The sequence below is a fragment of the Microbulbifer weihaiensis genome, from assembly GCF_048323715.1.
Classification (GTDB): domain Bacteria; phylum Pseudomonadota; class Gammaproteobacteria; order Pseudomonadales; family Cellvibrionaceae; genus Microbulbifer.
Genome location: NZ_JBLWFL010000004.1, coordinates 1 through 57,671, shown reverse-complemented (window position 1 = coordinate 57,671; position 57,671 = coordinate 1). Strand labels below are relative to the sequence as shown.

Annotated in this window: 49 protein-coding genes and 1 tRNA gene (1 of these 50 running past the window's edge); 34 read left to right on the top strand and 16 right to left on the bottom strand. The window is 57.1% G+C overall.

Features of this window, described 5'->3' with window-relative positions; genetic code table 11:
- Window positions 1–461, bottom strand: the 5' portion of a protein-coding gene (locus ACNKU7_RS04925; protein WP_418295851.1) for an SIMPL domain-containing protein. It extends 262 nt beyond the left edge of the window; only the first 461 of its 723 coding nucleotides appear in the window; the start codon lies at window positions 459–461; the stop codon falls past the left edge of the window.
- A 96-nt stretch (window positions 462–557) separates the two neighbouring features.
- Window positions 558–1,664, bottom strand: a complete 1,107-nt coding sequence (locus ACNKU7_RS04920) for an aminotransferase class V-fold PLP-dependent enzyme (RefSeq protein ID WP_418295850.1) — start codon at window positions 1,662–1,664, stop codon at window positions 558–560.
- Between the two features lie 144 nt (window positions 1,665–1,808).
- Here ACNKU7_RS04920 and ACNKU7_RS04915 point away from each other — a divergent pair, with 144 nt between their 5' ends.
- The 14 genes from ACNKU7_RS04915 (at window position 1,809) to ACNKU7_RS04850 (ending at window position 20,012) form a co-directional block, all read left to right on the top strand.
- Window positions 1,809–2,249 carry a VOC family protein gene (locus ACNKU7_RS04915; protein ID WP_418295849.1) on the top strand — a complete coding sequence of 147 codons (441 nt, stop codon included), beginning with the start codon at window positions 1,809–1,811 and terminating at the stop codon, window positions 2,247–2,249.
- An 8-nt stretch (window positions 2,250–2,257) separates the two neighbouring features.
- Window positions 2,258–3,358 carry a hypothetical protein gene (locus ACNKU7_RS04910; protein ID WP_418295848.1) on the top strand — a complete coding sequence of 367 codons (1,101 nt, stop codon included), beginning with the start codon at window positions 2,258–2,260 and terminating at the stop codon, window positions 3,356–3,358.
- 21 nt (window positions 3,359–3,379) lie between these two features.
- A complete protein-coding gene (locus tag ACNKU7_RS04905) occupies window positions 3,380–4,054 on the top strand; it encodes a GntR family transcriptional regulator (RefSeq protein WP_418295847.1) in 675 nt (224 codons plus the stop codon).
- Window positions 4,054–4,362 carry a DUF6122 family protein gene (locus tag ACNKU7_RS04900; RefSeq protein WP_418295846.1) on the top strand — a complete coding sequence of 103 codons (309 nt, stop codon included), beginning with the start codon at window positions 4,054–4,056 and terminating at the stop codon, window positions 4,360–4,362. Before ACNKU7_RS04905 ends, ACNKU7_RS04900 begins: the two co-directional genes overlap by 1 nt.
- A gap of 642 nt (window positions 4,363–5,004) precedes the next feature.
- Complete coding sequence (locus ACNKU7_RS04895; RefSeq protein WP_418295845.1) at window positions 5,005–7,815, top strand: TonB-dependent receptor plug domain-containing protein; 2,811 nt, start codon at window positions 5,005–5,007, stop codon at window positions 7,813–7,815.
- Between the two features lie 82 nt (window positions 7,816–7,897).
- On the top strand, window positions 7,898–9,409 hold the full coding sequence (gene yfcC / locus ACNKU7_RS04890; protein ID WP_418295844.1) for a putative basic amino acid antiporter YfcC: 1,512 nt from the start codon (window positions 7,898–7,900) through the stop codon (window positions 9,407–9,409).
- Between the two features lie 13 nt (window positions 9,410–9,422).
- Window positions 9,423–10,595 carry a beta-aspartyl-peptidase gene (gene iadA / locus ACNKU7_RS04885; RefSeq protein ID WP_418295843.1) on the top strand — a complete coding sequence of 391 codons (1,173 nt, stop codon included), beginning with the start codon at window positions 9,423–9,425 and terminating at the stop codon, window positions 10,593–10,595.
- Window positions 10,596–10,724: 129 nt separating this feature from the next.
- Entirely contained in the window at window positions 10,725–12,068 is a 1,344-nt protein-coding gene (locus tag ACNKU7_RS04880) for a cyanophycinase (protein ID WP_418295842.1), read from the top strand.
- 351 nt (window positions 12,069–12,419) lie between these two features.
- On the top strand, window positions 12,420–13,769 hold the full coding sequence (locus tag ACNKU7_RS04875; protein WP_418295841.1) for an aspartate aminotransferase family protein: 1,350 nt from the start codon (window positions 12,420–12,422) through the stop codon (window positions 13,767–13,769).
- Window positions 13,770–13,843: 74 nt separating this feature from the next.
- Window positions 13,844–15,229: a glutamine synthetase family protein gene (locus tag ACNKU7_RS04870; RefSeq protein WP_418295840.1), complete on the top strand. Its 1,386-nt coding sequence runs from the start codon at window positions 13,844–13,846 to the stop codon at window positions 15,227–15,229.
- A gap of 365 nt (window positions 15,230–15,594) precedes the next feature.
- Window positions 15,595–16,383, top strand: coding sequence for an OmpW/AlkL family protein (locus ACNKU7_RS04865; protein ID WP_418295839.1), 789 nt, complete (start codon window positions 15,595–15,597; stop codon window positions 16,381–16,383).
- Window positions 16,384–16,714: 331 nt separating this feature from the next.
- A complete protein-coding gene (locus tag ACNKU7_RS04860) occupies window positions 16,715–18,118 on the top strand; it encodes a glycosyltransferase family 4 protein (RefSeq protein WP_418295838.1) in 1,404 nt (467 codons plus the stop codon).
- Window positions 18,118–18,903 (top strand): class I SAM-dependent methyltransferase, encoded by a 786-nt coding sequence (locus ACNKU7_RS04855; RefSeq protein WP_418295837.1) that lies wholly within the window; start codon window positions 18,118–18,120, stop codon window positions 18,901–18,903. The genes ACNKU7_RS04860 and ACNKU7_RS04855 overlap by 1 nt, the downstream gene beginning before the upstream one ends.
- 89 nt (window positions 18,904–18,992) lie before the next feature.
- Window positions 18,993–20,012, top strand: a complete 1,020-nt coding sequence (locus tag ACNKU7_RS04850) for a prenyltransferase/squalene oxidase repeat-containing protein (RefSeq protein WP_418296132.1) — start codon at window positions 18,993–18,995, stop codon at window positions 20,010–20,012.
- Here ACNKU7_RS04850 and ACNKU7_RS04845 read toward each other — a convergent pair.
- A complete protein-coding gene (locus ACNKU7_RS04845) occupies window positions 19,938–20,558 on the bottom strand; it encodes a class I SAM-dependent methyltransferase (RefSeq protein ID WP_418295836.1) in 621 nt (206 codons plus the stop codon). The genes ACNKU7_RS04850 and ACNKU7_RS04845 overlap by 75 nt on opposite strands.
- Window positions 20,559–20,679: 121 nt before the next feature.
- On the opposite strand from ACNKU7_RS04845, the gene ACNKU7_RS04840 reads away from it, so the two are divergent.
- The gene (locus ACNKU7_RS04840) at window positions 20,680–21,402 is read left to right on the top strand and encodes an acyltransferase (protein WP_418295835.1); all 723 of its coding nucleotides are present in this window, start codon (window positions 20,680–20,682) and stop codon (window positions 21,400–21,402) included.
- Between the two features lie 23 nt (window positions 21,403–21,425).
- Complete coding sequence (locus ACNKU7_RS04835) at window positions 21,426–21,935, top strand: shikimate kinase (protein ID WP_418295834.1); 510 nt, start codon at window positions 21,426–21,428, stop codon at window positions 21,933–21,935.
- Between the two features lie 109 nt (window positions 21,936–22,044).
- On the opposite strand, the gene ACNKU7_RS04830 is transcribed toward ACNKU7_RS04835, so the two are convergent.
- On the bottom strand, window positions 22,045–22,515 hold the full coding sequence (locus ACNKU7_RS04830) for an Lrp/AsnC family transcriptional regulator (RefSeq protein WP_418295833.1): 471 nt from the start codon (window positions 22,513–22,515) through the stop codon (window positions 22,045–22,047).
- Window positions 22,516–22,772: 257 nt separating this feature from the next.
- Here ACNKU7_RS04830 and ACNKU7_RS04825 point away from each other — a divergent pair, with 257 nt between their 5' ends.
- The gene (locus ACNKU7_RS04825) at window positions 22,773–26,324 is read left to right on the top strand and encodes an indolepyruvate ferredoxin oxidoreductase family protein (protein ID WP_418295832.1); all 3,552 of its coding nucleotides are present in this window, start codon (window positions 22,773–22,775) and stop codon (window positions 26,322–26,324) included.
- Window positions 26,325–26,403: 79 nt separating this feature from the next.
- Here ACNKU7_RS04825 and ACNKU7_RS04820 read toward each other — a convergent pair whose 3' ends face one another.
- Window positions 26,404–27,645: an OprO/OprP family phosphate-selective porin gene (locus ACNKU7_RS04820; protein WP_418295831.1), complete on the bottom strand. Its 1,242-nt coding sequence runs from the start codon at window positions 27,643–27,645 to the stop codon at window positions 26,404–26,406.
- Between the two features lie 362 nt (window positions 27,646–28,007).
- Window positions 28,008–28,871 carry a TraB/GumN family protein gene (locus ACNKU7_RS04815; RefSeq protein ID WP_418295830.1) on the bottom strand — a complete coding sequence of 288 codons (864 nt, stop codon included), beginning with the start codon at window positions 28,869–28,871 and terminating at the stop codon, window positions 28,008–28,010.
- 226 nt (window positions 28,872–29,097) lie between these two features.
- Here ACNKU7_RS04815 and ACNKU7_RS04810 point away from each other — a divergent pair, with 226 nt between their 5' ends.
- Entirely contained in the window at window positions 29,098–30,246 is a 1,149-nt protein-coding gene (locus ACNKU7_RS04810; RefSeq protein WP_418295829.1) for a glycosyltransferase, read from the top strand.
- Window positions 30,247–30,282: 36 nt separating this feature from the next.
- Here the strand turns inward: ACNKU7_RS04810 and ACNKU7_RS04805 are convergent, their stop codons facing one another.
- The 4 genes from ACNKU7_RS04805 to ACNKU7_RS04790 form a co-directional block, all read right to left on the bottom strand.
- A complete protein-coding gene (locus ACNKU7_RS04805) occupies window positions 30,283–31,299 on the bottom strand; it encodes a glycosyltransferase family 4 protein (protein WP_418295828.1) in 1,017 nt (338 codons plus the stop codon).
- 183 nt (window positions 31,300–31,482) lie between these two features.
- The gene (locus ACNKU7_RS04800) at window positions 31,483–32,067 is read right to left on the bottom strand and encodes an acyloxyacyl hydrolase (RefSeq protein WP_418295827.1); all 585 of its coding nucleotides are present in this window, start codon (window positions 32,065–32,067) and stop codon (window positions 31,483–31,485) included.
- Between the two features lie 161 nt (window positions 32,068–32,228).
- Window positions 32,229–33,380, bottom strand: coding sequence for a sigma-70 family RNA polymerase sigma factor (locus tag ACNKU7_RS04795; RefSeq protein WP_418295826.1), 1,152 nt, complete (start codon window positions 33,378–33,380; stop codon window positions 32,229–32,231).
- A 275-nt stretch (window positions 33,381–33,655) separates the two neighbouring features.
- On the bottom strand, window positions 33,656–34,105 hold the full coding sequence (locus tag ACNKU7_RS04790; protein ID WP_418295825.1) for a hypothetical protein: 450 nt from the start codon (window positions 34,103–34,105) through the stop codon (window positions 33,656–33,658).
- 164 nt (window positions 34,106–34,269) lie between these two features.
- On the opposite strand from ACNKU7_RS04790, the gene ACNKU7_RS04785 reads away from it, so the two are divergent.
- Window positions 34,270–34,602: a hypothetical protein gene (locus tag ACNKU7_RS04785; protein ID WP_418295824.1), complete on the top strand. Its 333-nt coding sequence runs from the start codon at window positions 34,270–34,272 to the stop codon at window positions 34,600–34,602.
- A gap of 84 nt (window positions 34,603–34,686) precedes the next feature.
- On the opposite strand, the gene murQ is transcribed toward ACNKU7_RS04785, so the two are convergent.
- A complete protein-coding gene (gene murQ / locus ACNKU7_RS04780; RefSeq protein WP_418295823.1) occupies window positions 34,687–35,613 on the bottom strand; it encodes an N-acetylmuramic acid 6-phosphate etherase in 927 nt (308 codons plus the stop codon).
- Between the two features lie 149 nt (window positions 35,614–35,762).
- Here murQ and ACNKU7_RS04775 point away from each other — a divergent pair, with 149 nt between their 5' ends.
- Window positions 35,763–36,143 carry a VOC family protein gene (locus ACNKU7_RS04775; protein ID WP_418295822.1) on the top strand — a complete coding sequence of 127 codons (381 nt, stop codon included), beginning with the start codon at window positions 35,763–35,765 and terminating at the stop codon, window positions 36,141–36,143.
- Between the two features lie 6 nt (window positions 36,144–36,149).
- Here the strand turns inward: ACNKU7_RS04775 and ACNKU7_RS04770 are convergent, their stop codons facing one another.
- The 4 genes from ACNKU7_RS04770 to ACNKU7_RS04755 all read right to left on the bottom strand — a co-directional run bounded on the left by ACNKU7_RS04770 (window position 36,150) and on the right by ACNKU7_RS04755 (window position 39,935).
- Window positions 36,150–36,905, bottom strand: a complete 756-nt coding sequence (locus ACNKU7_RS04770) for a YciK family oxidoreductase (RefSeq protein WP_418295821.1) — start codon at window positions 36,903–36,905, stop codon at window positions 36,150–36,152.
- Between the two features lie 50 nt (window positions 36,906–36,955).
- Entirely contained in the window at window positions 36,956–37,621 is a 666-nt protein-coding gene (locus ACNKU7_RS04765; RefSeq protein WP_418295820.1) for an HAD family hydrolase, read from the bottom strand.
- 35 nt (window positions 37,622–37,656) lie between these two features.
- Entirely contained in the window at window positions 37,657–38,361 is a 705-nt protein-coding gene (gene ubiG / locus ACNKU7_RS04760) for a bifunctional 2-polyprenyl-6-hydroxyphenol methylase/3-demethylubiquinol 3-O-methyltransferase UbiG (protein WP_418295819.1), read from the bottom strand.
- 206 nt (window positions 38,362–38,567) lie between these two features.
- Window positions 38,568–39,935: a TRZ/ATZ family hydrolase gene (locus ACNKU7_RS04755; protein WP_418295818.1), complete on the bottom strand. Its 1,368-nt coding sequence runs from the start codon at window positions 39,933–39,935 to the stop codon at window positions 38,568–38,570.
- 239 nt (window positions 39,936–40,174) lie between these two features.
- Between ACNKU7_RS04755 and gyrA the strand changes: the two genes are divergently transcribed.
- The 14 genes from gyrA (at window position 40,175) to ACNKU7_RS04685 (ending at window position 57,258) form a co-directional block, all read left to right on the top strand.
- On the top strand, window positions 40,175–42,763 hold the full coding sequence (gene gyrA, locus ACNKU7_RS04750; protein ID WP_418295817.1) for a DNA gyrase subunit A: 2,589 nt from the start codon (window positions 40,175–40,177) through the stop codon (window positions 42,761–42,763).
- 188 nt (window positions 42,764–42,951) lie between these two features.
- Window positions 42,952–44,031: a 3-phosphoserine/phosphohydroxythreonine transaminase gene (gene serC, locus ACNKU7_RS04745; RefSeq protein WP_418295816.1), complete on the top strand. Its 1,080-nt coding sequence runs from the start codon at window positions 42,952–42,954 to the stop codon at window positions 44,029–44,031.
- Window positions 44,032–44,070: 39 nt separating this feature from the next.
- Entirely contained in the window at window positions 44,071–45,174 is a 1,104-nt protein-coding gene (pheA, locus tag ACNKU7_RS04740; protein ID WP_418295815.1) for a prephenate dehydratase, read from the top strand.
- 2 nt (window positions 45,175–45,176) lie between these two features.
- Entirely contained in the window at window positions 45,177–47,426 is a 2,250-nt protein-coding gene (locus ACNKU7_RS04735) for a bifunctional prephenate dehydrogenase/3-phosphoshikimate 1-carboxyvinyltransferase (protein WP_418295814.1), read from the top strand.
- Between the two features lie 70 nt (window positions 47,427–47,496).
- The gene (cmk, locus tag ACNKU7_RS04730; RefSeq protein ID WP_472439825.1) at window positions 47,497–48,183 is read left to right on the top strand and encodes a (d)CMP kinase; all 687 of its coding nucleotides are present in this window, start codon (window positions 47,497–47,499) and stop codon (window positions 48,181–48,183) included.
- Window positions 48,184–48,361: 178 nt separating this feature from the next.
- Window positions 48,362–50,041 carry a 30S ribosomal protein S1 gene (gene rpsA, locus ACNKU7_RS04725; RefSeq protein ID WP_418295813.1) on the top strand — a complete coding sequence of 560 codons (1,680 nt, stop codon included), beginning with the start codon at window positions 48,362–48,364 and terminating at the stop codon, window positions 50,039–50,041.
- 140 nt (window positions 50,042–50,181) lie between these two features.
- A complete protein-coding gene (ihfB, locus tag ACNKU7_RS04720) occupies window positions 50,182–50,490 on the top strand; it encodes an integration host factor subunit beta (RefSeq protein WP_226664798.1) in 309 nt (102 codons plus the stop codon).
- Window positions 50,491–50,566: 76 nt separating this feature from the next.
- Window positions 50,567–50,875 carry a lipopolysaccharide assembly protein LapA domain-containing protein gene (locus tag ACNKU7_RS04715; RefSeq protein ID WP_418295812.1) on the top strand — a complete coding sequence of 103 codons (309 nt, stop codon included), beginning with the start codon at window positions 50,567–50,569 and terminating at the stop codon, window positions 50,873–50,875.
- Between the two features lies 1 nt (window position 50,876).
- Window positions 50,877–52,067 (top strand): lipopolysaccharide assembly protein LapB, encoded by a 1,191-nt coding sequence (gene lapB, locus ACNKU7_RS04710; RefSeq protein ID WP_418295811.1) that lies wholly within the window; start codon window positions 50,877–50,879, stop codon window positions 52,065–52,067.
- A gap of 37 nt (window positions 52,068–52,104) precedes the next feature.
- Entirely contained in the window at window positions 52,105–52,818 is a 714-nt protein-coding gene (gene pyrF / locus ACNKU7_RS04705) for an orotidine-5'-phosphate decarboxylase (protein WP_418295810.1), read from the top strand.
- Window positions 52,819–52,962: 144 nt separating this feature from the next.
- On the top strand, window positions 52,963–53,271 hold the full coding sequence (locus tag ACNKU7_RS04700) for a ComEA family DNA-binding protein (RefSeq protein WP_418295809.1): 309 nt from the start codon (window positions 52,963–52,965) through the stop codon (window positions 53,269–53,271).
- Between the two features lie 89 nt (window positions 53,272–53,360).
- Complete coding sequence (locus ACNKU7_RS04695) at window positions 53,361–54,305, top strand: NAD-dependent epimerase/dehydratase family protein (RefSeq protein ID WP_418295808.1); 945 nt, start codon at window positions 53,361–53,363, stop codon at window positions 54,303–54,305.
- Window positions 54,260–55,195 carry an MraY family glycosyltransferase gene (locus tag ACNKU7_RS04690; RefSeq protein WP_418295807.1) on the top strand — a complete coding sequence of 312 codons (936 nt, stop codon included), beginning with the start codon at window positions 54,260–54,262 and terminating at the stop codon, window positions 55,193–55,195. The genes ACNKU7_RS04695 and ACNKU7_RS04690 overlap by 46 nt, the downstream gene beginning before the upstream one ends.
- A 77-nt stretch (window positions 55,196–55,272) precedes the next feature.
- Window positions 55,273–57,258 (top strand): polysaccharide biosynthesis protein, encoded by a 1,986-nt coding sequence (locus ACNKU7_RS04685; protein ID WP_418295806.1) that lies wholly within the window; start codon window positions 55,273–55,275, stop codon window positions 57,256–57,258.
- 183 nt (window positions 57,259–57,441) lie between these two features.
- Here ACNKU7_RS04685 and ACNKU7_RS04680 read toward each other — a convergent pair.
- Window positions 57,442–57,517 (bottom strand) — tRNA-Asn (locus ACNKU7_RS04680).
- Between the last annotated feature and the right edge of the window lie 154 nt (window positions 57,518–57,671).

The following is a 57,671-nucleotide window of genomic DNA, read 5'->3' as shown; positions in this document are numbered from 1 at the left end:
ATGGAGAAGCTGGGGCCATGAATCTGGTTGGCGCCCGCCGCGGCCAAGGCATCAATCACCTTGCTTAGCGATTCCAGTTTGCGCACCGTGATGTTCACGGTGTTGCGGGCCTGGTATCCGAGCAGCTGGCGCTCTCGATTTGGCTGGTAATCGTAGCGCGGGGACAGGCTGATACCGCTGGTTTGCACATCCTTGTCTTCGATGCCGGCTTTTTTGATGGCTTTCATCAGGTTTTCCATCTGCTCGGCATTGGCCTGCATGGCTGCGCCGCTGTCTTCCGCTTCGGTAATCACACCAGCAGAGAGATCAGCAATATCCGGCGCACGGCTGGCTTCGCCCTGAGATGAAATGGAAATCAGCGTGCCTGAGCGGTTGCCTTCGGTGCTGTTGCCGCAGCCGGCGGTGAAGGCCAGAAGGCCGGCGAGCAGGCCGGCCGAAAACAGTTTGACAGTGTTTTGCATGGCGAATCCTTATATTGCCAGAGGTACTACAAATTACATTAAACGGTGATGAACCGATGTGTAATGGTGTCCATTGTTATCTGAAAAAGATGAATCTCACGTGAACAGCCGCTCGAACGATTCTTCCTGCGGGTGGTAAATTGCAAAGCCCAGTCTCAGTAACTGCTGTCGACGATCGCAGAGCACATTTTTCTTCCGCAGTTCCGCCTGCAGCTCTTCTGCGTTCTGTGCAGAGCCGCAGCGGAATGTGAAAAAGTGGCCATGGCCATTTTCCAGGTCGTGATGAATCAGGTTGCCGCGATTCAGCAGGGGGTGCGAAGCGGCGTCCATTGCCGCGAGAAAGCGTTGCTGGTTGCCCTGCACGTAGCGATGAATCGTTTCCACGGAAATATTATCGCGCTTGAACATGTCCAGAACCGCCAGCGCCTTGTACAGGGGGGAGTAGTCCATGGTGGCGCCGGCGAAGCGCAGCCAGTTGTCGCCGTAACCCACGCCTTCAGCGCGGTTCTCCAGCTCGGCCATTTCCGCAAACCAGCCGGTATTCAGCGGGCGAAGCTGGCAGCCGCGGGGTACTGACATGAAACACATGCCTTCACCGGCACCCAGGTATTTGTATGAGCCGGCGGTGTAGAAGACTTTGTCGGCGACAGCGCTGAGATCCGTCGGACGCGCAAAGAACGCGTGATATCCGTCGATCACCATCTGGGTTGCGTCGGGCTTGCGCGCCGCGATTTCCAGCAGTTGCGGGAAGGCTACGCCTGAATCGAAGAATACCTGGCTGGCGTAGGCCAGTTGGTAGTCGCCTGTTTGCAATTCCTGTTCGAAGCGCTGGGGCAGGGTACCGAAAGGCTGTGTCGGGACGCGCACCACCTCAACGCTGGTATGTTCTTCGAGGCGCAGTAACTGGCGTGCGAAGCTGTAAAACTCCCCGTCGGTGGTCAATATTCGCAGGGGCTTGTTCAGGTCGAAGGCGCTCAACAGCCGGTACACAAGCTCGTGTGTATTGGGGGCGAGCGCAATCTGTTCGGGTGCTGGCAAATTCAGCGTGTCGGCAATTGCTCGCTGGAAAGCGGGAATTTTTTCCCCAAAGATAATCTCCCATTTTGCATCGGCCAGCTGGGCGGCCTCATGCCAGTACTGCTGAATCGCGTCCAGGGTCACATCCGGCCAGTAGTGATGGGAGTGGCATGCCATGTGCAGCATGGCTTCGGGGCATTCTGGGGAGGCAGCATTTTGTGCCGCCTGCAAAAACTGACGATAGTATTTTTGGTACATTTCGCTCTGGTATCTGATTTGGTTACCGATTAAGTTGTCCCGCGATTGTAATCCCGCTAAGGAGGACCTGCAGTGGAATATTTGCACACTATGGTGCGTGTCACCGATCTGGACGAATCTTTGAAGTTCTATTGCGACAAGCTCGGCCTGGTCGAAGTGAGCCGCAATGACTACGAAAAAGGCCGGTTTACCCTGGTGTTTCTCGCTGCGCCCGGCGACGCAGAGGCAGCCCGTGAGAGCAAGAGCCCCTGTGTGGAGCTTACCTACAACTGGGATCCTGAGTCCTACTCCGGCGGTCGAAATTTTGGCCACCTTGCTTACCGGGTAGACAATATTTACGAGACCTGTCAGCGCCTGATGGATATGGGGGTGACCATCAATCGCCCGCCACGGGATGGTTATATGGCCTTTATCCGCTCCCCGGACAACATCTCCATCGAATTATTGCAAAAGGGTGATCCCCTTGAACCCCAGGAACCCTGGGCGTCCATGGAAAATACCGGGGAATGGTGATCTCGCCCGTGAAGCAGAGAAGTTGTGTAGTACTTGCTGGTGCCAATGCGGCGCGCCGGGTGCGCGAAGAGGGGTTGCATCAGGGGCAGGTTTCCACCCTGGTTGGCGCCTCCGGTGGCCCCAAGTGGCTGGCCATCAGTCAGCTTGATCGGGTGTTGATCAGCGAGTTCTTCCGCGATCGCACGGCGCCGATAGTGACCCTTGGGTCGTCTATCGGCAGCTTTCGCAATATGTGCTATGCCACCGCCAACCCCATGGAAGCGCTGGAAAGGCTGGAATACGGCTATATCAACCAGTCGTACGCGACGGATCGACCGACGCCCGCGGAAGTCACTGCGGCGGGGGAGGAGATTCTTCAGGAGGTGCTTGGGAGCACCGGTGCCCTGGAAGTCGCCGGTAATCCCGTTTGGCACAGTCACTTTGTCACTGTGCGTGGCCGCGGCCCCCTGGGCAGTGAGAAAAAGCTGGTGCTGGCACCGGCGCTGATGGCGTCAGCACTTGCCAACGCGGTGAGCCGGCGCAGTCTGAGCGCTTTCTGGGATCGGGTGGTTTTCCATGCGGGAGAGCAGCCGGGAATTGCCTTCGATCACCTCAGTACTACGAATATCCGCCTCAACCAGGAAAATGTCTGTGCCTCAGTACTGGCCAGTGGATCCATTCCGCTGGTGATGGCCGGAGTGCCGACACCGCACGGAGCGCCCTCCGGGAACTACCGTGATGGCGGTATTACCGACTATCACTTCGACCTGAGTTTCCAGCACCCGCAGGGGCTGGTTCTGTATCCGCACTTTTTCCCGTATATGGTGCCGGGCTGGTTCGATAAAAGCTTCCGCTGGCGCTGGGTGCGCGGCGGGGCCATGCAGAATGTGATTCTGGTGGCGCCATCGCCAGCCTGGGTTGCCAAATTGCCCTTCGGAAAGATTCCTGATCGGGACGATTTCATCAAGCTCACGACCGAGGAGCGACTTCGCTATTGGCACGCGGTGGTCGATGCGGCGAAATCTGTGGCGGAGGATTTCTTTGAAATGTGGCAAACTGGTGCGATCGCCGATGAGATGATCGAAGTCGGTGGAGACCAGGCACCCCACAAGCTGGCGATGTCTACCTGATTACCGAGCCGGTACATTTTCATGACTGAACCCGCATTCAACGAACCGCAGGAAGAGTTTCGCACCACGCAAGAGCGGGTGTATTACCAGGTGCGAGACGCCATCCTGCGGGGGCAGTTCCTGCCGGGGAAGTCCGTCACTATTCGCGGGCTTGCGTCGGAGCTGGACTGCAGTCCGATGCCAGTGCGCGAAGCGCTGCGCCGCCTGACCTCGGAGCGTGCACTGGAGCTGTCCGACACGCGTCGGGTCACTGTGCCCACCATGACTCGTGAAAAGCTGGACGAAATTTGTGCAGCGCGGGTGGCGCTCGAGTGCCAGGCGGCCGAGCAGGCGTTGCCCTTCGTCGGTGAGGAGGAGCTGTCGCAGTTGCGAGCGCTGGATGATCGGATTACCCAGGCGTTGGCCAGCAAAGACATGCAGGAGTATGTGACTGGCAACCTGGAGTTCCACTTTACCCTCTATCGGCTGGGGCACCCACACATCATTCTGTCCCTGATCGAAAGCCTGTGGTTGCAGACCGCCCCCCTGCAGCACCTCGTGTTCCAGCGGTTCGGTGTGCAGGAGTTGCCTGATCGCCACCAGGACCTGATTGAGGCCATTGCCAGCAAGGATATCCAGCGAGTGCGGACCGCGATTCGCCAGGATATTGAAGAGGGCCTGGGTTCTATTTCTGCAGAAGAGTTGATGCAATCCTGATGTTTAGTTATTTCCATATCCTGCTTCATGTACTGGTGCCTTTGGCTATTGCCTGGTTTTTCTTTCGCAATGAGTGGAAGAAAGCGGCCCTCTTTATGTTGGCAGCCAATCTGGTCGACCTGGATCATTTGCTGGCGAGCCCGATTTACGACCCGAATCGCTGCAGTATCAACTTCCATCCACTGCACACCATGTTCCCGATATCATTTTATGGGGCCATGATGTTCCTGCCCTGGAAGCCGGTGCGCTGGCTGGGTATTGGTCTGGTGACCCATATGCTGCTGGATGCGATCGACTGCGCCTTCTGAGAAGGCGCTTGAAATGCTGTTTTTTCCAAGCCCGCAAGCGATTCCGGGATCTCCTGCGCTGTTACGCTGGGATTCTTTCCGCTGCTAATGCCGGCCGCGCAAACCAGGATTCAGTGATTAAAGCGTTGTGTGTCTCTGGCTGTATGGGGGCATCCAGTCACGTATTCTGCGAGAGAGGGGCTTTACAGTTTTTTCTTCGCGTGATAAAAATTCGGTGAAGTTCAAAAATTGTTAACGGACTTCCAATTTATCCAATAAAAGTAAGCGCCATGAATACAAGCAATATGCAACTGATTGCTGCTATCGAGCGCTGCTCTTCTGACTACCATCTCAGCGAGTGGTTTGACGAGTAGCTTTCCCGCTTCGGCATAGCCGGAGTGCTCTGCGCCTGTGTGCGTGCTAATGAGCAAAGGGAAGCTGTGAGTCGGATTTTTTCTCCGCACTGATTGCTCTCTAAATTCAGGAAGAATCGTCGCCTGTGTGCGTCGCGGGATTCGTACGTCTTGTTTCCCGCAACACCCGGGCTGGTTTGCTTCTGTCCGGCTGCCTGGCAATCGGAGGCGCGGTATCGCCTTCGACAATCAAAACTCAATCGATAACACAGAGTTACATTACAGGGCAGGATCCCACAGGGAGATAAAAATGAATAAAAGAACCCAGCTTTACAGGGCAATTCACATTGCTATCGGTTGCTCAATGGTGAGCACCGCTGCGTTTGCACAGGAAACACCAACCGCCATTGATACGACGGTTGAAGAAGTCGTAGTTACCGGCACCCACATCAAGGGCTTGGACAAAGAAGGTGCGGTTCAGGTCGTGCAGATAGGACGTGATGATATCGAGGCGTCCGGAGCAACGTCACCCATCGAAATTCTTCAGCAGCTGACCCAGACCGGCGGAGGTGGCGGTACCTTTTCCACCGCAACGGGTGGTCCCCTTTCCAGCAATACCCCGGTGGGTGCTGCCGGTGTGTCCCTGCGGGGCTTGGGGTCTTCCGCAACACTGGTACTGGTAAATGGTCGTCGGGTGTCGGTCAGTTCTTTCGCCCGCGGTCAGGAGTCCTTTGTCGACGTAAACGCAATTCCTTTGTCAGCGATTGAGCGTGTTGAGGTTCTGCCCAGTGGCGCGGCCGCGACTTATGGTGCTGACGCTGTTGCCGGTGTGGTCAATTTTGTCCTGCGTGACGATTTTGAAGGCAGTGAAGTCAGTGTGACTCACGGAAACTCCACGGCCAGCAGCGACGAAAGTAAGTACAACCTTAACTGGGTGTGGGGGCACAAGGGTGAGCGCAGCCATACGATGGTGGTAGCCGACCTTTTTACGCGCAACGCCATGTATGATCGCGACCGTGCAATCAGTGCGAATTCGGTGCGGCCTTCCCAGCAAGGTGTTTATCCCAGCTTCAACGATCTTTACGCAATGTGGTATGACCAGACCCAGGGGCCTGATAGTGATGGCTGTCCCTCTGACCAGTTTGGCATGGGTGACTTTGGCGAGTTCTGTGAATTCAACACCAACGCCGTATCGGCGACCCAGGACGAATATCAGAGCGCGAGTATCGTCGGTACTTTTAATTACGATATTTCCGACAAGCTGGAATGGTTTAATACCCTGATGATTCAGGCCAGTGACTCCCGCGGTACTTCGTCGCCAGCGAACTTTTCCCGTGCCCCGTTCGACCCGGAAAGCCCTCTGTGGCCGGACGCCCTGAAGAACGATCTGGTGGAAGAGGGTTCCTTCAGCCCCGACGCGCCGACCAGCGAATTTTCCGATTTCTACGGTTACCCGATTTTTGCCTGGGGCAAATTCCCAGATCCACGAGCGGTTGAAGTGGAAAGCGAGTCCGCACGGCTGGTGACGGGGCTGCGTGGGGATGTTTCCGGTTGGGATTGGGAGGTGGCCGCGAACATCGGTCGCAGCGAGTCCGAACAGCGCGGCATTTCCGGCCTGTATAACTCTGAAGCGTTTTACAACGCCAGCCTCGGAAACCTGTGTACAGATGGCTCGGTGGTAAATCGCTGGGATGTGGATCTTGTGCGCCCGGGCGCGAGTTACGGTGCCGGTGAAACCTGTGAGGACATGGGTAAGGTCACCGCGTGGTACAACCCCTTCAATGGTCAGAGTGACCAGGTTCAGGCCATTGACCAGTTTGTTCGCACCGATGCCACGCGTCGCGGTGAATCCAGTCTGTATGCGCTCGACGGCAATCTGTCCGGTAGCTGGATCGAGCTTCCGGCGGGTGCAATTCAGGTCGCTGTGGGTGCCGAATTCCGGCGCGAATCCGTCGTCGATCGCCCCTCAGGGGAAGCGTTGAGCACGACGCTGAATCCGGAGCCGGTGCTTGGTTTCAGCTCGACGGCAGCAGATGCGGCCCGCAACCAGTGGGCTGTCTACACCGAACAGATGATCCCGCTGGCCACCAATACCGAATTGCAGCTGGCACTGCGCTACGACCATTACGACAGCTTCGGTGGCGATACCAATCCGAAAGTCGCACTGCGCCATGCTTTCAGTGATGCAATTATTTTCCGCAGCAATTGGTCAACTTCATTCCGCGCACCGTCATTGGCGCAGATTGGTGCAGGCACGCTGCTGTCCAGCTACACCGTGGACTGTTCCGTGACCCCGGGCGCCTGTGGCGGTGACGCGAGTGCCGATGGCGAGGCGTTGCTATCAGAGGAGGTGAGCAATGATCAGTTGCTGCCAGAAACCGCCACGACCTGGGGCGCAGGTTTCCTGATCAAGCCGGCGGCCGGAACAGAGCTGTCCATCGACTACTGGAATATTGAGCACAAGAATCTGATCGGGGTGGAAGAGGACGATTTTATTTTGCGAGCGCTCGCCGGTGAATTCCCGGTGGTTGAGGAGGGCGAGCTGCTTCCCGGTCAGCCCGGTCTGGAATTGGCGGGAACTACGGTTGTTGATGCTCACTTTCAGTTGACGAACCTGGGCTGGCAAAAAACCAGCGGCGTTGATATGGCGCTCACCCAGAGTTTCGATACGGATACTCTGGGCAGCTTCCGACTGTTACTGGACGCTACCTATCTGTCCGAGTTCGACAAACTGCCATCTGATGTGTTTGGGGTGGTCAGTGAGGCCGGCAATTACACCTATCCTCGCTGGCGGGCCAACACTTCCCTGCGCTGGCAGTATGAAGACTGGACGGCGACCTTGTCTGCGCAGTACGTCCACAGCTATAGGGACGACCCTTCTCCCCGAGTGCTTGAAGCCCTGGGGGTACCGGATAGTGCGGTGGTTGAGGTGGATGCCTGGACAGTGTTTGATCTCAACGTCAGTCGTGATTTTGACAACGGCAGCTGGTTGAGTCTGCGCATGGATAACCTTCTGGATGAAGAGCCTCCTCTGGTACTCGGTACCAGCGCCAACGTGGATCAGTTCAACCACAACTCCCTCGGCCGTTTCTTAACGGTAACGTACGGTTACGCATTCTGACCGTATCTTTGCAGTGGGTTGCGGGGCGCTTGAGTGGGCCCCGCGATCATTTGCCTGTTCTATATAACATTGGTAATTGCTTATGCATTCCACAGACGCGCCGGCGTATACATCGCCTGCAGACAACACTGCGTCCCGCTGGGAAATGCCGGATACCTATCTGATTCTTTTTGCGGTTGCGCTGCTGGCGTTTGCCCTGAATTTCCTGATTCCCGCGGGTACTTATGACACCGTGATGACTCTGGTAAATGGTAGTGAGCGTCAGGTAATCGACCCGGGTACCTACCGGCAAGTGTCTCCTGAGCCCAATGGCATGGCATTGTTTGCCGAGGGCGGTGAGGTCGGCCTGCTGAACTTCGCTTTTGAGGGGATGGTGTCAGGCAGCAAGTGGGGCGCATCAATTGGAGTTTTTGCTTTTATCCTTTTGACCGGTGGTGCCTTTGGGCTGGTGTTCGCCAGTGGCTCTGTTGAGCGCGGTCTGTTCCAGGTTATAGCCGGGAATCGCAAGGCCGGGCCAGTTTATCTGGTAATCCTGTGCGTGCTTTTTTCTCTCGGTGGCGCAATTTTCGGAATGGGGGAAGAGGTGATCCCATTCACTCTGATTCTGGTGCCGCTGCTGATTTCAATGGGCTATGACAGTATCACGGCGCTGTTGGTCACATACGTGGCGACTCAGGTCGGCTTTGCTACCTCATGGATGAACCCTTTTGGTGTGAGTATTGCGCAGGGCATTGCCGGTGTGCCGCTGATGTCAGGCAGCGTGCCGCGCATGCTGTTGTGGCTGCTGGCCACCTCCGGTCTGGCAGGCTATGTCGTGTATTACGCACGCAGGGTGCAGTCTGCCCCTGTGCTTTCACTGGCGCACAGCTCGGATCGCTACTTTCGTGAAAAAGCCGCGCCGATAGAGCAGTTGCAGACGATGGTACGTGGAGATGGCTGGGTGCTTTTGCTGTTTGCTGCCGGTATCGGGTGGATGATCTGGGGTGTTGTGACGCGCGGCTATTACCTGCCGGAAATTGCCAGTCAGTTTTTCACCATGGGCATTGTCGTCGCCGTTGTGGCCATTGGCTTTAGGCTCAATGGGTTGACGGCGAATCGCGCGGCGGTAGCCTTCAAAGAGGGGGCGCAGCAACTTTTACCGGCGGCAATGGTGGTGGCACTGGCGAAAGGCATTGTGCTGCTGCTGGGAGGCGATGACCCCACGGCGCCGAGCGTGCTGAATACCGTGCTGCACTGGGCGGGCAGTGGGCTTGCCGATGTGTCTGGTGGGGTGTCCGCCTGGTTCATGCTGGTGTTCCAGACGGTGTTTAATTTTTTCATCACCTCCGGTTCCGGTCAGGCGGCTCTGACCATGCCGATCATGGCGCCACTCGCCGACTTGGTCGGAGTAACCCGTCAAACTGCGGTGCTCGCATTCCAGTTGGGCGATGGCTTCACCAATATCATTGTGCCTACCTCTGCGTCATTGATGGGTTGCCTGGGGGCGGCGCGGTTGGACTGGGGGATTTGGGCGCGTTTCATTCTGCCGCTGCAATTTTTCCTGTTTGCTCTTGCCTCGGCAGCGGTGCTGCTGGCGGCAGTGTTCGGATTCTGAAAATAGTTTTTATATGTCTTTTATTACCCTGATTAAAAACGCGCAGGTATATGCGCCTCGTGCCCTTGGTCTGTGTGATGTGCTGGTGGCGGGAAACCGCATCGCGAAAATTGACCAGAGTCTTGAGCTTTCGGCAAGTATCGGTGCAACCGTGGATGCCGACGGTGCCTGGTTGATCCCGGGGCTGGTCGACTCGCTGGTGCATATCAATGGCGGCGGCGGCGAAGGTGGATTTGCTTCCCGCACCCCGGAGCTTCAGATACGTGATGCCCTGGGCAGCGGTGTCACCACGGTTGTCGGTGCTCTCGGTACTGATGCGGTGACCCGCACCCTGCACGATTTGTATGGCAAGGCGCGCGCACTGGACGCACAGGGCCTCACCTGTTTTATGCAAACCGGCTCCTATCAGGTGCCGGTAAATACACTTACCGGCAGTGTGCGTTCTGACATCATGCTGGTGGATCCGGTTATCGGTGTGGGTGAACTCGCGATTTCAGATCATCGCTCCTCTCATCCGACTCGGGACGAGCTGGTACGCATTGCCGCCGATGCCCGTGTGGCGGGACTGCTCAGTGGCAAGGGTGGCGTTGTCAGTGTGCATGTGGGGGGTGGAAGCGGGCTGCTGCATCCGCTGTTTGATGTGGTGGAACACTCAGATATTCCAATCACGCAATTTTATCCTACGCACATCAACCGCAACGGGGATCTGCTGGCGAACGGAGTTGCTTTCGCCCGAGCAGGTGGATTCATTGATTTCACCACATCAACAACGCCGGAAATTCTAGCGAGTGGTGAGTTTCGGGCCAGTCAGGCGCTGCGTCTCGCGCTGGAGCAGGGCGCCCCGGTGGACAAGTTGACGTTCTCCTCTGATGCCCAGGGCTCCTTGACCAACTTCTGTGATCAGGGTGGGCTGAAAAACATTGAAGTTGGTGATATCGGCAGCCTGTTCGATGAGTTTCGACTGGCGGTGCAGGAGGAGGGAATTGAATTCTCCCGCGCGCTCCAGGTGGTGACGTCCAACCCGGCGAGGGCTCTGGCGCTGCCGGGTAAAGGGGTGATCCGGGAGGGTGCGGATGCAGATCTTGTTCTGGTGGATCCCGACAGGTTCGCGATCACCCATGTGATGAGTCGCGGTGCCTGGAAGGTTTTCGATCGCCAGAGTTCGGTTACCGATGTGTTCGCGTAACTGTGTTGTCGCGGAATTGCGGCGTGCGCGCGACGGCTTGTACGGAAGCCACTTCCCTCCGTCGCACTAGTGGCTATTAATGAAATTGGATTTGGATGCCCGGTTATGAATTTTTACAGAATAGTGAGCTTGCAGTTTGCGTTAGCGCTAATGGTTTTCTCATCCGGCTGTGAGCAGTCAGCCGAAGATGATGGTGTCATGCAGGAGCCAGCGGTAAAGGTGACCGAAGGGGAAACAATTGCCGAATCTGCGGCTGGAAAGTTGCTGATCGTAGGTGGTGCACTGCGCAGTGACAATCAGTCCATATACCGAGCCTTCATAGAGTCTATGCCGGACGAATTGCCGGAGGTCGCTATTATTCCCGCGGCATCCGGTCGTCCAAGCCACTACGCGCGGCAGTTCGCCGATGATTTGCGGGCTTATGGCTTTACCGGTGAGATTAGGGTTCTGCCTATCGCGGTGCGGGATGATCCGCACAGCGAGGTGGATGAAGGCGGATGGCGTGATGGCGGCCGCGATCGGAAAGTTGCCAAACAGCTGAAGCGGGCGGGGGGGATCTGGTTTGTCGGCGGTGACCAGGGCCGGCTCACCCAGACCATGCTGGAAAGTGACGGCGGCGATACCCCGGTTCTCGCCGCGATCCGCGCGCAGTTGCGTAAAGGGGCGATTGTTGGGGGCACCAGCGCAGGCGCCGCCATTATGAGCAGAACCATGATCGCGGCTGGGGATTCTCTCAGCGCATTGACACTGCCGGGCACGGATCCCGAAGGGGGGATGGACGAGCTGGAGTCTGGCCGCCTGGTGTTGGCGAAGGGCTTGGGGTTTCTTCCGCTGGGAATCGTGGATCAACATTTTGACCGCAAGGGCCGTTTGGGCCGCCTGATTCGCGCCCTGGCGGAGCCGCAGGCGCTACCCGAGCGTGTGGGCTTCGGTGTTGATGAAGATACCGCGGTGCTGGTGGATCTGGCGGCTTTGGATATGCAGGTTTTGGGGGCCGGAAACCTGGTTCTGGTCGATGCCCGCCACGCGAACTTCTCAACGGGCGGCGGCCCGTTTGCGGCGTCGGGACTGCAGTTGTCGGTGTTGAGCAGCGGCGACCAGTACAACTGGAGCACCGGTGAGGTGCAGGTCACCGGCACGGCAACGGTTGGTCACGAGGCCACTGGCTATGTGGCCGATCAGGGTGCGGGGCTGGCTCTGCCAAATCAGCGCCTTGACCACCTGCTCGGGTTCTCCCTGCTGGACAACAGCGAGACCGGACTGTTGCGTCGCTACGCGTTTGACGAAAGCTCTGGCCGCGGTGTGCTGTTTGAGTTCCGCCAGACTGAAGACAGTCGCGGGTTCTGGCGCTACGGTTCCGGTACCAAAGACCAGTATTCGCTGCTGGGGGTAGAGCTCGAGGTCAAGCCTGTCCAAGTGAGCATTTCCCCTTTGCTGGCCACGGCCGTCGAGGTATCGCAACACTCACAGTAATCACGCCGCCACGGATGCCGTGGTTGGCAGTGACGTTCGGGGTGCGCGTTCCGCGCCCCCCAAATGCGCCTTTCTGTTTCCTACCTGCTTCACAAGAGTCTCCTGATGCCGCCTTGTAACTCATTGATTATTAAGTGATTATTTTCGTTCCTGTGACGGGGTTGTCGCCGTTGCGAGATACCGTCGGCCTGTCGAAAAGCCCCGGCGGACTATAGTGTAGGCACAATAATTTGCGGTTCTCGCTGATAGTCCTTGCGCAACCCGCTGGGCAGCCCCTAGAATGTGATCACATTTTCTAATCGCCAAAATTTGGCGATTGCGGTTATGAATCAGTGATTCAGGAGTGAGATCATGAACAAAAGCCAATTACAACAACACGATCGCGAGCACCTTCTGCACCCATTTACCGATTTTCACGACCTGGGTCGCCAGGGAACCCGCGTGATTACCAGTGCCGAGGGCGCTTACATCACTGATATCGATGGGCACAGAATGCTCGATGGCATGTCCGGTCTCTGGTGCTGTAACCTGGGCTACAGCCGTCGTGAGATCAGTGAAGCCATTTACGAGCAGCTTAACAAACTGCCGTTCTATAACAGCTTCTTCCAGTGCACCACCGTGCCGTCCATCGAGCTCGCTGACCTGCTGGCGGAAGTCACCCCGGCGCACATGAACAATGTTTTCTTCACCGGTTCCGGTTCTGAAGCGAACGACACCAACCTGCGCATCATTCGCCGTTACTGGGATCTGAAAGATCAGCCCGAAAAGCGCATCGTTATTTCCCGCAAAAATGCCTACCACGGCTCCACCATCGGTGGTGCCAGCCTGGGTGGTATGAGTGGTATGCACAAGCAGTTCCAGGCACTGGACTACATTGAGCACATCCAGCAGCCGTACTGGTTTGGTGAAGGTGGCGACATGTCGCCGGAAGAGTTCGGTATTTACGCGGCTCGCTGCCTGGATGAGAAAATCCAGGAGCTGGGGCCGGAGAAGGTGGCTGCCTTTATCGCCGAGCCGATTCAGGGTGCCGGCGGTGTCATCATTCCGCCGGAAACCTACTGGCCAGAAGTGAAGAAGGTTCTGGACCAGTATGACATCCTGCTGGTAATGGATGAGGTAATCTTTGGCTTCGGCCGTACCGGTCAGTGGTTCGGTGCCGATTACTACGGTATGCAGCCGGATTTGATGACCTTCGCCAAAGCCGTCACCAATGGCTACTTCCCGCTTGGCGGAACCATGATCAGCGACCGGGTCGCGGATGTCATCAAGTCGAAGGGCGGCGAATTTACCCACGGCTACACCTATTCAGCGCACCCGGCTGCCTGTATGGCCGGTATTGCTACCCTGAATATTCTGCGCGATGAAAAAATCATCGAAAACGTGCGAGACAACACCGGTCCTTACCTGGCGCAGCGCTGGGCAGAGCTGGCGGACCACCCGATCGTGGGTGAGGCGCGTAATCTCGGTCTCGTCGGCGCGCTTGAGCTGGTCAAGGACAAGGGCAGCCGAGCCCGTTTTGACGACAAGTGCACCGCCGGTACCGTATGCCGCGATATGAGTATCAAGAACGGCCTGGTGATGCGGGCAACCGGCGATACCATGATCATCGCACCGCCGCTGATCATTACCCGTGATCAGGTTGACGAACTGGTGGAAAAAGCGCGTCGCGCACTGGATGATACTGCCAAAGCAATGGCGTAATATCATCCGAACCTGCCCCGGCTCCAACAATGGGCATCGGGGCAGGACAATACCAGCTAACGCGAAAACAATTTATGGCAGTACAAAAACAATATCAGACGCCTGCGGATATCCTCGAAGCCTCCGAGGCTTTCTTGACCGAGTACCCGGATCTCAAGTGGATCGAGGGCTTCGCGTTCGATATCAACGGGGTTCCCCGCGGTAAATGGCTGCCGGCTGACTCCGCCCACAAACTACTGGCGGGCGGCTTGCAGATGCCGCGCAGTGCCGTGAGCCTGGATATCTGGGGTCGCGACATCGAAAACAGTCCACTGGTCTTCGCCAGTGGCGACAGTGATGGAGTCTGTCATCCGGTTTCCCCGATCTGCCTGGCGCCCTGGCACCGGGAGCAAACCGCGCAAATACATATGCAGCTGTATGAGGCTGATGGTTCAGAGCTTTACGCTGATCCACGCGCCCAGCTGCAGAAGGTCGTAGACCGCCTGGCCGACCTGGGTTACAAGGCGGTATGTGCTACAGAACTGGAGTTCTACCTTCTTAAGGAGGATATGGACTCGCTGGGGCACCCGCTGCCTGTGAGTGACAATGACTCAGAGTTGGTGCCATCGACAGATGTGTATGACCTCGCGGAACTGGACTCTCAGCGCCACTTTTTTGCGGATGTTCGCGCGGCCTGTGAGGAGCAGGGAATCCCCGCGGACTCGATCCTCTCTGAGTGTGCGCCGGGTCAGTTTGAAATCAACCTGCTGCATTGCGATGACCCGTTAAAGGTGGCGGATCAGACCCTCCTGTTCAAGCGCCTGCTGAAGGGCGTGGCGCGCAGCCACGGCCTGCGAGTGAGTGCAATGGCCAAGCCGTTTGGGGATCGCGCCGGAAATGGCATGCATGTGCATATGAGCCTGGTCGATGGCGAGGGCAAAAACGTCTTTGACGATGGAACGGATAGTGGCTCAGATCTTCTGCGTCATGCCGTTGCGGGGATGATGGCAACGGCAAATGATGCGATGGCGATTTTTGCTCCGCACAGCAACTCTTATCGCCGGTTTCAGGAAAGCAGTCATGCACCGCTCAATTTGTGCTGGGGCTATGACAACCGTACGGTAACCTTCCGCATTCCCGCCAGTGAAAACAAGGCGCGGCGCATCGAACACCGCATAGCCGGTGCCGATGTAAACGCCTACCTGGTTTTGGCGGCAATTCTCGCCGGGGTATGCCACGGGCTGGAAAATCGCTTGCAGCCGCCACCCGCGGTGGAGGGCGATGCCTACCAGGTTGAGAGCGAACAGCTGATCAATAACTGGGGCGGGGCACTGGAGCGATTCGCTGACAGCCCCATCTGGCAGAAGTATCTGGATCCTGAATTTGTCGATCTGTTTGTACTATTGAAGCGGCAGGAGCAGGCGGAAATCGGTGCGCGGGTGACCGATGTGGAATACCAGAGCTACCTGCAGCGGGTATAAACCCGCAGGGGAATTTCCCGGCGTTGATTGCGACCCGTATTGAAGGGGATTTGTGACAGAAGATTTGGCGGGGTGGCGAGCTCTGCTATACCTAAAAACAGACAGCTGCGGCTTAGCGCGTAGTGTGTCGCAAACTCTCCTCCTGAAAGTGTGTTCGAGAATCCTGGCCCGCCTTTTGGCGGGCATTTTTTTTACGAATTTTCTCTAGCAGAAATTTCTTCCTATTTAACCAGTCTCGCGTAGGCATTACTTGCCGTTTCCCCAAAAACTCCACCTATACTGAATTTAACCGCGTGCCGGAGTCACGAAGGAGTAGGTGTGTCTCCTGCGGCCATGGAGCATTTCAGAGTTACAAGGAGTTAACCATGCGAACCAAGCCCCTTATTCTCCCGCTGGCGCTCGCCGCCGTGGGCGTCACCTCGCCGGCCTTTGCCGACTTCACCGGCGGCGACATGATCGTGCGCGTTGGCGCCGCTTATATGGACGTTGACACGAATTCCGTATTGTCTACGCAAGATGACCTGGATTTCCTTGTCCCGGATCCGGATGATCCCGATACCCTGATTCCGGCCGTGGGCAGTGTGTCCCTGAGTCTGGATGAGGATACAACTTGGTTCATCAATGGCACTTTCTTTGTGGCAGATCACTGGGCACTTGAGCTGTACCACATGAATAGCGCCGATCTCGACGCGAGTATCGACAGCTTTGTATCCACTGAGGATTTTGACGTTCGCGCTTCCGATGGAATCGGTGACTTCGAAACGCATGTAACCAGCTTTTACGTGGATTGGTATCCGGTCTGTGTGGAATCCTGGATCCAGCCTTATGTGGGTATTGGTGTGAACTACACCGATATTGAGCAGGATTTCGTGCGCCCGGTGTTCAGGGATGGCAGCGGTGATTATGGCCTGCTCAATTTTGGCAGCTCCTTCGGCTGGACCGCACAGATCGGCGTGGATATCGAGCTGGGCAGAAACAACAATTGGTTGGTCAATGCCTCTGCGATGTACATTGACGCCGACCCGGAGCTGGAATTGGGATTCGATCTCCTGACCTTGAGTACCGGTGCTGTCGACACCGTGCGGATCAAGGACGACTTGGACTATGACTCCTGGATCTTCAACCTGGGAGTTGGCTATAAATTCAGCTTCTGACCTGAACATTGCTCCAGATATCATTGCCCCGGGAGCTGCATGCCTGTGTAGCGCCGGGGCTTTGTTGCGTATGTCACTTCAGAATGCCGGAGTGAGGGAAAATATGCGTAACCCGGGAAGTCTGGTTGAAGTGTGTTGAGTTCCTGCGGTCATCGTCTTGGTGCATTGCCGGGATTGTGCGATCCCATAGCGATGATTCAACTTTGACTGAACAGTCCCATCAATTGTGTGGACAGATAGCGTCTGGCAGTCACATCTTCGCCAGTGTATTCTTCGCCTTTTCGGCGCCCGGCTGTTTTGCCTCGCCAGAACAATAAAATATGGGGAGTTTATGACCGCCTTGGGAGAATTTACCGACGGTCTCACGGTCGTTGATCGGCCGCTGAAAATCTGCCTGCTGGGCTATCGCAGCCATCCCCATTGCGGCGGGCAGGGAATTTATCTGCATTATCTGAGTAAGGCCCTGGTGGACGCCGGCCACGAAGTAGATGTCATTTCCGGGCAACCCTATCCTGAGTTGGATGAGAGGGTTCGCCTGATCAAAATGCCCGGTCTCAACCTTTACGAACACGAAAATCCCGCGACGGCGCTTCGCCTTCGGCACCTGCGTAGCTGGGCCGATTTTTTTGAATGGTTCAGCAAGCTGACCGGTGGATTTGCCGAGCCCTATACGTTCGGTCGACGTGTCTCCAGATACTTGCGCCGTCACGGGCAACACTACGATATCGTGCACGACAACCAGTCCCTGTGTTACGGGCTGCTCGATATCGAAAAATCCGGAATTCCGGTGGTAGCAACGATTCATCACCCGATTACCCGCGACCGGCAATTGGCCCTGGATGCCGCGCCGGACTGGTTTTATCGCCTGCTGGTTCGTCGCTGGCATTACTTTTTGCGTATGCAGAAACGGGTAGCAAGAAAATTACCGCATATTGTTACGGTGTCGACGCAATCATTGCAGGATATTGTTGACCAGTTTGGCGTGCGTCGGGAGCAGCTAACGCTCATCTACAACGGTATCGATACTGACGTTTTTCGGCCGATGCCGGAATTGAAGCGAAACCCGATGCGAATCATGACTACCGCATCGGCAGACCAGCCGCTGAAGGGCTTGCGATTTTTATTGCAGGCAGTGGCCCTGTTGCGTCCCAGGTACCCAGCGCTTGAAGTGCTTGTGGTTGGCAAGCTCAAAGAGGGCGGGGCAACGGAACAGCTGCTTAAAGAGTTGCAGCTCGAAGATACCGTTCGCTTTGTCTCCGGTATTACTCATCAGGAAATGGTCGAATTTTACTGCACCTCGCGAATGGTTGTGTGTCCGTCCCTGTATGAGGGGTTTGGCTTGCCGACGGGGGAAGCCATGGCCTGTGGCGTCCCGGTGATTTCCAGTGATGGCGGTGCTCTGCCCGAAGTGGTGGGCGATGCCGGAATCGTGGTGCCGGCTGGTGACAGCGGCGCCCTGTCGCGCGCGATGGATCGACTGCTCGCCTCCACCGCGCTTTGCGATGACTACGGTCGCCTCGGGCGTGAGAGAATTGAACGCGAGTTTTCCTGGCGTCGGGTCGCAGAGCAGTTGACTCTGTTCTATCGCGACATTCTCGCCCGGCGTGACGCCACTGGAGCAAGGCAGAGTCACACTGCCCAACCACATACGGCGGCTAGCGGGCTGCATGTGAATGCGGCTAATGCGGACGGCCGTTCTCATGATGGACGCGAGAGTAGTGGGGAAGCGGCCTGATGATCACGGTTAATCCCGAGTTGCTCAATCTGAAGGCGGGCCAGAAAGTACTGGACCTGGGATGCGGTGAAGGTCGCCATGCGATTCACCTGATGATTACGGATCCGGTGGATGTGTACGGTTTCGACCTGAATCTGAATGACGTTCGCACCGCCAAGGAAAAGGCAGCTCCATTTGGCGAAACGGCGGACGCCCGCGGTCGGTTGCTGCTGGGGGTTGGCAATGGTCTGCAGCTGCCATTTGCGGATGCGACCTTTGACGTGGTGATTTGCTCTGAAGTGCTCGAGCATATTCCCGATTATCAGGGCGTATTGAAAGAGATTGATCGTATTCTGAAGCCTGGTGGTATTTTCGCTGCAACTGTGCCGGCGTTTTTTCCCGAATGGATATGCTGGCAGCTGTCTGATGCTTACCATCAGGTAGAGGGGGGGCATATCCGGATCTTTAGGGAAAAGCAGCTCCGGAGCCAGATTGAATTTTTGGGCCATCGATATTTCGCCCGCCATAAGGCACATGCCTTGCACTCGCCCTATTGGTGGTTGAAGTGCCTGTTGTGGGGCAGGGATGAGGCGCGGCTTGTTCGTGCCTACCACCGTTTCCTGGTGTGGGATTTGATGGAAAAGCCCCGCCTTACTCGCTGGATGGAAAAATTACTCAACCCGCTACTGGGCAAAAGTATCGCTTTGTATTTCGTGAAGCCCGAGGGTGTGCTTTATGCATCCCGTGCTGGGGATAGCGAGCTTGATGTGCCTGAAAATAAACGCTCTCAGGAGATTGCTGCGTGAGTGAGGAGTCAGTTTTAACTGTGGGCGCGCAGCGGATATTCCCAGATGATTTCGTAACAAGCAGCGCATCTTACATTCTGTCCCAGCAAATGGCCGATGGCGCGATTCCGTGGTTTCGCGGGCATTTTGCGGATCCCTGGGATCACGTCGAAGCCGCGATGGGGCTCAGTATCGCCGGGGAGTTTTCTGCTGCTGAAAAGGCGTACAACTGGCTTGCGCAAAAGCAATTGGCGGACGGTAGCTGGTGGGCGGCATATCGGGATAATGAAATTGATAACCGCGAGCGACGCGAAAGTAATTTTGTCGCCTACATAGCGACCGGGGTCTGGCATCACTACCTGATCAGTAAAAATACGGAGTTTCTCGTTCGGCTGTGGCCGGTTGTCGCAAAGGCCCTGGATTTTGTGCTGTCGCTCCAGTCAGAACACGGTGATATCCAGTGGGCGGTAGATACGGACGGGCAGCCTTTGATGGATGCCTTGATTACCGGCTGCTCATCCATTTACAAGAGCCTTGAGTGCGGTATCAATATTGCGCGAACACTCGGGGTCGAATGCGACCATTGGGTTGAAGGCCGTCATCGCCTGGGCATTGCGCTGCGTGACAAGCCTGAACGTTTTGACCGCACATGGGAGAGCAAGGCGCGCTTTTCCATGGACTGGTTTTACCCGGTGCTCGCTGGTGCGATAACCGGGAAAAGCGCGCGAGTACGACTGCAGAAAAAGTGGGATGAGTTTGTGGTTACCGGCCTTGGCTGTCGCTGCGTGAACGACGAGCCCTGGGTGACGGTGGCTGAGTCCTGCGAGTTGACCATGGCGCTTGTGGCGGCGGGCGAGGGGAGTAAGGCCCTGAAAATCTATCGGGGACTGCATCGCTGGCAGGATAGTGACGGCGGCTACTGGACCGGATATGTGTACCATGACAGCGCCATCTGGCCTGAAGAAAAAACGACCTGGACAGTTGGTGCCATGCTGCTGGCTGCAGATGCGCTGGCAGGGCTTACCCCCGCCAGCAGGCTGTTTACCAGTGTCGATCTACTGGATGCGCCGCAGGATGCCGAGGGTTTTGACCATCTCAACCAGCTCGAACTGGGCGGAAGCCAGCGCTAGCTGGTAAATCTCGAATGGTGCCTGGCCGCCATCTGCCGGGTTCGGGAATATGTCGTGAATCGCGAGGAATCCGCCCGGCACGATGTGGCGAGTCCAGCTGCGGTAGTCGGTCAGGGCTGCCTCGTGTGAATGGCCACCGTCGATAAACACCATTCCCAGCGGGGTATTCCAATGCCGGGCGGCAATCCGTGAAGGGGCAACAATCGGCACCACCCAGTCTTCCAGTTGCGCCTTGCGCATGTTGCTGCGGAAATTGTGGAAGCTGTCCATCAGCTGTGCGCGCGGATCAAACAGCTCGCTATCGTGGTATTCCTCGCCAGGCTGATGTTCTTCGGATCCGCGGTGGTGGTCAACGGCAAACAGTGTGTTGTTCATCAATTTGCAGGCGCTACCGATATAAACGGTGGATTTTCCGCAGTAGCTGCCTACTTCCAGGCACGGGCCCAGGTTGCTGGCATCCGCCGCGAGGCGGTAGAGCGCTTCGCCTTCCGCCGGATCGAGAAAGCCTTTGACTGTGTCGATGTCGAGAGGGAGTGTCATTTCCATGATGTTGTGTCTGGTTTGATGTTTTCGTGACGTTAATGGGCGGAACGCGGGAAGGCAATGCGCTGTAATACCAGTGCCAGTGACAATAACCAACTCAGAGATAGAGCGGGCAATCCACAGGATGCGCAAGGATCATAGACCTTATTGGCTCAAGCGGTTGCAGCTTCAATGGCGCAACTGGAAAGTCCGGCACTTTTTACTGCCCCAGTTTGATGCCTGCGGGCGCGAACCGGAAATTATGCATCCCGGATCGGTTAAGGTATTCGGCAGGAATATTCGGCTCGGCGACTTTCCGCACCTGATCTCGACGCCCGACAACTGTATCCGCTTCACGGCGATGGGGCCGCGCGGCGGAGAAGCCCAGATATCCATAGGCGACTATGTGCTGGTTTCGCCTGGCGTCCGGATTTCGGCGGCGGAATCCATTGTTATTGGCAAAGCCTGTATGTTCGCGGCAAACGTTTACATATCCGACTCCGACTGGCACGGCCTCTACAATCGCGCTCGGCCATTTCGCTGCACCGCCCCGATCACCATTGGCGATAATGTCTGGGTGGGCGACAGTGCAATTATCTGTAAGGGCGTTTCTATTGGCGACAATGCGGTTGTCGGTGCTGGCAGTGTGGTAACCAGGGATATAGCGGCAAATAGCGTCGTCGCTGGTAATCCGGCTCGGGAGATCAAGCAAATCAATCCCGGGCGCCGGATGATCACCCGGGAGGATTTGTTTGCCGACAGTTTCCGTCAGGCGCACAACCTCGATGAATTGGATAAAATGCTGCTCGCGGGCAACGGTCTGCTGGGGTGGCTGCGGTCTCTGGTACTGCCGCGGCGAGGGGATTAACAGAAGTAGGAAGTTCAATAAAAATGCATAACAAGGGCAGTGTGGTTTTGATTGGTATGCCGGGGGCCGGTAAAAGCACCCTCGGTGTGCTGTTGGCAAAGGAACTGGCCAAGGATTTTGTGGATACCGATGTCCTGATCCAGCTGCGGGAGGACAAGACCCTGCAGGAAATCCTGAATGAGTCCGATTACCTGAACCTGCGCCGGATCGAGGGCGAAGTCATTGCGGAGGCGAGCTTGCCTAACCACGTGATCGCCACCGGCGGAAGTGCAGTATACAGCGAAGAGGGCATGCGCAACCTGCTCAGCTTTGGCCCGGCGGTTTTTCTCAATTGCTCCGCGGATGAGCTGCGCCGGCGCATTCACAATTACGAGAGCCGTGGAATTGCCAAGGCACCTGGGCAGACCTTTGAGGCTTTGTTCGAGGAACGCCAGGCGCTGTACCGACGTTATGCCGATATTGTTGTCGACTGCGATGGGCTGAGTTTCGAGGCAGTACTGGATGAGGTGGTCAGCAAGCTGGAAGCCCGCTGAGCATTTTGGGGGCGCGGCAGATTGCCTATACCACAAGCGGCCTAGAACCCGCGCAGGTTTCAATCCCGGCGCGGGAATCCGCTAGCCCTGAACGGCTGCGATGTTTTGCCTACAGAGGCAATTGGGTGGTGTACTTCACCTGCTTCAGAGCGAAGGTGGAGTTCACTGAGGCGACATTGGGCAAATGCACCAGGGAGCGCTTCAGCAGTTGTTCATAGTGCTCCACGCTGTCTACAACAACACGCAATACGTAATCTTTGTCACCACTGGTGGAGTAGCATTCCACCACTTCATTCACGTCCTGTACCGCGGACTCGAAGTTGTTCAGTGAATCTTCGTCGTGGTTGTGGATTGTCACGTAGCAGTATACTGTGACCCCCAAGTCAAGTTTACGTGGGTCGAGCAGCGTTACGCGGCCGCGGATAATGCCCTCTGCTTCCAGGCGTTTGATACGCCGCCAGCAGGGGGTATGGGAAAGACCGACTTTGTCGCCCAGCTCGGCCATGGAATAATCGGCGTTCTCCTGCAGCGCCCGCAAAATCTTGCGGTCGAAATCATCCAGGTCGGTTGAGCGCTTCATATAAACTCCTGTCCTACAGTTTCTGTGCTAGCCGAGATGGCTGTCATAATTTTACGCAGAACAGTGCAAATAAAGCAATGTCTTGTTGCGCGCTAGGCACTAGTATGACTTGACCACGCCGTCGCTGTATTTGGCAGCCTTTACTACAAGCCATAAATAATGGCGCCTCAATCTGCGGCGCGCGCCTCGAATCACAATAATTATCGAGTGCCAGTTCTATCAACGGGCACTTATAGAAAAGCGGAAGATGTAGGCGTATGAGCGAGCAAAAAATGGCCAGCGAGGCCCCGGCAGCTAAAACCGCCCCGGTATCTCTGGACGATCGATATACCACCCTCCAGGGAGAGGTGTTGCTATCCGGTATTCAGGCTCTGGTACGGTTGCCCATTGATCAGATGCGCATTGACCGCGCCCGCGGTCTCAATACGGCGACCTTTATTTCAGGGTATCGCGGTTCGCCACTGGGGGGGTATGACCAGCAGTTGTCACGTGCGAAGAAAATGCTGGATGAGTACAACATCCGCTTTGTGCCTGGCGTGAATGAAGAGCTGGCCGCGACATCCGTTTGGGGGTCCCAGCAGGTTGGCCTGTTTGATGGTGCCGAAGTCGATGGGGTTTGCGGTATCTGGTACGGCAAAACCCCCGGTGTTGACCGTTCCTGTGATGCGTTTCGCCACGCCAATGCCGCGGGTTCTTCGCCCAAGGGCGGTGCCCTGATCATTGCCGGGGACGATCACGGCTGCAAGTCCTCCTCCTACCCCGGTCAGTCAGAGTTCGCCTTCGTCGACATGCACATCCCCGTGCTCAATCCCGCTACCGTGCAGGAGGTGCTGGACTACGGGCTCTATGGTCTCGAGCTGTCGCGGTTCAGTGGTTGCTGGGTGGCCATGATCACGCTGGCAGAGAACATGGACAGCTCATCGGTCGTTACGGTAAACCCTGCCGGTGTTTCGTTTACCTACCCTGAGATCAAGCGGCCGGAAGGTGGCCTCAATATCCGCAAACAGGATAACCCGCTGGAACAGGAAGAGCGGCTCTGGCGTTACAAGCGTCCTGCGGCACTGGCTTTCGCCCGGGCCAACCAGCTGAACAAGCTGGTGCTGGACACCCCGGATGCCACTCTGGGTATCGTGACCGCGGGCAAGGCGCATCTCGACCTGATGCAGGCGTTTGAGGATATGGGAATTGATGAGGCCCAGGCCAAAGCGCTGGGTATTCGCATCCTCAAAGTGGGCATGACCTACCCGCTGGACGTGCCCGGGATTCAGGAGTTCGCTCGCGGGCTGGATTCACTGCTGGTGCTTGAGGAAAAGCGCAGCCTGATGGAGGTCCAGCTCAAGGAAGAGCTCTACAACGTCCACCTGCGAGATCCGCATTTCCCGAGAATTCTTGGCAAGGTCGACGAGCACGACAACCCGCTGCTGCCCATGTACGGTGAACTGTCGCCCGCGGTGGTGGCGCAGGTACTCGGCTATCTGCTGGGTGAGGATCGGCTCGGCGAGCGCGCGCGTCATCGCCTGATGCGCCTGGATGCACTGGCGGAGCGGATTTCCGCACAGGCGGGTTCCAGCGTTGCGCGCCTGCCTATGTTCTGCGCTGGCTGCCCGCACAACCGCTCGACCCGAGTGCCGGAAGGCAGTCGGGCGCTGGCGGGCATCGGTTGCCACTATATGGCCCAGTGGCTGGATCGTGAGACCTACACGTTCACCCAGATGGGCGCGGAAGGTGTTAACTGGATTGGGCAGGCGGCCTTCACCAGTGAGCCGCATGTGTTCGTCAATCTCGGTGATGGAACTTACTTCCACTCGGGTATTCTCGCTATCCGCGCGGCGGTTGCCGCCCGGGTCAATATCACTTACAAGATTCTGTTCAACGATGCGGTCGCAATGACCGGTGGACAGCCACACGATGGCGAGTTGCGCCCGGATATGATTTGTCGCCAGGTGCTGGCGGAGGGCGTGAACAAGGTTGTGCTGGTTATGGACAACACCAGCAAGTACGGCAACGCACTGGCATTTCCTCCTGAGGTGGAAATTCGCCACCGGGATCATATGCCAGCGGTGATGAAGGAACTGCGCGAAGCGCCAGGGTGCACGGTAATTGTTTACGATCAAACCTGTGCCACGGAGCTGCGCCGCAAGCGCAAGCGCGGCCTGTTGCCCAAGGCCGAGGGGCGCCCATTCATCAACGAGCTGGTGTGTGAAGGCTGTGGGGATTGTGTGACGCAATCCAGCTGTATCGCGGTGGAAAAAGTAGACACGGCGTTTGGCGACAAGCGTCGGGTTAATCAGACCAGCTGCAACCAGGATATGTCGTGTGTCAACGGCTTCTGCCCGTCGTTTGTGACGGTCAAGGGCGGCAAGTTGAGCAAGCGCGCAGGCGTGGGCGATGCGCTGTGTGACGCGGCAGAAAAGCTGGCACTGCCGGCGCGCCCGACGCTGCAGGAACCTTTCAACCTGCTGGTGACGGGTGTCGGTGGTACCGGCGTCGTGACTATTGGCGCGTTGCTGGCAATGGCTGCGCACATCGAAGGCAAAGCGTGCAGTACCCTTGACCAGACGGGCCTCGCACAGAAGGGTGGCGCCGTGTACTCCCATGTAAGGTTTGCGGATAGCCCGTCGGCCCTGCAGGCCGTGCGTATTTCCGACGGGCGTGCCGATGCGCTTATGGCCTGCGACCTCATTGCCGCCGGTAACCTCTCGGCAAGCCTCGCCAAGCTGGACGAAACCCACAGCCGCGCCGTGGTAAATACACATCTCAGCCCAACGGCGGCCTCGGTTCTCGGGCGCGAAGATATTCACTCGCCGCAAGCCGTGCTCGACACGATCAAGGAGGCGGTGCTTGAACTTGACGTTGTGGAAGGCCACAAGCTGACCAAGTCGGCGCTGGGGGATACCCTGGCAGCGAACATATTCATGCTGGGGTTCGCCTGGCAGAAGGGGTTGATTCCCCTCGGGCTCGATGCGATCCGCCAGGCAATCCAGTTGAATGGCGTGGCTGTGGAGGCAAACCTGCAGGGCTTGGCTGCCGGTCGCCTGGCCGCCGCCGATCCAGCTGGCCTGAATCGCCTGTTAGTCCAGGATGAAACCCCGGCAATGCCCCAGGGGCTTGAGGCGGTTGTTGCGCACCGGGTCGCTCACCTGACCGGGTACCAGAATGCCGCCCTGGCCCGTCGTTACCGGGCTCTGGTGGACAGGGTCAAAGATGCGGAGATACTCAAGGTTCCTGGAAGTGATGCACTGGCGGAAACCGTAGCGCGCAATTATGCCAAGTTGCTCGCCTACAAAGACGAATACGAAGTTGCCCGTCTTTATAGCGACAGCCGGTTTGTCGAGGCCTTGCGCGAGAACTTTGCCGGCGATTTTGAACTGGAATTCAACCTGGCTCCGCCGTTACTGAGTCCGTTTGACAAAAATATCGGTCGTCCGCGCAAGCTTAAGTTTGGCGGCTGGATGCTCAAGGCCTTTGGTTTGCTGGCGAAGCTGAAATTCCTGCGTGGCACCGCGCTGGATGTGTTTGGCTATACCGCTGAGCGTAAAATGGAGCGTGGCCTGATCGGTGAATACGAGCAGCTGGTCGACGAAGTGGTGGCCAAGCTGAACGCAAATAATCACGCTGCCGCCATCGAGCTGCTCAGCTACCCGGATTTGATCCGCGGCTATGGTCCGGTGAAGGATGGGAATGTGGTGAAGGCGAAAGAGTTTAAAGAGCTGTCGCTACAGCGTTTTTACAACCCGAAGGCGGGTGCACACGGGGCTGCGGCAGCAGTAGAGGTGTTCGATCCTGCCAGGGCCCAGCAGGTGGGATGATTCTCACTGGCGTTGGTTGCAAATAAAAATGGCGAGCCAACTGGCTCGCCATTTTTGTGTGCGTCGTAAGGCGCAGGGATTACCAGCCGATCTGTGCGCGTATCCCGAACTGATCGGTATTGTCGCCAGTGAAATCGTCGTCGCCCATGATGTAATTGAACATAAAGCGGACATTGCGGTTGGCGTAGATATTCAGGCCGATCGTTGTGCTGCTGGCTTCCAGGTGCCGGATATCGCGGTTTTCCATGGTGTCGTAGCGGAATGTCAGCTCCCAGGCGCTGCCCCACAAGCCGTCACCGCTGGGCTTGGCGGAGCTGAACGCACCGCGCTTCGTGCTGTAGGCCTTGTGCTCCCCGGTCAGCATCCAGCTGCCCTGTACATACCAGGTATGGATGGTCTGGTCGCCGATATAGCAGCCAAACTCAGGATCGCAGGGGAAAGGAGCGGGCGCGCCAAACTCATCTTCGAATTCGTCTTCAAAGAGATAATAATTCCCCTCAAAGCTGCCGATAACGTATTCAGCCTGCAAGTAGAGCGGGCCATAGCTGCCGGCCAGTTCCAGTGCGGCGGTTGAGGCGTCGCCGCCCAGATCACCCGGAGTCAGCGCCATTACCTGTGACGGCCCGCGGCGACCCGCGTAGTCGGCTTCCGCAATCAGGTCTGGGGAGTTTTGGTTGGCATTCTCGTAGCTGATGGAGGTGCCCAGGTGCAGGGTTTCATTATCTGTATTGATCGGGTGCCAGGCCACGCGTCCCGCTGCGCCCAGGCCTTCATTGCGCGCTGTGCCCGCATCCCGCAGGTTGAACGCCATCATGCCGAGGGTGAAACAGTCCAGAACACCGGTCCAGCCGATACCCTGCTGGAACTGGTTGCCGTCGTACAGGCCGGTGGCACTGGAGAAAGGGCGTTCCAGCATGGTGATCTCGTTGGAACTGGTCATTTCCGCCATTGAGCGGAAGGGCTTGAACTGGCCGATGCGGATTTCGCCGTTGAGGAACTTGTGGGCCAGGAATACATCGCGGTAGCCGCTCAGGGTGTCACCGCCGGTAAAATCCTGCTCCAGCACGTAGCTCCAGTCGTAAATATTGCCTTTCAGGGTAATGCGCGCGCGGCGGAAGTCCGTGGTGCTGACCGGATCTTCGATATCGGTGTCAAACAGGTAGGTATCGAAGTGAATACGCCCGCCGAGTGAGGCAGAAAAGTTGCCGTCGTCGGAGGTAATCTGCAGATTGCCCTTGGTTGTCGCTTCATCCGCTACTGCGGTGCCCGAGAGCAGGCTGGTCAGGGTGGCGGCCATCAGGCTCTTATTGAGGCGGTCCATGTTGAATATCCCGTGTCATTTGGCTGTATTTCGATGGCGGGGGATTCTAGCAACCTGATTAGCTTGCAAGAAATTAGAAACATTTCTGAAGTATTTCTCATCCATAAATATAAATATTACAGATTGAAATAATTCTGTAACAAAACGGGACGCCAGTTTGGTGTATCAGCCTAACACGATGCGCAGAGCGGTCGCCCTGACCATCTCCGCTGATGGCTTATGGTGCATGTTCGTCAACCCTCTGCGACAAAGCAAGCGCTGGCGCGCCTGGTTTGCAGCGCCAATATTCCAGTTCGGCGCTGAAGGCTGCCGGAAACACCTCCGCAAACACCTGCTCTTTGCCGGAGGTCACTGGGGTGAAGTCAGATCTGTCTTATGTTGAAGCCAGTCGCTTTCAGATAATAGGTAACGGATTTATCCCCGACCAGATGTCCGGCGCCTACCACCACGAACAGTGTTCCGTATTGCGCGCTGAGAGTCTGGATCTTGTTCGCCATTTCACGGTTGCGCTGATAGAACAGTCGCTCATGCAGCTGTGCAAATTCCGGGTGTTCCTTGGCGTCTTCGCGGAACACCAGGTCGTAGAGCGCCTCCAGGTCTCCGGTTTTCCAGGCTTCTGTAATACGCGGAACGAACTGATCCATCTCCGCTAGCTGCTCCAGGGTCTGCTTCAGGTAAAGCTCCGCTTGTTCCAGCTCATTCAGCATTTTCAGCTGCTGCAAGACACTCTCCAGTTCCAGTACTGTTTTATTCTGGCTGTGCGCCTGCGTCAGGAAATAGCGGTCGATCCCTGCATTGGGATCCAGTCCCCTGGCCTGCATTTCCACAATACTCAGGGTAATCATGGCAATCGCCGGGCGCATGCGGCTGAAAAGACGCGCGGGGATCCCACGCTTCTGCAGCCATGCCTGCAGCTCGCCATACACTTCCGGAGACAGGTGGTTCTTTAGTTCGTCACCCGCTGGATAAAAAGATTCCTGTGTGATTTTTTGCTGCAATTCGGGATCGGAATCCATACGGATGACATCTGCTTCTACTACCAGTGCGTCGCTGTTTTCATACGCGTTTGAGATGGTGTCCCGCAGTGGATAGAAACTCTGGTCGGCAAGATGGATGGAGCCCAGCAGGTAGATTTTTTGCGCTCCTTTGGTAGCTACCATCAATACCCCGCGATCCCCTGCGGCATACACGGAGGCTGTTGCGCAGAGCAGGAGACTGAAAATCATGAGGGCTATTCGTGCCAAACCAGGTTTTTTCATCGTGTCCGAAAGCTCCGTTTTTATGTATTGGCAGGTATTGTGTTTGCTTCACAAAAAAGCATGCTACTGCATCGCGACAAAAATGTGACCTGTTGTTGTTGTCATAACATTTCTGCGCAATGGCGTTGAAATCAGCGGTAGAATCGTCGTGTCAAATTATGGAATAAGAACAAAGGACGGCTGGGTAACAATTATGCGGATCCTTCAGGTATTGCCCTCACTGGAAGGCGGGGAGGTGGCGCTCACCGCGCTGGAATTTGCTCAGGAACTGGTCAAGCAGGGGCACGAATCCATCGTCATTTCGGCGGGAGGGGAGCTCGTATCGCGCCTTGAACTTCATGGCAGTCGCCATATAGCAATGCCCATTGCCGAATCTTCCCTGTTGCGAAACCTGCTGTTGGGGCGACGGTTACGCGCGCAATTGCGCGCGTTGCAGCCCGATGTGTTGCATGCGCGGGGGCCCTATCCGGCGCGTATCGCCCGCGCAGCCTGGAAAGGCTTGCCGGAAAACCAGCGTCCGCGGCTGGTCACCTCAATCCACGAAGTGCCAACTGCCGGGCTGTTTCGCGGTCGCCTGAGCAACCGGGCAATGGCGAGTGGTGAAGTGGTTGTTGCGGCATCCTCTGTACTGGCATCGTATCTTCGCCAGCGCTACAGCAAGCTACTGGGAGAGCGCGAACCGCAGGTGATTTACCGCGGGGTCAACACTCGTGAGCTGGACAGCAATGCAAAGGTATCTGGCCACTGGCATCAGCGGATTCTCAATGACTTTCCCCAGCTTGAGGGCAAGCATTGGTTTCTGCTTCCGGCCAGGGTGGCGCCGGGGCAGGGGCAGGAACGCTTTCTCGAGATGCTGGCGGCGATCAGCTTGGAGCGGGACGATGTTTTTGGGTTGGTCGTTGGCGACATTCCTGAAGGTGGTGAAAAGTTTGCCCGACGTCTTGAACAGCGTGCTCTGCAAATGGGCCTGAGTGAGAAAGTTCTGTTTCTCGGGCCGCGCCGCGATATGCGGGAATTCTATGCGAGCGCGCGCATAACATTTGACCTGGCAGACAAGCCGCTCAGCAACGGCAGGGTGGTGAGTGAAGCCCTTGCCATGAACTGCCCGGTTGTCTGTATTGAAGGGCGGGGCGCGGCGGCTGAAATTGCCGGACGGTGCTTTCCCCGGGGCGTTGTTGCAAACAATACAGTTGCGGCTCTGGTGGCTGCAGGGCTCGAGATTCTCACACAGCCCCTGGCGATTCACTTTGCCGGCTTTTCCCTGACCGAAACGACGCAGTACACCCTGTCGCTATATGAAAAGCTCTGTGGCGCGGGATGCCCGGCGGTCAGCGCGTCCTGATATGTCTTCGTTTCCTGGGCTGTGTGGTTTGCTGGTTTAGGCGATCAGGTTTGAGTACACACGCCAGGTCGCACGAGCCATGCTGTCCAGGGTAAGTTCCTGCTCAGCGTGCTCGAACAGTGCGGCAAAATCGTCTTCCATTTTTTGCCGCCGGCCCAGCGCCCAGCGGATTTTCTCCGCAACCAGTGTCGGCGCCAGATCGGGGAGGATATAGGCCTCGGGAAGGTAGTCCAGGGCATTGCCTGTCGGCGTTGATATCACTGGGCAATGGTGCAACAGTGCTTCGATCAGCGTATACGGGGTACCGTCGCTGCGCGCGGGAATAACCACCAAATCGGCAATCTCCAGGAAGTTCGCCAGCGTGTTGTCAGCGCTGAAAAAAGCCACGCGCTCCTCCACACCAAGCGCACAGCATTGCGCCTGAAGAACCTCTCTTTCCGGGCCGTCGCCAAGCACTACAAGGCGCGCTTCCGGCAGCTGTGGCATGGCATCAATCAGGCAGTCGATACCGTAAGTCTTTATCAGGCGGCTCGCCACCAGCAGCAGTGGCTGATGGTGGACCGTGTCCGCCAGAACTGGTGCGTTGGCGGCGGGTGACCTGTGTTCCACCCCGTTGGGTATGACATGCCACTCCAGTTTGGAGTTGGCCACCGTCGAGGCGCTGATGGCAATCCGCGCATCGAACGTGCTGGCCAGCTTGTCCCTCGGGTGTCGCACATTGTGCCGGGTAATGACTTGCAGCGCTTCGGTATAGGGTTTTACCGCCGCCAACAGTTGAGCCGATTTGCTGCCGTGGCCGTGGGCTATCTGGTAGTGACCTTTGCGAATTTGATTGGCGAGTCGCCAGACGAGGTTGGGGTGATGGCGGCTGCGATCCGTGTTCAGGGGAATAAACTGGATCTTCTCATCAAGCGTGTGTAGATACCTGGGGTGGGCGATAACGGCAACCTGAGCGTCGGTGTTCTTCACTTGCCAGCGTGACAGGTCGGCTACGTGTTTTTCAAGCCCGCCATGTTCCCGGCTCGCGATGAGGTGACAGATGTTCGTGATCATTCGGCAACAAATCCGGTGTCTGCGCGCTGCCGGTTGTTGATTGCAAATGGACAGCAGCGCGGTGCTTCATAATCACGCTTAGATGGCGTCGTGATTTAAGATCGGGACATTGTTGCGAGTGTGTGTGACAGGATTTTTATTGAACGGTGACTATTTTGTTGCAAAGCAAAATTGCTGCCTTACTCAAAAGGCAAGGTGCCAGTTAATTGACGCGAAATCGAAACCGGGGTTTGGCGTATTGGTATAGCCGTTGGAAAAATGGCTATAGCGTAGTGAAATTGTTTGACCAGTTTGCAGTGTATAGCCGCCGGCAAAGTGAAGGGAAAAGTTCAGGTTGGTAGAAAGATCGATAACACCAAAGCTGCGCTCGGTGAGATAGGCGGCACCGATCCCGAGTTCCCCAAACAGACCTTCGGCTTCGGTGCCTGGGTACCAGCGCATGACCGGTTTTAGCTCCCAGATATGCTGGTTCTGATCGCGACCGTCATAATGCATTTGCATAAATGAATAGCTGCCCTGCGCCCACCACTGGATACGGTGGTTGCCGGGGTAATCGTAAAACTGATAAGACCAGTTAGCACCGACCATGCCGGCACCGGCAATCGATTTTTGCTGGATCAACGCGTCTCCCAATCCCTTGCCGGCGCTCACGATCCATTCCTGATCGCCTTTCTCCGCCTGTGCAGTTTCTGCAAAGCCAAGGCTGCATAGTGAGGTTGCAATGAGCAGGGTGGGGAGCGCGTTTATTGCGAACGGGTAATGGTGCATGGGGCGTCGCCAATTATCAGAGTTAGCGGGCGTTTATCGTTCGAAATAAGGTTAGTCGCAAACAGGGGGAGCGCAAGGGGCGGTGTTGAATACGTTGGGGCGGTGTCGCATTGCGCACCCGCCCCAACGCCAGTGGTGTCTACGGAGTTTTTAATGGCCGTTCAGCGCCACTGCCGCTTCAGCTGCCTGAGGGCATCGGAATGCAGTTGTCGAGCCCGCTCCTGACTGAGCCCGAGTTGTTCACCGATGACCCGGAAGGAGCAGTCGCGGTCTGAAATCAGACCGTAGCGAAGGCTCAGAACCGTGCGCTGCCTCGGTGGTAGTTTGGCGACAGCCTCGCGCAAGCGCTCGGCGAGTTCCTGGTTTGAGACCAGCTCATCGGTATTGAACAGCTCGTTTGCTGGCGCGTAGTCCAGCCGTGTGCTGCTCTGGTCGTCGGAGACCGGGTCATCCAGGGATCCGGTAGGCCCGGGTAGTTTTAGCAGGCTCTGCACGCGCTCGAGATCGAGCCCTGTCTGCCTGGCAATGTTTTCATCGGATGCCGGCAGGCCTTCCGATCGAACCTGGTTGATTGCGCGGTAAATATTGCGCAGATCATCCTGAACATTGGCAGGTTGGCGCACGAGGTCGTCGTTGCGGCGCAGGGTGAGCTGAATCTCCTGCTGAATCCACCAGTAGGCGTAGGTGGAAAAGCGATAGCCCATTTGTGGCTTGAAGCGCTCGATTGCCTTCATCAGGCCGACGTTGCCCTCCTGTATCAGATCGATAAAGGGTACCGAAGGGTTGCGGAAGCGTTTCGCAATCGCAATTACGAGCCGCAGGTTGCACTGGATCAGGCGTTTGCGCTGGGCCTTGAAACGCTTCATCAGGCTTTGCAGGGAGGTGCGATCGCGCCGGGAAATTTTATCGCCGGCGAGTAATCCCTCTGCTTTGGCAATAATGAGGCCGTGATCGTAGGCGCCAGTACTCCCGCGCTGTTCCACGCCTTCGCTGCGAAGATCCACCAGGGTGACGCCCCGCTTTTGCAGTAGCGCGATGATTTTGTCCTCCAGTTCGCGCAACAGGCAGGTAGTGGTGTGTTCTTCTTCCGGCGTGAGCAGATCCAGGCGATAGAGATGTTTCAGGTAGTTTTGCATCGGGGTGCCGACGCTTTCACCCAAACTTTCTTCAGATGCTGGTACGTTGTCATCGGTGCTGTCCGGTTCGGAAAACGCTGTTTCCGCGTCGTTGGGGGAGTAGTCATCCCCGGAGAGGTTGGTGCTATTTTCCTTCAGCCATTCATCATCCCTGGAGTGAATATTGACTCGGGACAAGATTCTGAACCTTATGCTGAGGCTGAATGGTGCAGCGATCCCGCGCCATCCAGCAAGCCGTAAGAAAACCGGCGTGATCCTTTCGCAGGATTACCGTATGGCGCGCAATTCGCCATGCGGACTCTCTGACTATAGACGAGGGTTTAAAGAGACGTCGGGACAAAGCTGACCGACGGGTTTAATCGATGTGATCGGCTGAGGGTGGGGCCTTCAGGAAAGAGGGAGGGGGATTCTGAGGGCGCCCCTGCCGGGAGAGAGCAGGGGCGGAAGCCGGCTTATTCGACGCGTTTTACCTTGACCGAACGGCCGCCGGAAGTTTTACGCATGTAAAAGGCGCCGAGCATCCCCCGGTCGAGCTCTATCTGCTCGCCGCCTTTCCAAATCACGCGGTTGCTGTCGACCTGGCGCCAGATCTGGCCGTTGTCCAGTGCAAAGGTGTATTTCCCGTAAGCGCCTTTTTGTGCCTCACTGATGGTGGCGCGAATGGATTCTGGCGCATCTTCGATGACAGCTTTCTGCTCCTGCCCAAATCGATTGATGGAGTACTGCTTGAGGTTGCCGGCAACGTCGTCGTAACAGGCGAGTCGTTTGCTGTCGTCGCTGTACTGCACGCAGGTTTGCAGTTCTGACTCAAGAGTCTGGGCCTGGATGGAGGGTACGCTCAGGGCGGTTAGAGCGAGGATGGGCAGTGCGAAACGAGGCAGTGGCCGGCCAAACAGTTTCATCGGTAACTCCGGTTATGGCTTTTTGCACAATTTTGCCCGAGCTGGGTCGTGTGAACAAATCAAATTGTGTGCCCGGTCACATACCTGCCGGTGGCTGCATGGAACAATCGTTGCGCTGTTCGAATTAAAACAACCATAACATTCCATACAGTCAGGGGTTGGAAATGAAGAAGCTCATTGTTCCCGCGCTCGTTATTGCCGCCATCGGCGGATACCTTTACTACGTCAATCTTGAAACCACAGCGCCCGAAACTGCGATCGCCACCGAGGTCGATGCCGCTGTCGCAGAAGCGGAGGCCGCCGGTGCCGAAGCTACACCGCCCGCTGAAGGCGTGATGGCCGCCGCTGAGGGCGACATTTTTGCGGATGTACCCGAGGCCATGGATACTGCCGCGGCTGAGGCTGGCGATGCCATGGAAGCGGTTGCAGACACTGCTTCAGAGGCGATGGATGAAGTGGCCGAGGCAGCAGAAGAGATTGATCACGCTGACGAATAACCTGTCTGCCTGATAACAGAAAGCCCGGGTTCATCCCGGGCTTTTTGTTTGGGCAGCCAATCTGGAAATCGCGCCGATAAGTCGCTAGCGGGAAGATTGCACATTCTGCAGTGCGCGCCTCAGGAACCCATTGGCATCGCCCAGGGCCTTCTCTGCGGCCGGTCGATCGAGCCCACTGAGGATGACCATGATTGCCAGTTTGGCGTTTTGGTCACAGTCGTCCAAAACCCGATCCGCTTCCTCATAGGCCACACCCGTCGCCTCCATCACGATGCGGCGGGTGCGCCCAACCAGTTTCCGGTTGGTGGCCTTAACGTCCACCATCAGGTTGTAGAAGCTTTTGCCCAGGCGGATCATGCTGGCAGTGGTGATCATGTTGAGCACCAGCTTTTGTGCGGTACCGGCTTTCATGCGGGTGGAACCGGTGAGGATTTCCGGGCCGACTTCCGGCAGGATGGCGATGTCCGCTTCATCGGCAATGGCGGCGTGCCTATTGCAGGCCAGCGCGACGGTTGTGCAACCGATACGGCGGGCGTATTTTAGGCCGCCAATGACGTAGGGAGTGCGGCCACTGGCGGCTATGCCAACGACAGTGTCTTTGTCGGTCAGCTGTAGTGCCTTGAGGTCGGCTTCGCCGCGCTCGGGATCGTCTTCGGCACCTTCGATAGCCCGATGTACCGCGGCTTCGCCACCCGCGATCAGAGGGATCACCATGTTTTCCGGTACGCCGTAGGTCGGCGGGCACTCCACCGCGTCGAGCAGCCCGATCCGGCCGCTGGTTCCCGCCCCGAGATAAATCAGCCGGCCCCCATCCTGGAACGATTGCACAGCGGCGTCGACGGCCCTGGCGACCGCCGGCAGCACTTCATGTACCGCGACGGGCACCGTGGCGTCAGCTTTGTTTATCTTTTCCAGAATTTCGTGAACGGGCAGCAGGTCGATGTCCAGGCTGTCGGGATTGCGGGCTTCACTGCTCAGGGAGCCGAGTTCGTCCAGTAGTATATTTTTCATATCCCCCTCGCCATTGGGCTCATCATCGCGCTATTCCAGCATTTTGGGAGAATCAGGATTTACGATTCTAATCCCGAGGAGGCTGCTATTCACAGTAGGAGATTGATGAGTATGCTTGTGCGATATAAGTACTGACAGGCTGAGAAGAAATGAATCTGAATCAGGTTACTTTACCGGTAAAGGATATGGCGTCGGCGGCTGCCTTCTATCGGCGTCTTGGTTTCCTGCAAATCGTGGATACGCCGCATTATGCGCGGTTCGAGTGCGCTGACGGTGGGGCCAGTTTCTCGTTATCGCTGGAAGAGGCAAACTTTTGCAACGGTGCGGTGATTTACTTCGAGTGCGAAGACCTCGATCAGCGAGTTGATACGCTGCGGGAAAAAGGTGTCGAGTTTGCGCAGTTGCCGGAGGATATGCGCTGGCTGTGGCGGGAGGCTGTGCTGTACGACCCCAGCGGTAACAAGGTGAAGCTCTACTGGGCGGGAGAGAACCGGCTCTGCCCGCCCTGGAGAGTGGCGTTGTCGGATTAGACGGTTTTAACCCTGGGCGTTGAACTGCTTGCCGTTAACACTAATGCTGTCATCGCCCATCAGGTAGAGATAGGTGGGCATGATATCGGCCGGAGCCGCGACAGATTTCGGGTCTTCCGCCGGGTAGGCGGCCGCGCGCATATTGGTGCGGGTGGCGCCGGGATTGATGCTGTTGACGCGGATATTGGAAACGCCATCGACTTCATCTGCCAGCACCTGCATCAGCCCTTCGGTGGCAAATTTGGAGGCAGCGTAGGCGCCCCAGTAGGCCCGTCCCTTCAGGCCCACGCCGGAGCCGGTGAAGATAATTGAGCCGGCGGCCGATTGCTCGAGCAGCGGCAACATGGCCTTGGTCAACCCAAATGCGGCATTCACGTTGACCTGCATCACCTGTTGCCAGGTGGCAAAGTGGTAATTGGCAATGGGAGTGCGCTGGCCCAGCAGGCTTGCGTTGTGCAGCAGGCCGTCGAGACGGCCGAATTCCTGATCGACGCCCTGGGCAAGGTATTCGAACTCTTCCCAGCGGGCACCGGACAGATCCACCGGCAGGATGGCCGGCTTGGCGCCGCCGGCAGCCTCAATTTCGTCGTATACCGCTTCCAGTTTGGCGGTGGTGCGGCCCAGCAGGATGACGGTGGCACCGTGAGCGGCGAAGGTTTTGGCGGCTTCGCGGCCGATACCGTCACCTGCGCCAGTCACAAGAATGATTTTGTCGTTCAGTAGATCCGCGCGGGCGGTGTAATTGGTGACCGTTTCAGACATGGATTCCGTGTCTCGCTAAATCGAAGTTGTTGGTGATCAGTGGGGGTGCTTCAGCTTTTCAGATAGTGCTGTTGCAACAGTGGCCAGATTTCGCCGGCATCGTGAACCAGGTGGTCGGCATTCCAGCTGGCGGGGTCGTCATCGCTGTCGATATAGCCGTAGCTGCAGGCGATAGTCGGCATTCCGGCGGCGCGGCCGGCCATGATGTCGCGTTCATGATCGCCCACGTAGATGGCCTCTCCGGGCTGGCAGCCAATACGGCTGCAGGCGAGCAGAATGGGCTCTGGATCCGGTTTGCGGTTGGTCACGTCATCGGGGCAGATGATGGCCCCGGGGGTTGGCAGGTGCGCGAAGGCGCGCATCAGGGGAATCGTATAGGCTGAGGGCTTGTTGGTCACAACCCCCCAGGCAATGCCGATATCTGCCAGCTGGTTGAGCAGCAGCTCGATGCCGGGAAAGGGCACCGTGTGGTGTGCCAGGTGCGCCAGGTAGAGATCCAGCAGGCGCTGGCGCAGGTTGTCGAAGCCGGATTCCCCTTCGTCAACGCCGAAGCCAAGCCTGACCATGGCGCGGGCGCCATTGGAGACCACTTCACGAATGGTGGTGTCGGCCAGGGGCGGCAGCTGTTCCTGCTCGCGCAGCTGGTTGAGCACCACTACAAAGTCTGGAGCGGTGTCGAAGAGGGTGCCGTCTAAGTCGAAAAGTACTGCTTTCATATCGGGATACATCGGATTTTATTGTGCCCGCGGCATTATTCCGCGGGCTTGATGGCATGTATTAGGTAGTTTACGTCCACATCCCGAGGGTTCAGCTTGTAGGTGCGGGTGAGGGGATTGTAGGTCATGCCGGTGATATCCCGGGTCTGCAGGCCGGCTTCTCGCGCCCAGCGTCCAAGCTCTGACGGGCGGATAAACTTGCCGTACTCGTGGGTGCCTTTGGGGAGCATGCGAAGCACATACTCTGCGCCAACTACCGCAAACAGCCAGCCCTTGGGGGTGCGGTTGATGGTTGAGAAAAAGATATGGCCACCGGGTTTGGCGAGCTTGGCGCAGGCGCGGATAACGGAAGCCGGATCCGGCACGTGTTCCAGCATTTCCAGGCAGGTGACGATGTCGTAGGTGCCCGCCTCAGCTTCGGCGAGCTCTTCGGCCGGGATCCGGCGGTAGTCGATGTCGACCCCGGATTCCAGGGCGTGCAGCCTGGCCACGTTCAGCGGCGCTTCCCCCATGTCAATGCCGGTAACCTGGGCGCCGCGCTGAGCCATGGCTTCGGTGAGAATGCCGCCGCCGCAGCCTACATCGAGTACTTTTTTACCGGCAACGGGCGCGCGCTGGTCAATGTAGTTGGCGCGCAATGGGTTGATTTCGTGCAGGGGTTTGAATTCGCCCTGCCGATCCCACCAGCGGCTGGCCAGTTGTTCAAATTTGGCGATTTCCGCCGGATCTACGTTGGTCATCAGTAATGGATTGCCATGTATTAGTGCTTTTAGATGGCTCTGTGGCGGCTGTGCTGGCGGGGGCTTCTTGCGTGACACGCCGTAAACCCCTCCCTGGGGGCTCGGATGCGGCCGTCCTGGCCGCATACGGTCCCGCAATAAGCCCCCGCCAGCACACCCTTCAGATCCAAGAGTCGTGCTTCGTAAGCCTGTCCGGCTAGCCGGGCTTAGTTGCCAAGACCGGCGATTCTATCACGCCACACCCGGGCCCGTTGCCGCAGTTCTTCCTCATTAAGCGTCATTAGTCTGCGATCCTTAAGCAATAGTTTCCCTGCGACCCACACATTGCGCACATTGTGGCCGCTCGCCGTGTAAATCAGCTGCGAGAGCGGGTCGTGCAGGGGTTGCTGTTCCAGTTCGCTGAGGTCTATGGCGCACAGATCGGCAGATTTGCCTACTTCGATACTGCCGGTGACGTCGTCGATGCCCAGGGCGCGGGCGCCGTTGATGGTGGCCATGGCGAGCGCCTGGTGGGCGGGGAGTGCGTCGGCTTTGCCGGACACGGCTTTGGCGAGGAGCGCGGCGGTGTTGGTTTCCAGCAGCATGTCGAGCCCATTGTTGCTGGCTGCGCCATCGGTGCCGATGGCAACATTGATGCCCGCATCGATAAGCTTGGCCACCGGGCTAAAGCCTGAGGCCAGCTTGAGGTTTGAGCGTGGGCAGTGAGCAATGTGGGCACCGGTTTTCTGCAACAGGGCAATGTCATTGTCATCCAGTGCAGTCATATGGACACACAGCATCTGCGGCGATAAAAGCCCAATCCGGTGCAGGCGTTCGATCGGGCGCAGGCCGGTGTCGGCGACGGCCCTCTCTACCTCGCCGGCGGTCTCATGCAGGTGCATCTGCACGGGCATCTGCAGTTCGTCGGCGTAGACCGCTATTTTCTTCAGGGTCTCATCACCCACGGTGTACGGGGCGTGGGGGGCAAATGCCAGGCCGATGCGCTGGTGGGATCGGTAATCGTCGCGCAGGGCCAGGCCCTTGTCGATGGCGTCATCCCCATTCCTGGACCAGGCGTTGGGGAAATCGATGATCGGGAAGGCGATTTGCGCGCGCATGCCGGCATCGCGGGCGGCGGCCGCAGCAGCTTCCGGGAAAAAGTACTGATCGGCAAAGGTGGTGGTGCCGCTTCTCAGCATTTCCGCCATGGCCAGGCGCGTGCCGTCAGCAACGAATTCCGGGCTGACCCATTGCTGCTCGGCGGGCCAGATGTGCTGTTCCAGCCAGGTCATCAGTGGGTGATCGTCAGCATAACCCCGCAGCAGGCTCATGGCAGCGTGGTTGTGGGTATTGATCAGCCCCGGGATTATCAGCTGCTCGCCCAGATCCACCTCGTTGTTGGTGGAAAAGCGATTGCGGGCCTCCCGCTGGGGCAGGATAGCGAGGATTTTGCCCTCATGGATGGCCAGGGCGCAGTGTTCGTACACCCGTCGCTCCGGGATTACGGGGATTATCCAGCGCGCGTGCAGCAAGGTATCGATTGGCTGTTTTTTGTACGATGCGTCTTGGTTTAACGAATTGCCGGTAGTTGCCATTGTTCGATTTTTGTTCCGGGGGAAAGTCGCAGACTTTAGCGGCGACGGAAGGTGCGAACAAGTCCGTTTAAGTCGTCCTACAGCGCGCCAAGTGTGGTAGAATCGCCCGCTTGTTTGGGGCTGTGACCAGCAAGCCCCACTTATTTCCCAGCCTGGTTCCCAACAATAACCCGATGACGGGAAGGGCGCCTAGGGGCCGAATGGGCTGGCGGCGTTAACGATAAGGAATGCCTGAGAATATGGGCGAACTAGCCAAAGAAATTTCTCCGATCAATATCGAGGAAGAGCTGAAGCAGTCCTACCTCGATTATGCGATGAGCGTGATTGTAGGGCGTGCACTTCCGGATGTGCGCGATGGCCTGAAGCCGGTGCACCGTCGCGTGCTCTTCGCCATGAACGAGCTCAAGAACGACTGGAACAAGCCGTACAAGAAGTCCGCTCGTGTGGTGGGTGACGTAATCGGTAAATACCACCCGCACGGCGACAGTGCGGTTTACGACACCATCGTGCGGATGGCGCAGCCGTTCTCGCTGCGTTATATGCTGGTCGACGGTCAGGGCAACTTCGGTTCCATTGACGGCGACAGTGCGGCGGCAATGCGTTACACCGAGATCCGCATGGACAAGCTCGCGCACGAGCTGCTGTCGGATCTCGATAAGGAAACCGTCAATTTCATCGATAACTACGACGGTTCCGAGCAGATGCCGGAAGTGTTGCCGTCGCGGGTGCCGAACCTGCTGGTTAACGGTTCCTCCGGTATTGCCGTGGGCATGGCGACCAACATCCCGCCTCACAACCTGAGTGAGGTGGTGCGTGGCTGCCTGGCACTGATCGATAACAGCGAACTGTCCATCGACGACCTGATGGAATATATCCCCGGTCCGGATTTCCCTACGGGCGCCATTATTAATGGCCGTGCGGGCATCCTGATGGCCTACCGCACCGGCCGTGGTCGTATCTATATCCGCGCCAAGGCGGAAGTGGTGCGCGATGACAAGACCAATCGCGAAACCATCATCATTCATGAGATTCCCTACCAGCTGAACAAGGCGCGCCTGATTGAGCGTATTGCCGAGCTGGTGAAAGAGAAGAAGATCGAAGGTATCTCCGAGCTGCGCGACGAGTCTGATAAAGACGGCTTGCGCGTGGTGATCGAGCTCAAGCGTGGCGAACTGGGTGATGTTGTCCTGAACAACCTCTACTCCCAGACCCAGCTGGAAAGCGTGTTCGGTATCAATATGGTGGCGCTGGTCGACGGTCAGCCCAAGCTGTTGAACCTGAAGCAGTTGCTCGAATACTTCATTCGCCACCGCCAGGAGGTGGTGACCCGCCGTACGGTTTACCTGTTGCGCAAGGCGCGTGAGCGCGGTCATATTCTGGAAGGTCTGGCGATCGCCATCTCCAATATTGATCCGGTGATCGAGCTGATCAAAGCTTCCGCTACCCCTGCCGAAGCACGCGAAGCGCTGCTGGCCAAGGGCTGGCCGGTCGGTGAGGTGCAGCAGTTCCTGGAGCGCGCGGGTGCCGATGCCTGCCGTCCGGATGATTTACCGAAAGAGTTTGGTTTGCGTGACGGTGCTTATTACCTGTCACCGGCACAGGCTCAGGCCATTCTGGAGCTGCGCCTGCACCGCCTGACCGGTATGGAGCACGACAAGCTGCTGGCGGAATACAGTGAGCGCCTGGAGCAGATTGCCGAGTACCTTGAAATTCTGGGCAGTCCGGAGCGCCTTATGCAGGTGATCCGCGAAGAGCTGGAAGTGCTGGAAAAAGAGTATGGCGATGAGCGTCGTACTGAAATCGTTGCTTCCCGCCAGGATTTGTCGGTAGAAGACCTGATCACTCCGGAAGATAAAGTGGTCACGATTTCCCATGGGGGCTATGCCAAGAGCCAGCCGCTGGCTGACTACCAGGCCCAGCGTCGTGGTGGTATGGGTAAATCAGCGACCCAGGTGAAAGATGAGGATTTCGTCGAGCACCTGTTGATTGCGAATTCCCACGACACCATCCTCTGTTTCTCGAACAAGGGTAAGGTGTACTGGCTGAAAGTGTATGAAGTTCCGACTGCCGGTCGCGCATCGCGCGGTCGACCGATGGTGAACATGTTGCCGCTCGAGGAAGATGAGCGTATCAGCAGCATGTTGCCGGTTTCGGAATACGACGAAGATCATTTTATTTTCTTTGCGACGGCAAACGGCACCGTGAAGAAAACACCGCTTACCGCATTCTCCCGTCCGCGCAGCGTCGGCTTGCGAGCCATCGAGCTGGATGAGGAAGATCGCCTGGTTGCCACGGCCATCACCGACGGTAGCCGCGATGTGTTGCTGCTGACCAGCGCCGGCAAGGCCGCGCGCTTTGCCGAAGAGAATGTTCGCTCCATGGGGCGGGTATCCCGCGGCGTGCGCGGTATCCGCATGGCGGACGGTGTGGCGGTCATTGCTATGGTCACCCCGGAAGAGGGTGGCTCGGTGATGATGGTGACTGAGAACGGTTACGGCAAGCGCACGGCAACCTCCGACTTCCCCACCAAAGGGCGAGGCACTCAGGGTGTGATCGCGATTGCGGAGAGCGAGCGTAATGGTGCCCTGGTTGGTGCCTGTCAGGTGCACCCGGGTGAGGAGATCATGCTGATCTCCGATCAGGGAACCCTGGTGCGTACGCGGGTAAATGAGGTTTCCGTGTTGGGTCGTAATACGCAGGGTGTTCGGGTGATTCGACTCAAAGATGGCGAGAACCTGGTTGGGCTTGCGCGTATTCAGGAAAGCGAGGAAGAGGGTGAAGGCAGTGGCGATGAGGGTGCTGCCGGAGACGGCGCTGCCGAGGAGTGATTCCTGAATCCTGTAACTCAAAAAAAGGCTGCGAAGACTCGCGGCCTTTTTTGACTTTGTTACATGGGAAACTGTATCGGCGAAAGTTTCGTAACCGGCTTGGAATGATTTGAGGTTGGGGGCTTTCGCCTTGCGCGGGTTTGGTGAAGTTTTAATTCAAAACTGTTTTCTTCTGTGGAAGTGAGTCAATGAGGAAGTTTAATTTCTGTGCGGGTCCTGCGGCGTTGCCGGAGCCGGTGTTGCGGCAGGCGCAGGAAGAGCTGTTGGACTGGCAGGGAATCGGCTGTTCGGTGATGGAGGTAAGTCATCGCTCACCGGAGTATACGGTTGTGGCCGAACAGGCTGAGCAGGATCTGCGTGACTTGCTGAGCATACCTGAGAATTACAAAGTGCTGTTTTTGCAGGGCGGCGCTACCGCGCAATTCAGTGCTGTGCCCTGGAACCTGTTTGGTGCCGGTAGCAAAACTGCAGACTACATTCACACGGGCCAGTGGGCGGAAAAGGCGATCGTTGAAGCGCGCCGTTACGGGAATGTGAATGTTGTGGCGTCGTCAGAAGATCGTAACTTTTCCTATGCGCCGGCGGCGGATGCGTGGGAAGAGAGCCCTGATGCGGCGTATTTCCATTACACGCCGAACGAGACCATTGGCGGGGTGGAATTCCCCTATATACCGGAAGTGAAGGCGCCGTTGATCGCGGATATGTCTTCCACCATCCTGTCGCAGCCGATCCCGGTGGAGAAATTTGGTTTTATCTACGCGGGCGCACAGAAGAATATAGGCCCATCAGGCATTGCTGTCGGGATTGTGCGCGATGATCTGCTGGATCGCGCCATGCCGGAAATTCCGCGCAGTCTCAGTTGGAAGATTGCCGCGGAAGGGCACTCCATGGATAACACACCGCCGACGTTTGCGTGGTATCTCTCGGGGCTGGTGTTCAAGTGGCTGAAGGCGCAGGGCGGTGTCGATGCCATGGCTGAATTGAGCCTGAAAAAATCCGGATTGTTGTACGAGTTCCTCGATCGCAGTGATTTCTTCTCGAGCCCGGTGGATGTGTCCTGTCGTTCCCGCATGAATGTGCCTTTTGTGCTTGCGGATGCCGCGTTGGATAAGAAGTTTTTGCTCGAGGCTGAGGAGGCTGGCCTGCTCAACCTCAAGGGGCACCGCTCCGTTGGCGGTATGCGAGCTTCTTTGTACAACGCGGTTCCGCTGGAAGCGGTTGAGGCTCTGGTGGCCTTTATGGCGGACTTCGAGCAGCGTAATGGTTAAGCCGTGTCTTGCGGCAACTGATTGATTTAGGCGGGAGCTATGTCTGACGAAAAGTCGAAGCAGAATGAGCATTTGCTCGAGCTGCGCAATCGCATCGACCAGATCGACAGCGATATCGCTCGGCTGATTTCCGAGCGCGCCAATTGTGCGCTGGAAGTCGCTGAAGTGAAGAAAAGCAATGGCGAGAATGCGCTTTACTACCGCCCTGAGCGGGAAGCGCAGGTGCTGCGTCGTGCGATGGAGAGGAATCCAGGCCCCTTGACCGATGAGGAAATGGCGCGCCTGTTCCGTGAAATCATGTCGGCGTGCCTGGCGCTGGAAGAGCCAATCAAGGTGGCTTATCTGGGGCCGGAGGGTACGTTTACCCAGCAGGCGGCGTTGAAGCACTTCGGTCACTCCGCGGTTTCCAAGCCGCTGGCTGCGATTGATGAGGTGTTTCGTGAGGTGGAGGCCGGTGCGGTCAATTACGGTGTGGTGCCGGTTGAGAACTCCACTGAGGGCGTGGTGAACCATACGCTCGACAATTTCATGACGTCGAATCTGCTGATCTGTGGTGAGGTGGAGCTGCGCATTCACCAGCACCTGATGATTTCGGATATCACCCGTAAAGATGCGATCACCCGTATTTATTCCCATGCGCAAAGCCTTGCCCAGTGCCGCAAATGGCTGGATTCCTACTATCCCAACGTGGAGCGCGTGGCGGTAGCAAGCAATGCGGAAGCGGCGAAGCGCGTGAAGGGTGAGTGGAATGCCGCTGCGATTGCCGGCGACATGGCCGCGGATCTTTACGGCCTGAAAATTCTGAACGAGAAGATCGAGGATCGCCCGGATAACTCCACCCGTTTCTTGATCATTGGCTCTCAGGCGGTACCCGCCAGCGGCGACGACAAGACCTCGCTGATGGTTTCCATGCGCAATGAGCCGGGCGTGTTGCACGACCTGTTGGAACCTTTCCGGCGCTACCAGATCGATCTCACCCGGGTGGAAACCCGCCCGGCCCAGACCGGTAACTGGACCTATGTGTTCTTTATCGATTTTGTTGGTCACCGGGACAGCGAGCATGTTGCCGCTGCGCTGAAAGAAGTGGGCGCTGGCGCCTCGGATATGAAGGTGCTGGGTTCCTACCCGCGCGGAGTGCTTTAACAATGATAGATGCGGGGCAGAACGGACTCGGCCGCCTGGTGATTGTCGGTATTGGATTGATTGGCGGCAGCCTGGCGCTTGGCTTGAAGGCCGCCAGTGGCTGCCGTGAGGTCATCGGTGTTGCGCGTAGGGCGCAAACCTGTGAGCAGGCCCTGGCGCTGGGGATCGTGGATCGGGCGGTAACCGATATCGCGGAAATTCTCCCGGAGCTGGGTGCCGGTGACGTCATTTTTGTGGCTGTGCCTACGCTGGCAGTAGAGGGCGTGTTTGCACAGCTGAAAGACGTGTTACCAGCCGGTGTGACAGTCACCGATGGTGCCAGCGTCAAGGGCAGTGTGGTTGATGCGGCGGTCAATGTCTGGGGGCGGGTACCATCATTCCTGGTTCCCGGTCACCCCATCGCCGGATCCGAGCAGAGTGGTGTGACAGCAGCGCGGGACGATCTGTATATCGCGCATCGCATCATTCTCACGCCGCTGGAAAATACTGGCAGTGAACACCTGCAGCGGGTGCGCTGCATGTGGGAGGCGGTAGGCGCCGAGGTGCTTTCCATGCCGGTGGTGGAGCACGACGAGGTGCTCGCCGCGACCAGTCATCTTCCCCATGTGATTGCGTTTGGGCTTGTGGATACCCTCGCGCACGATGCGGAGAATGAAAACATTTTTCGCTATGCTGCTGGCGGATTTCGCGATTTCACCCGGATTGCCTCCAGTGACCCGGTGATGTGGCGAGATATCATGCTTGCCAACCGGGAAGCGATTCTCAAATCCATCGATCTCTACACCTCCAATCTCGGTTCCCTGCGAAATGCCATAGCCAGCGGCGACAGCGAACACCTGATGGGGGTTTTTACCCGGGCCAAGGCGGCGCGGGATCACTTTACCAAAATGCTGGCTAAGAAAGCGTACACGGAAACTATGGAAGCGAAGGAAGTAACTTTTGTCGCCCAGCCGGGCGGAGCAGTAAACGGTGATTTGCGGGTGCCAGGAGACAAGTCCATGTCTCATCGCTCCATCATGCTGGGTTCCCTGGCAGAAGGTGTCACCGAGGTAGAGGGATTTCTGGAGGGGGAGGATGCGTTGGCAACCCTGCAGGCGTTTCGCGATATGGGCGTGGTGATTGAGGGGCCAGTCAATGGGCGGGTAACCATTCACGGCGTCGGTATGCACGGCCTGCAGGCCCCTCCTGGGCCGCTGTATGTGGGGAATTCCGGCACTTCCATGCGCTTGCTTGCCGGCTTGCTCGCCGGGCAGAAATTTGACAGTGAGCTAACGGGGGATGAATCCCTGTCCAAGCGTCCCATGAACCGGGTGGCGAATCCGTTGCGGGAGATGGGCGCAGAAGTCGAGACTGGCGAAGACGGCCGTCCGCCGCTGAAGGTAAAGGGTGGGTGCAGTCTTAAGGCGGTTGATTATGTGCTGCCGATGGCCAGTGCCCAGGTGAAATCCTGTGTCCTGCTGGCCGGCCTCTATGCTGAAGGGGAAACCAGTACGACTGAGCCGGCGCCCACACGTGACCATACCGAGCGCATGCTCGCCGGGTTCGGTTACGATGTGCGCCGCAATGGTGCTCGCGCCTCGCTGACCGGTGGTGGAAGGCTCACAGCCTGTCACATCGATGTGCCAGCGGATATTTCATCTGCGACTTTCTTTATGGTGGCTGCCAGTATTGCTCCCGGTTCGGATGTCGTTCTGCAGCATGTGGGTATCAACCCTACCCGCGATGGTGCAATTAACATCCTGCGTGCCATGGGTGCGGATATTACGCTGCAAAACCAGCGCGAGGTGGGCGGTGAGCCAGTTGCGGACATCCGCGTGCGCTATGCACCGCTGAAAGGGATCAATATTCCTGAAGATCAGGTGCCTCTTGCCATCGATGAGTTTCCGGCGATCTTTGTGGCCGCGGCCTGTGCTGAGGGGGAGACCGTACTCACGGGCGCCGAGGAATTGCGGGTCAAGGAGAGTGACCGTATCCAGGCAATGGCCGATGGTCTGAAGGTTCTCGGTATTGATGCCGAGCCGACTCCTGATGGCATTGCCATTCAGGGCAAGGGTGGCAAAGGTGAGGGTGCCGTGTTTGGTGGTGGCGAGGTGGACAGCCTGGGTGATCACCGTATTGCGATGTCGTTTGCTGTTGCGGCGCTGCGTGCCGGTGCCGAGATTCGCATCAAGCACTGCGCCAACGTGGCAACCTCGTTCCCCAATTTTGCCGAGCTGGCAACTGGGGCGGGAATGCATCTGGAGGTGCGCTGAGCGTGCCCCCATCCTATACCGGATGTATGCCGGGTTTACTGAAACTAACTAAAAGCTGTATCGATTAGTTATGACTGAACTGACCAAGCTGGCTCCCGTAGTCACTATTGATGGCCCCAGTGGTTCCGGCAAAGGCACTATTGCCAAGTTACTGGCGGATCGCCTTGGGTACGCGTTGCTGGATTCCGGGGCGCTCTACCGGTTGACCGCATTGGCGGCGCTCAATGCTGGTGTGGATCTCGCGGACGGTGCGCGTGTGGCTGATATCGCTGCAAACCTGGATATCCGCTTTGCAATTGCGAATGGCGAGGTGAGCGCGGTATTGGAAGGTGTGGATGTGAGTCGCGATATCCGCATGGAAGAGGTCAGCATGGCAGCGTCCAAAGTGGCGGCGATTCCCGCTGTGCGCGAAGCGCTGCTGCAGCGCCAGCGCGACTTTCGCGCGGCGCCGGGCCTGGTGGCTGACGGGCGGGACATGGGCACCACGGTGTTTCCAGACGCGCCAGTCAAGATCTTTCTCACCGCCAGTGCGGAAGAGCGGGCACGGCGACGCTACGCTCAGTTGCAGGGCAGGGGGGTTTCTGTTAGCCTCCGCGACCTGCTGGAGGACATCCGCGCCCGGGACGACCGGGATATGAATCGCGCAGCCTCCCCCCTGGCCCCGGCGGAAGACGCTGTGGTGCTGGACAGTACGGACATCGATATTGATGGTGTTCTGCAAAAAGTGCTCGAACTGGTACAGCAGCGTGTCGGTTGAGCCATAGAAGCAACAGGTTTCTATAAAAGTTTTTTAACAGCAGTGGCCGGGATCAGCCAGAATTGCCCGGTTGCTACTGTAATTCGACCCGCGTGCTGGCAGCGCGGTGGGGCTCTCACTGGCGGTTGACTAAACTACAGAGTTGCCATCGGTGGAGTCCATATATATAGGTAATGTAATGAGCGAGAGCTTTGCTGAACTATTTGAAGAGAGCCTGAAAAGCGTTGAAATGGCACCGGGTGCAATCGTTACCGGTGTTGTTATTGACGTGGACAAAGACTGGGTAACCGTACACGCGGGCCTGAAGTCTGAAGGCGTGATCCCTGCGGACCAGTTCAAGAACGACAAGGGTGAAGTGGAACTGCAGGTGGGCGACGAAGTACAGGTTGCCCTGGAAGCGGTAGAAGACGGTTTCGGTGAAACCCGTCTGTCCCGTGAAAAAGCCAAGCGCGCTGAAGCCTGGAAAATCCTCGACGCTGCACACGCTGCAGACGAAGTGGTTAAAGGTGTTATCAGCGGCAAGGTTAAAGGTGGCTTCACTGTTGACGTTGCCAACATCCGCGCGTTCCTGCCGGGTTCTCTGGTAGACGTACGTCCGGTTCGCGACACCGCGCACCTGGAAGGCAAAGAGCTCGACTTCAAAGTGATCAAGCTGGACGCCAAGCGCAACAACGTTGTTGTTTCCCGCCGTGCGGTTATGGAAGCAGCGAACAGCGAAGAGCGCGAAGCACTGCTGGCCAGCCTGCAGGAAGGTATGGCGATCAAGGGTATCGTGAAAAACCTGACCGACTACGGCGCGTTCGTAGATCTGGGCGGTATCGACGGCCTGCTGCACATCACCGATATGGCTTGGAAGCGCATCAAGCATCCGAGCGAGATCGTGAACGTTGGCGACGAGATCGAAGTAAAAGTCCTGAAGTTCGACCGCGAGCGCAGCCGCGTATCTCTGGGTCTGAAGCAGCTGGGCGAAGATCCGTGGGTATCCATCAAGCAGCGTTACCCGGAAAACAGCCGCGTGAAGGCTGTTGTAACCAACCTGACCGACTACGGCTGCTTCGCGGAGCTGGAAGAAGGTGTGGAAGGTCTGGTACACGTTTCCGAAATGGATTGGACCAACAAGAACATTCACCCGTCCAAAGTTGTCAATGTTGGCGACGAGGTAGAGGTAATGATTCTGGACATCGACGAAGAGCGTCGTCGTATCTCCCTGGGTATCAAACAGTGCCAGGAAAACCCCTGGGACGCGTTCGCGCGCAAGTTTGCCAAGGGCGACAAGATCTCCGGTAAGATCAAGTCCATCACCGACTTCGGTATCTTCATCGGTCTGGACGGCAGCATCGACGGTCTGGTTCACCTGTCCGACATCTCCTGGAACGAAGCTGGCGAAGAAGCCGTGCGCAAGTTCAAGAAAGGTGACGAGCTGGAAACCGTTATCCTGGGTATCGACTCCGATCGCGAGCGCATCTCCCTTGGTATCAAGCAGCTGGAGTCCGATCCGTTCTCTGACTACGTTACCACCAACGATCGCGGCAGCATCGTAATGGGTACCGTTAAAGAAGTTGACGCCAAGCAAGCCGTTATCACCCTGGCCGACGAAGTGGAAGGCATTCTGCGCGCTTCCGAAATCAGCCGCGACAAGGTTGAAGACGCTCGCAACGCCCTGAAAGAAGGCGATGAAGTAGAGACCAAGATCACCAGCGTGGATCGCAAGAACCGCGTGATCAGCCTCTCCATCAAGGCCAAAGATCAGGACGACGAGAAGCAAGCGATCAAGGATCACAGCAAGAAGCAGGCTGAACAGGTTCAGCCGGCGACTATCGGTGACCTGATCAAGGCGCAAATGAATAACAAAGACTAATAGTCCTTTGCTATTCAGGGCCCCGGGTTTATTGTCTGGGGCCGCCCGAAAGCCGGACTGGGGTTGCCCAGTCCGGCTTTCTATTAGATGATTGCCGCTATTCCAGAATAATCAATGACTTAGAAAGGATTGCGGACTGCATGACCAAATCTGAACTGATCGAGAAGATTGCTCTGAGGTTGGATCAGCTGCCGGTAAAGGATGTGGAGCTGGCGGTAAAAGTCATGTTGGACACCATGTCGAGTGTCCTGGCGGAGGGGGAGCGGATCGAAATCCGCGGATTCGGGAGCTTTTCTCTGCATTACAGAGCGCCGCGTACCGGGCGCAACCCCAAAACAGGGGATTCCGTCGAGTTGGCTGGCAAGTATGTGCCGCACTTCAAGCCGGGTAAGGAACTCAGGGACAGGGTAAACCAGCAGTTGAAGCGGGAGTCACTGGAAAGTGCGTGATTGCCGGGCTGGTCGCAGTGGGCTAACACTGTAACGGATTGTTGAATATGCACTCCTTCCGGGGTCGGAGGTTCTCTTGTCATTTTTGCGTTGGCTGTCGCGCCTGATTTTTGGGTTGCTGGCCTTGTTGTGTATTGCGGTCGGGGTATATTTCGCCGTAGATAACCCAGAAACAATTTCCCCGCGGTTTGGGGGATACCAGATGTTTTCCGGCAGTGTCGGCTTCTGGTTGATCGGTTTCCTGTTGCTGGGGGCGCTGCTCGGGTTTCTCGCCAGCCTGTTGCCGTATTACACCGAGCGCCGCAGGGTAGGGCGTTTGGAGCGTCAATTGTTGCGCACCGAGCGAGAGCTGCAGACCGTGCGCCGTCAGGTGTCCGGAGAGTAAATTGAGCGACCTGACGTTTTTCATCTTTATTTTTGCTGCCATCGCCATAGGCTGGTACCTGGGGCGCAAGAGCGGCAAGAAAAAAAGCGCGAGAAATGACCGCAGTCAGGCGCTGGCGCAGTCCTATGCGCAAGGTTTGAATTATCTGCTCAGTGAGCGTCAAGACGACGCAATCGAAAAATTTATTGATGCGCTTGAAGTGAGCAGCGCGACCTTCGAGACGCACTTGGCCCTGGGTAACCAATTGCGCAAGCGGGGCGAGCACGATCAGGCCATCAGGGTGCACCAGAACCTGCTGGCGCGCCCCAGCCTCAATCGAATCAGTCAGCAGAAGGCCCAGCTGGAACTTGCGCGGGATTACATCGCTGCCGGCTGGCTGGATCGGGCTGAGCGCTTGTTGCAGGAGCTGGTGGAAACTTCCAGTGAATTGCGGAGCACGAGCCTGGAATATCTGGTTGAGGTCTATCGGGACGAGCGTGAGTGGGCCAAGGCGATTCATGCCGTCAATCTGCTTCACGGCCGTCGCTTTAAACGGCTTTCTCCCGAGTGGGCGCCAGTACAGGCGCATTTTTGCTGTGAGCTGGCGGAAGAGGCCATCAACGGTAAAGATTACCTCAGCGCCCGTAAACACATCGATGCAGCGCTGAATTACGATCGTCACTCGGTGCGTGCAAATCTCTTGCTCGGGAAACTGGAATATATCCTTGATAAGCCCAGGGAGGCGATTCGGGTACTCGAACGGGTGCCGAAGCAGAATCCCGACTATATCCCCGAGATGCTCGAGTTATTGATCACCTGCTACGAGGCCATCGGTGACGACAAGGGGTTGAGTGTATATCTGGAATCCCTGCTCAAGGAGCACCCCTCGAACAGCGTATTAATTGCGCTAACCGGACGTATACAAAAACAGCAGGATGAGGCTGCCGCAGCAGCCTTTATGGGCCGTCAGTTGGCCATGCGACCTTCGTTGCGAGGGTTGGGTTATTTCCTCAACCTGCACACTGGTTCGGTTCAGGGGCGAGCCAAAGAAAATCTGTTCCTGCTGAAGAGCCTGGTCGACCAGCTGATCGCGAGCCGGCCGCACTACCGTTGCAGTAATTGTGGTTTTTCCGGTAACCAGTTGCACTGGCTATGCCCAAGCTGCAAGCACTGGGGCAGCGTTCGCTCCGTGAAAGGTGTGGAAGGTGAGTAACGTCAGCAGGACTGAAAAGTAAATTCAGAGGTATCCATTGAAAGATCAAGTAACTTCCCCGGTAATCGTAGCTCTGGACTATGACAACGCAGACTCTGCGCTGGCGATGGCGTCCCGTTTGGATCCGAAACTGTGCCGGGTAAAAGTCGGTAAGGAGCTGTTCACAATCGCAGGCCCCGAACTGGTTCGGGAACTGGTTGGGATGGGATTCGAGGTTTTTCTGGATCTGAAGTTTCACGATATTCCCAACACCGTGGCCGCCGCAGTGAAAGCCGCAGCGCGACTGGGCGTCTGGATGGTCAATGTTCACGCCAGTGGTGGTGAGCGTATGATGCGTGCCGCCGCCGATGCACTGGCGTCGCTTGGTGACCAGCGCCCGCTGTTGATTGGGGTAACGGTTCTCACCAGTACAGCAGAAGACGAGTTGCCTGCGACTGGTGTCGAGCGGCCACTGCGTGAACACGTGGTCTCTCTGGCCAAGCTGGCACAGGTCAGCGGTCTGGATGGTGTGGTGTGTTCTGCAATGGAAGCTGAAGTGCTGAAACAGGCGTGCGGAAAAGATTTCGCTTTGGTCACTCCGGGCATTCGTCCTGCGGGTTCTGCCGCAGATGATCAGCGCCGGATTGTAACGCCGGTTGATGCGTTGCAAATGGGTTCGGATTATCTGGTCATTGGAAGGCCGATCACCGGTGCCGAAGACCCGATGGCGGCGCTCAATAATATTGTTGCTGATATCGCGGCGAACACCTGAGTTTTTTGTGGCTGGTACGGTCGCACCTCGCATGTAACAACGTGTAAGCGCGATCTGGTTCGGGGACTGGTAAAGTCTGCGGGCTTGGGGAAATTCGTGGTCCCAAGGGAATTAAGACCATAGGACAATCAAAAGGAATTTCATATGAAAGTCACTCAGAAAACCCTCGCCTTAATCCTTACCATGTTCTGCCTATTGGGTGGGGCGCAGCTCACGTGGGCCGAGCAGGCGGCAGACGAGATGGCAGCCGAGGAGGTTGTTGTCGTCAACTTGAACAGTGCCTCCGCAGATGAACTCTCCAGTCATCTGGTTGGTATCGGGCCTGCCAGAGCTGAGCTGATCGTTCAGTATCGTGAGCAGATTGGCGGTTTTACAGCGATCGACCAGTTGCTTGAGGTGAAAGGGATCGGGTTGGCCACGCTGGAAAAAAACAAAGACCGAATCCAGCTCTAAATAAAATCCGGGACAGCGCCAATGGGCGCTGTCTTTTTTTGTATTTATATCGGTACTTACGTGCCGGAAATGTCTCGGTTATTTGAACTATGCGTTGGGTGGTTATAGGTAGCTCCGGCTATATCGGATCGGCACTGTGTCGGTACCTTGTTGGTGCCGGTGACACAGTGGTGTCCGTGTCGCGGCGGGCGTCCGCGCCGACGGGGTGTGAGCATGTTCAGGTGCAGAACTTTACTGTCGAAGCCATCGCCAATGTTTTCACCCGTGGCGACCGAGTGATTTATGCCGCCGGGCTGGCATCGGCAGGATGTTGCCGAAGGGCGCCGGAATTGGCGCGCTGGCTGAACGCGGAGTTGCCGTCAGAGCTGCTGGTTAAAGCCGATGCCGCGGGCGTGGATTCGTTTCTGTATTTATCCAGTGTCAAGGCGCGTTCTGCACCTTCGGGTGTTATTGCAGAAGAACATGCCGGATCGCCTGCAAAAGATCCTTATGGGGCCAGTAAGTGGCGGGCAGAGGCTTTGCTGCTTGCGCAGCGTGTCTCGTGTCGGCTGAATATCATTCGACCTGCGGCGGTGTATGGCAGCCTGGGTGCGCGCGCGAGCACTTCCCGGGAAGAGGGGGCCGCAAAAAGTGGCAGGCGCGCTCACAAAGTGGTGGCCTGGCTTAAAGCCTGCGGAAAGTGGTTGCCCTGGGTTCCTGCAACAGGTTACCGGACGTTTGTGTCTCTCCCTGATTTGGTGAGCGCGATATCGCTGGTGGGACAAAGTGATTGTCGGGGCGAGGTATTTATTGTGGCGGAACCCGGATTCTATGATGCGGCAGCCCTGGTCAGGGCGGCAAGTGGAGTCAATGTACGGGGAAGTGCCTTGTTGTTGCGGATGCTGCTGCTGCCCTTCCGAATCATCCGGCGCACAGGCATTGGTGCTCGCGTGCTGGAAATAGAAAAAAGTGAGCTCTATAGCGCGGGGCGTTTGAAGGCGCGACTGAAATGGCAGCCGGAAAATCGGTACCAGAATTATCTAAGGGGTTTTTAGGCGTGGGTATTTTGTATTCCTGGTTTGGATTGGCGGCCTTGGCGGCGGCAATTTGCCTGGCGTCAATGCAGTTTCTTCTCGCCAGGATGGGGGAGTTCGCACTTGACGTGCCAAATCACCGCTCGCTGCATGAAACGCCGGTGCCGCGAACTGGGGGCTGGGCGATCTGGTCTGGCGTATTCTTCGCTCTTTTACTCGGCCCGGCTTCCTGGGATTTCGGCGTGGTCGTTGCGTTTGCTTCGCTGCTGGCTGTGTCTGTGGCAGATGATCTACGATCGTTGCCCGCTCGCGCAAGGTTTGTGGTGCAGTTGTTCGCCGTCAGCAGTTTGGTGTTAACGCTATTGCCCGGCCTCAGCTGGTGGCTGTTGCCGCTCCTGGTGGTAGGCGGCGTTTGGGTGGTCAATCTCTACAATTTTATGGATGGGATGGATGGCTTTGCGGCCAGTATGACGGTCATCGGCTGTATCACACTGGCGCTGGTTTGTGCTTCTCGCGAATATTGGGATCTGGCTGGAATCTGTATTGTCGTGGCGGCCGCCGCGCTTGTCTTTCTGTATTATAATTGGCCAATTGCGCGCATTTTCATGGGGGACGCCGGCTCTACGAGCCTGGGGTTGGCAGTATTCGGTGTGTCTCTTTATGGCTGTAGCCGGGGGGCTTTTCAGCCATTAATCCCATTGGTTGTTTTTTCGCCGTTCTGGCTGGACGCTACCTTCACGCTGTTGCGGCGGGTTTTTGCGGGTGAGCGTTGGTGGGAAGCGCACAGGCAGCACGTGTACCAGCGTTTGGCGTTAAAATTTGGAGTGAAAAAGGCGCTCGTTGGTGAAATATGCGTGATGTTGGGCACGGCCAGCGCCGCGCTCATTTTGGTAGTATGCGATGTAGCCTAGCGGTGAGAGAGTTTCGGCTTGGTAAGTAAATTGTTCGGATTTCCGGTCGAACTCGGTAATGAAACCTTGGGGGAAGAGTGAAGCGCCTGTTTAGAGCTGCTCATAAAAACTACAAGCCAGCACTGATGCTGGCCTACGACCTGTTGATGTTGACGTCAGCGTTCATGCTGGCAATGACATTGCGCTTCAATGGTGCCGGGTTGATCTTTGAGCCCTCGATGGCGTTATGTCTCGGGATGACACTGGTCTCCAGTAGTTTCATTTTTCTCCGCCTCGGCCTCTACCGAACCGTTATTCGCTATATGGGGCAGCAGGCTATCGTGGCGGTACTTCAGGGGGTCACTGCGTCCGCGGTTGTTCTCGCGGTCGCGTCTTACCTGACTTATGCCGGTGTGCCGCGCTCGGTGCCAGTAATCTACTGGTGCTTTGCGCTGATCGCCGTCGGCGGCTCGCGCTGGCTGGTGCGCTTGTACTACCAGATGGCACTCGAGATCCACAAGACGAGAGTAGCTATTTACGGTGCCGGTACCGCAGGGTTGCAGTTATACAAAGCCCTGGCGCATGGTGAAATGTACAAGACGGTGGCTTTTTTCGATGACAATGCCTCCAAGCAGAACACCCTGATTGACGGTGTGCTGGTGTACAGCCCCGCTAACATCCACGAAGTGATCGCCGAGCGTGATATCGCCGAAGTACTTTTGGCAATGCCGGGTGTACCAAAGCGTCGCCGTCGGGAAATTACCCGCAGCCTGCGCGAGCGGGGTCTGGTCGTAAAGGTTATTCCTGGTCTGGAAGAGCTGGTGGACAGTGCGGGTCGCGCCGCCGATGTATCCCAGATTTATGAGAACATTCTCGGGCGGGCGCCGGTAGAGCCGCAAAAGCGTCTGGTTTCGGCGTCGATAGCCGGTAAGGTGGTGCTGGTTACCGGTGCTGGTGGATCTATTGGCTCAGAGCTTTGCCGGCAGATTATTCAGTGGGAGCCTGTGAAGCTGATCATGCTCGAGGCTTCCGAGTTTGCGCTGTACCAGATCGAGCGCGAATTGCGCCAGCAGCAGCTGGACGAAAATTTTTCTGTGGAAGTCGTTCCCCTGCTTGGTGACGTGCGTGACACCATCCGGGTTGGTGAGATCATTGAATCGTTCCGGGTTCAGACCATATATCACGCTGCTGCGTATAAGCATGTGCCTCTTGTTGAGCAGAATGTTTCCGTTGGTGCCGAAAATAACGTTCTTGGTACCCTGGCGGTACTGGAGGCGGCTGAGGCTTGTGGAGTGGAGCAGTTTGTCCTTGTCTCCACCGATAAGGCCGTGCGCCCGACCAACGTTATGGGGGCGACCAAGCGCTTTGCGGAACTTATCTGTCAGGACTTTGGGCGGCGCTTTGGGCGCATGCGCGTCTGCATGGTTCGATTTGGCAATGTACTGGGTTCTTCGGGCTCGGTGATTCCGTTGTTTACGGATCAGATCAATGCCGGTGGACCAGTTACTGTTACCCACCCCAAGGTTACCCGCTATTTCATGACGATCCCCGAGGCCGCGCAACTGGTGCTGCAAGCCGGTAGCATGGGGCACAAAGGTGAAGTTTTTGTGCTGGATATGGGCGAGCCGGTACGCATCCTCGACATCGCCCGGCGCCTGATCCAGATCATGGGGCACACCGTGAGGGATGAGGCCAATCCCGACGGAGATATCGAAATCCAGATTACCGGTCTGCGGCCAGGGGAGAAGCTCTATGAGGAGTTGCTGCTCGGCGACAAGGTGGCGGGTACCGATCACCCGATGATTATGCGAGCGGAAGAGGAGCGGCTCCCCGCAGAGCGCTTGCGGGCGCTGATTGCAGAATTGAAATCCGCATGTGGGCGGCATGACTGCGAGTCTGTACATCGGCTTCTGATTGAGGCGGTTAAGGATTATGCGCCAAAGCAGGACTTGATTGATTCGGTGTGGTCACAGAGTGCCGTTCGGGAAGGTGCGCCAGTAGTGGAGACGGCAGAAGTGCGTCGCCTGCCGGTAGCGACGGCCAGTCGCCCCCAGAAATTGAGCGGTGAGACGCCGTCAATTTAAATTCACCCTGGAACTGCATAAGCCTGTTGTGAACATCAATGGGCTTATTTGATTGCGGTGTCTTTCGGGTGTCTTTTGGGGATGTTCAGGTGTAGAAGATTGCTGGCGTCGGGGGTTGACGTATTTTGGTTTCTTGAGGGCAAGAAAAAACCCGCGACCCTTTCGGGTGCGGGTTTTTTTATTTGGCTCCGCCTGCTGGGCTCGAACCAGCGACCCAATGATTAACAGTCATTTGCTCTACCAACTGAGCTAAGGCGGAACTGTAAGGTTGAGCGAGTAGTTGGCCTCACTCTAAAGAAAAACCCCGCAGGTTTTACCGCTTGCGGGGTTTACTTGTTTGGCTCCGCCTGCTGGGCTCGAACCAGCGACCCAATGATTAACAGTCATTTGCTCTACCAACTGAGCTAAGGCGG

Excerpts from the sequence above, each read along its gene's own strand:
- ACNKU7_RS04810 (WP_418295829.1), top strand. The coding sequence starts at position 29,098 with ATGCGGATCCTTCAGGTATTGCCCTCACTGGAAGGCGGGGAGGTGGCG.
- yfcC (WP_418295844.1), top strand. The coding sequence starts at position 7,898 with ATGCATTCCACAGACGCGCCGGCGTATACATCGCCTGCAGACAACACT.
- gyrA (WP_418295817.1), top strand. The coding sequence starts at position 40,175 with ATGGGCGAACTAGCCAAAGAAATTTCTCCGATCAATATCGAGGAAGAG.
- ACNKU7_RS04845 (WP_418295836.1), bottom strand. The coding sequence starts at position 20,558 with ATGGAAATGACACTCCCTCTCGACATCGACACAGTCAAAGGCTTTCTC.
- ACNKU7_RS04820 (WP_418295831.1), bottom strand. The coding sequence starts at position 27,645 with ATGGACCGCCTCAATAAGAGCCTGATGGCCGCCACCCTGACCAGCCTG.
- ACNKU7_RS04900 (WP_418295846.1), top strand. The coding sequence starts at position 4,054 with ATGTTTAGTTATTTCCATATCCTGCTTCATGTACTGGTGCCTTTGGCT.
- ubiG (WP_418295819.1), bottom strand. The coding sequence starts at position 38,361 with ATGACCAACGTAGATCCGGCGGAAATCGCCAAATTTGAACAACTGGCC.
- ACNKU7_RS04735 (WP_418295814.1), top strand. The coding sequence starts at position 45,177 with ATGATAGATGCGGGGCAGAACGGACTCGGCCGCCTGGTGATTGTCGGT.
- ACNKU7_RS04825 (WP_418295832.1), top strand. The coding sequence starts at position 22,773 with ATGAGCGAGCAAAAAATGGCCAGCGAGGCCCCGGCAGCTAAAACCGCC.
- ACNKU7_RS04895 (WP_418295845.1), top strand. The coding sequence starts at position 5,005 with ATGAATAAAAGAACCCAGCTTTACAGGGCAATTCACATTGCTATCGGT.
- ACNKU7_RS04800 (WP_418295827.1), bottom strand. The coding sequence starts at position 32,067 with ATGCACCATTACCCGTTCGCAATAAACGCGCTCCCCACCCTGCTCATT.
- ACNKU7_RS04690 (WP_418295807.1), top strand. The coding sequence starts at position 54,260 with ATGGCAGCCGGAAAATCGGTACCAGAATTATCTAAGGGGTTTTTAGGC.
- ACNKU7_RS04830 (WP_418295833.1), bottom strand. The coding sequence starts at position 22,515 with ATGAAGCGCTCAACCGACCTGGATGATTTCGACCGCAAGATTTTGCGG.
- ACNKU7_RS04815 (WP_418295830.1), bottom strand. The coding sequence starts at position 28,871 with ATGATTTTCAGTCTCCTGCTCTGCGCAACAGCCTCCGTGTATGCCGCA.
- cmk (WP_472439825.1), top strand. The coding sequence starts at position 47,497 with ATGACTGAACTGACCAAGCTGGCTCCCGTAGTCACTATTGATGGCCCC.
- ACNKU7_RS04755 (WP_418295818.1), bottom strand. The coding sequence starts at position 39,935 with ATGGCAACTACCGGCAATTCGTTAAACCAAGACGCATCGTACAAAAAA.
- ACNKU7_RS04805 (WP_418295828.1), bottom strand. The coding sequence starts at position 31,299 with ATGATCACGAACATCTGTCACCTCATCGCGAGCCGGGAACATGGCGGG.
- murQ (WP_418295823.1), bottom strand. The coding sequence starts at position 35,613 with ATGAAAAATATACTACTGGACGAACTCGGCTCCCTGAGCAGTGAAGCC.
- ACNKU7_RS04905 (WP_418295847.1), top strand. The coding sequence starts at position 3,380 with ATGACTGAACCCGCATTCAACGAACCGCAGGAAGAGTTTCGCACCACG.
- ACNKU7_RS04700 (WP_418295809.1), top strand. The coding sequence starts at position 52,963 with ATGAAAGTCACTCAGAAAACCCTCGCCTTAATCCTTACCATGTTCTGC.
- ACNKU7_RS04870 (WP_418295840.1), top strand. The coding sequence starts at position 13,844 with ATGGCAGTACAAAAACAATATCAGACGCCTGCGGATATCCTCGAAGCC.
- rpsA (WP_418295813.1), top strand. The coding sequence starts at position 48,362 with ATGAGCGAGAGCTTTGCTGAACTATTTGAAGAGAGCCTGAAAAGCGTT.
- ACNKU7_RS04765 (WP_418295820.1), bottom strand. The coding sequence starts at position 37,621 with ATGAAAGCAGTACTTTTCGACTTAGACGGCACCCTCTTCGACACCGCT.
- serC (WP_418295816.1), top strand. The coding sequence starts at position 42,952 with ATGAGGAAGTTTAATTTCTGTGCGGGTCCTGCGGCGTTGCCGGAGCCG.
- ACNKU7_RS04695 (WP_418295808.1), top strand. The coding sequence starts at position 53,361 with ATGCGTTGGGTGGTTATAGGTAGCTCCGGCTATATCGGATCGGCACTG.
- ACNKU7_RS04835 (WP_418295834.1), top strand. The coding sequence starts at position 21,426 with ATGCATAACAAGGGCAGTGTGGTTTTGATTGGTATGCCGGGGGCCGGT.
- ACNKU7_RS04865 (WP_418295839.1), top strand. The coding sequence starts at position 15,595 with ATGCGAACCAAGCCCCTTATTCTCCCGCTGGCGCTCGCCGCCGTGGGC.
- ACNKU7_RS04855 (WP_418295837.1), top strand. The coding sequence starts at position 18,118 with ATGATCACGGTTAATCCCGAGTTGCTCAATCTGAAGGCGGGCCAGAAA.
- ACNKU7_RS04920 (WP_418295850.1), bottom strand. The coding sequence starts at position 1,664 with ATGCTGCACATGGCATGCCACTCCCATCACTACTGGCCGGATGTGACC.
- ihfB (WP_226664798.1), top strand. The coding sequence starts at position 50,182 with ATGACCAAATCTGAACTGATCGAGAAGATTGCTCTGAGGTTGGATCAG.
- ACNKU7_RS04775 (WP_418295822.1), top strand. The coding sequence starts at position 35,763 with ATGAATCTGAATCAGGTTACTTTACCGGTAAAGGATATGGCGTCGGCG.
- ACNKU7_RS04770 (WP_418295821.1), bottom strand. The coding sequence starts at position 36,905 with ATGTCTGAAACGGTCACCAATTACACCGCCCGCGCGGATCTACTGAAC.
- ACNKU7_RS04840 (WP_418295835.1), top strand. The coding sequence starts at position 20,680 with ATGCGCAAGGATCATAGACCTTATTGGCTCAAGCGGTTGCAGCTTCAA.
- ACNKU7_RS04875 (WP_418295841.1), top strand. The coding sequence starts at position 12,420 with ATGAACAAAAGCCAATTACAACAACACGATCGCGAGCACCTTCTGCAC.
- ACNKU7_RS04860 (WP_418295838.1), top strand. The coding sequence starts at position 16,715 with ATGACCGCCTTGGGAGAATTTACCGACGGTCTCACGGTCGTTGATCGG.
- iadA (WP_418295843.1), top strand. The coding sequence starts at position 9,423 with ATGTCTTTTATTACCCTGATTAAAAACGCGCAGGTATATGCGCCTCGT.
- ACNKU7_RS04850 (WP_418296132.1), top strand. The coding sequence starts at position 18,993 with ATGGCCGATGGCGCGATTCCGTGGTTTCGCGGGCATTTTGCGGATCCC.
- ACNKU7_RS04785 (WP_418295824.1), top strand. The coding sequence starts at position 34,270 with ATGAAGAAGCTCATTGTTCCCGCGCTCGTTATTGCCGCCATCGGCGGA.
- ACNKU7_RS04790 (WP_418295825.1), bottom strand. The coding sequence starts at position 34,105 with ATGAAACTGTTTGGCCGGCCACTGCCTCGTTTCGCACTGCCCATCCTC.
- pheA (WP_418295815.1), top strand. The coding sequence starts at position 44,071 with ATGTCTGACGAAAAGTCGAAGCAGAATGAGCATTTGCTCGAGCTGCGC.